Raw genomic sequence first — 49,873 nt, 5'->3', positions numbered from 1 at the left:
GCCGCTTCTTCGAAGCGGCTTTTTTGCGCGCGGGAGTCGCGCGGAAGCGGGCGCGGCGAGGACGGCCTCAAGGGCAGAACTTCGCCAGCAGGCTCATCTGGGCGTTGCGCACGGCCTTGCCCGCGCGACGGCGGCGATAGTGGCCGTCGCTTTGCATGAGCCACGCCGCCTGGTTGTCGCCGATGAAGGTCGAAAGCCCTTCGGCGATCACGCGGCGTTTGAGGCGCCGGTCGTGGATCGGGAACGCAACTTCGACGCGGCGGAACAGATTGCGGTCCATCCAGTCGGCGCTGGAAAGATAGACGTTTTCCTTGCCGCCCGCATAGAAGTAATAGATGCGATGGTGTTCCAGGAAGCGCCCGACGATCGAGCGCACCGTGATGTTCTCCGAAAGCCCCGGTACGCCCGGCTGCAACGAGCACACGCCGCGAATGATGAGGTCGATCTTCACGCCCGCCTGCGAGGCTTCGTAGAGTTCGTCGATGACCGTGGGTTCGAGCAGCGCGTTCATCTTCGCGACGATGCGCGCCTTCTTGCCCTCGCGCGCGGCTTCGGCTTCGGCGCGAATCGACTCGATCAGCTTCGGATGCAGCGTGAACGGCGACTGCCACATTTCGTGCAGTTGCAGTTCGCCGCCGATGCCGGTGAGCTGCTGGAACACGTGATGCACGTCCTCGCACATCTTCGGCTCCGAGGTCATGAGGCCGAAGTCGCTGTAAAGGCGCGCCGTGCGCGGGTGATAGTTGCCGGTGCCGAGATGCACGTAGCGGCGCAGCGCCATGCGGCCGTTCACGGGAACGCGGCGCACGATCAGCATCATCTTCGCGTGGCACTTGTGGCCGACCACGCCGTACACCACGTGCGCGCCCACGGCTTCGAGCTGCGAGGCCCAATTGATGTTGGTTTCCTCGTCGAAGCGCGCGAGCAGTTCCACCACCACCGTGACTTCCTTGCCGTTGCGCGCGGCCTGCATGAGCGCGTCCATGAGCGGCGAGTCGGTGCCGGTGCGGTAGATGGTCTGCTTGATCGCGACGACGTTGGGGTCGTTGGCGGCTTGCAGCAAGAGCTCCAGCACGGGCTGGAAGCTCTCGTACGGATGATGCAGCAGCACGTCGCCGTGATCGATCACGTCGAACATGTTCGCGGTCGTGGTGATGCGCTGCGGAATCGAGGGCACGTGCGGCACGAATTTGAGATCGGGCCGGTCGACCATTTCGGGCAACTGCATGAGGCGCACGAGATTCACGGGGCCGTCGACGAAATAGCAGTCCTTTTCGTTGAGGCCGCTTTCGTCGAGCAGCCGCTTGACGAGATGCGGCGGCGTTTCCGCCGACACTTCGAGCCGCACCGCGTTGCCGAGATGGCGCGCGGGCAGTTCGCCTTGCAGCGCCACGCGCAGGTTCGTGATTTCGTCTTCGTCGACGAAGAGTTCGCTGTTGCGCGTGATGCGGAACTGGTTGCAACTGCGCACGACGAGGCTCGGAAACAGTTCGCCGATGAAGCGTTGCAGCAGCGAGCCGAGCAGCACGAAGCCGTGCTGGAACCCCGACAGTTCCTGCGGCATGCGCACGAGGCGCGGCAGCGCGCGCGGCGCCTGCACGATGCCCATCACGGCCTGGCGCCCGAATGCGTCCCTGCCTTCGAGTTCGACGACGAAGTTCAGGCTCTTGTTGAGCACGCGCGGGAACGGATGCGCGGGATCGAGCCCGATCGGCGTGAGCACGGGCAGCAGCTCGTCGAGGAAATACTTGCGCGCCCAGGCGGTTTGCGCCTCGTTCCAGGCGTCGGTGCCGTGAAAGTAGATGCCTTCCTGTTCGAGCGCGGGCAGCACGGTGTCGTGCAGCATGCGGTACTGGCGATGCACGAGGCGCTGCGCGCGCTCGACCACGAGGTCGTAGACGTGTTGCAGCGACATGCCGTCGGGCGAGAGCACGCCGGGATTGTCGCGCATCTGCTCCTGAAGGCCGGCCATGCGCACTTCGAAGAATTCGTCAAGATTGCTGCTGGTGATGCAGATGAAGCGCAGGCGCTCCAGCAGGGGAACAGCGGGATCGGACGCCTGTGCGAGCACGCGCTCGTTGAATCCCAGAATGCCCAGCTCGCGATTCAGTAAGGGGTAGCGGATGGACATCGGTAATGAAAAGGGAATTTCGGGGGATGATTCGAACGGACGCTCGGAAATTCTCACAGTAATATGACTTTATTGTGACATTCGGCGTGTCATCAATTCGACGCCGCACTTTCACGAAATCTTAAACGCCTCGCGCCATCATGCACAGTGGACGAAAGTAACTATGTGTATGACGAATTACGGTTAATCCGCGGGGTCAACGCGCCCGCAAACGGCGCACGCGAGCGAGAGGTGCCATCGTGAAGTCGGGTACGCTTAAAATGATGCTTTTGGACAGCGCGGCCGCGGCGCAGCAAGCCCGCATGGCCGCGCGTTCGTCGGTATTCGCACGCATGGAGCCCGCCCCCTCGATGGTCACCAATCCCCAATTGCTTGCCGCCGTCGATCTCGGCTCGAACAGCTTCCGGCTGATCGTGGGCCGCGTCGAGGAAACCGACGCCGGCAGCCAGATCTACCCGGTGGACGCCTTGCGCGAGCCCGTGCGGCTTGCCGCCGGCCTCTCGAAAGACAAGCTGCTCGACCGCGCCTCGCAGGTGCGCGGCTGGGACGCGCTCAAACGCTTCGGCGAACGGCTGCGCGACTTCCACCCAGATCAGGTGCGCGCCGTGGCCACCAACACGCTGCGCGTCGCCAAGAACGCGGGCGAATTCCTCGCCGAAGCCGAAGCGGCGCTCGGCTTTCCGATCGAAGTGATCGCCGGGCGCGAGGAAGCGCGCCTCATCTACGCGGGCGCGGCGCATTCGGTGCCGGCGAGCGCGGGCAAGCGTTTTGTCGTCGACATCGGCGGCGGCTCGACGGAATTCATCATCGGCTCGCATTACACGCCGATCCGCATGGAAAGCCTCTATATCGGCTGCGTGAGCCATAGCCGCCAGTTCTTTCCCTCGGGCAACGTCGACGACTACACGATGCGCCAGGCCGAACTCGCGGCGTCGCGCGAGATCCAGATCATTTCCGCCGACTATCGCAAGACCGGCTGGGATCAGGCGATCGGCTCCTCGGGCACGGCGCGCGCGCTCGCGGAACTCGTGGAGGCCAACGGCTTCAACGATCCCGGCATCTCGCACGGCATTTCGCGCGGCGGGCTGGAGCGCCTGAAGCGCGCGCTCATCAAGGCCGAGAACGTGAACCGGCTCAAGCTCGTGGCGCTCAAGCCCGACCGCGTGCCGGTGCTGGCGGGCGGCCTCTCGATCATGATCGCGGTGTTCGACGAGCTGGGCATTGATTACGTCGACACCACCGACGGCGCATTGCGTCTGGGCGTGCTGTACGACCTGCTGGGCCGCTCGCAGCACGAGGACATGCGCACGGTCACGGTGGAAGGCTTCATGCGCCGCTATGGCGTGGATCGCGCGCAGGCGGGCCGTATCGCCGAACTGGCCGTGAAGTTCTACGAGCAGTTCGACGAACCCGACGAAGAACGCCGCGCAGAGAACCGCATGTTCCTCACGTGGGCCGCTTCGCTGCACGAGATCGGCTTGTCGATTTCGCACAGCGCGTATCACAAGCATTCCGCCTATATCGCCAGCAATGCCGACATGCCGGGCTTCTCGCGCACCGACCAGGCGCGTCTTGCCGCGCTCGTGCTCGGCCATGTGGGCAAGCTCGGCAAGCTTTCGCAAACGCGCGACGTGGAATGGCCGCTGCTGTTCTGCCTGCGCCTTGCGGCGCTGCTGTGCCGCCGCCGCGCGGACGTGGGGCTGCCGCACATCCAGGTCGAGCAGGAGGGCAGCGGCTACGAAGTGCTGCTGCCGAACGCGTGGGTGTCGAACAATCCGCTTACCGATTACAACCTCGTTCAGGAAGCGGCGGAGTGGGGCAAGGTCGGCATTCCGTATCGCGTGGTTTATACCGAGGAATGAGCGGCGAATCGGCACGCGTTGCAAGTAAAAAACCGGCTCGGTGGCGAGCCGGTTTTTTTTGCGCGGTCGATTCGATGCGAATGCGGTGTGGACGCGAGGAGGACGCGATGCTGAGCGTTAGCGCGCCATGGCGTCGCCGAGGAAATGCCGCGCATAACGCTCGTTGATTTCCGAGAGACGGAACAGCGTGAGGAAATCGGCGGTATTGAAATCGGGGTCCCACGCGGGGGCGCCGCAAATTTTCGCGCCAAGGCGCAGATAGCCCTTGATGAGCGGCGGCGGCACGGCGGCGGCGCCGGTGCGCAATTCCTCGACGGGCAGTGGCGTGTGCGGGAACGCGCGATATTCGGGGTCGGTCAGCGCGTTCGCGCCGAGCGAGGCGTACAGATTGGCCGCGTAGTGGCCGCCGTCGGCCATCGCGACGCTCGCGCAGCCGAGCATCGTCTCGTAGCCGTTTTGCTTCATGTACGCGCCCAGACCACCCCAGAGCGACATGATGACCGAGCCGCTGCGATAGTCGGGGTGTACGCACGAGCGGCCCACTTCGACCATTTTCGGGCGCAGATGCGCGAGGCGCGAAACGTCGAATTCGCTTTCGGCGTAGAGGCGGCCGATGCGCATGGCCTCGTGCGGCGGCAGCACGCGGTAGGTGCCGACGACCTTGAGCGTGTCGAGGTCGCGCACGATCAGATGATCGCAATACGTGTCGAAGGCGTCGACGTCGAGGCCGGCGGGGCCCGTGAGGCGCGCGCCCATCTCTTCGGCGAACACACGGTAGCGCAGGCGCTGCGCTTCGCGCAGTTCCTCGTCGCTGCGAGCCCACGTCACCTGCAGGCGATGCTGCGCGGTGACCGTTTCTTCGGCGCGCGGCAGTCGCCGGTGCGACTCGAACATCGTCGAGGCGAACGGCAGGGGAGGCATCGGCAGATCTCGCATGGGGCGTCCTGGTCGAAAGGTAACGGAACTTTTGCGGCCAATGTAGTAAGACGCGGTTACGGTTGCATGGCAACGCAATGACGATTCGATGACGTCATGTAAGCCGATGGCAAGCACCGGGCCTGTGGCGGCCCGGCCCGGCGAGCAAAGGCGTTGCGAGGAAGGCGGGGATCAGACGAGGTCGGGGGTGATGGCGGCGTGCAGCACGGCTTGTTCGTCGCCCAGGCGTTCGCGGCTCGCGATCCAGAGCACGCCCGCTTTCTTGACGGCCCAGCCGCGCGGGTGGGCGCCTTCGGCGGCGGCGTCGAGCAGATGCGCGGCCACTTCGCCGAGCGTGGGCTGGTGGCCGACCACCACCACGGCCGGCGCGATGCCGCCGGGCCAGCCGGCAGCGGCGAGCACGGCATCGACGCTCGCATCCGGCGCCAGTTCGCGCACGACGCGATACTGGTCCGTGAGTGCCTCGGCGGTCTGGATGGTGCGCGCGGCGGGACTCGCGAGAATTAGCGCGTCGTCGGGCAGGCGTGCGCGCAGCCAGCGGGCGACGCTTTGCGCCTGTTTGCGTCCGCGCGTGGTGAGCTGGCGGGCGAGGTCGCTGGAGGCGATGTCTTCGGCTTCGGCGTGCCGCCAGAGGATGAGGTGCATGGCGTCTCCTGGTTGTGTAGGGGCGTAGGCTTGAACCGGGGTTGAGCGAGCGGCGTGCCGCGCTGGTTTATGGTTTTCGCGACGCGCGTTCGGGTGGGCTCTGGGGTTCTTTCGTGGCTCCTGATGGTTCTTCCTTATGGTGCATGCGTTGGGGTGGAGATCCATTCGAGAGCCACTGCGGACGGGTACGCCACTACTGCCCACCGCGTACTAGCCCTAATTTCAAACGTGTTTGGCTTTGGAGCACAACCCAGCCACCGGCGTGGGAAAGAGTGCTGAACACTCCCGGGATCGCTTCCTTCAGGGCACCGAGCTGCCGCACTTCTTCATGGCACTAAATGCGGAACCCCACGAATGTACCTGCACGCCGCAGTCGACTATCGAAGGACAAAATAAGAAATTGCACTTGCGACGAGAGCTACAGCAGAACCATAGAGCCAGGCTTTCGTTCTCAGGAAATCGAGCTTGGAGACGGGGGGCTCATTTGAGCCATCAAGGTCCCAGTAATCCACACCTGGCTCCCCCATGACATTAATTAGAATAATCACCGCAGAAATGGCGAAGACAATGAATATGACTAGAAAAATAAGCATGGACATGGTTAGTTGCTCATCCAGTCTATGAACACAGGAAGCTCTTCCTGATACATGTCGTTAGCAGCCTCAGCGGCCATGCCACCGACATTGCTTCCAATGAGAACCACGGCGGCAGCGCACAAGGGCTCAGCAGGACCACAGATAAAGGACGCACCCAGCCCAGCGACGACGCCCCCAATCAGGCCGCCTGCAATGATGCTTCCCTGCCTTGCAACCTCTTTGACCTTGTCCTTGGCATTTATGACTTCACCCGTCGCCAGAATCGCAGTGACGAGCACCGCAACCCGAGCACCAATCTGAAGTCTGCGAACCTTTGTCGTGACCTTGACACTACCCTGACCCGCTTTGCTCAAGACCTTGTAGTAGACCGCATTCCGTTCCTCTACAGTCAGATTGACAAAATCTTTCTGATAAAGCTCGTGAGAGTATTTATTCAGGTAGTAGTCGAATCCTCTTGCATGAAGCTTGAGTTTTTCCGCCTGGGCGAGACCCAGAGCAGAAGTGTATTTTCGATACTCCACAAATATCTTGTCACGCAGACCACTGCAATATTCAGCCCCTTCTTTGACCGTCATATTGCCGTTGGTAACTTCCTCCCTTACCTGGTCAGAGAGCATGCGGATATGTTTCACATACTGCTGACGCACGGCATTGTCGAAAATGGCATTGGTTGCAAAGAGGTTTGCAACTGACTCGAAGTCTTTTATGGCTGCTTCGAGAATCGCACTTTCGATAGCGTGAGTCGTCTGAGTGTTGTAGGAACCCTCAGCGACAGCGTGATTAGCTGGTTTGACTTCGCTCATGCCTGTCCCACCATCGCGGAAAGAAGACTGCCCATGACTGACGTGCCGTCAGTCTGAGGCTCAGAATGGACAACCTCTAATTTCTGGCAGGCTGAAGCATTGGGGCGCTCGAAATGCACCTTGTTACCGGAGTCAAACACTCCTTCCTGCATCGAGCCGTCTGAGAAATGGGCACGGCAACGCAAGCCTTCGCAACTGCCCGCATCGTTCAGGGCAAAGCGTATCCAATGATCCCCAGTCGGCGTGTCGGCCAGCAGATTGCCAGTTGGACTATAGCCCATGCTGGCAAGCTCATGACCTTGAATGGTCTCATACATGGACGATTGGGAAGCAATCATGACAGGAGGTGGGCTGCACCTGCACTGACAGATATCGTCCTGCAGAGCCCGCATTTTGCCCATCATGACAACAGGCAGACGCGGACCTTTGGCGACAATCTGGCCCGTGGACTTGCAAGCCGGGCAGCTAACATGAGCACCTACAAAAGTCAGTGCTTGCCCTTCATGGGAAACGAAGTGAATCCCCTCGATAACAGTTCCTCCCGCTGAGGACTTGTCACCGACCCTCAAATAATTTCGTTGCACGCCGAATCTCTCAGTTTCTTGATATTAAGTCTGAGAAAACTAGCACAGGCAATACGGCACAGTCAAAATTTAATTTTTAAGCTCTTTCAGTCATTCACTGGGCATTGTTTTGTCTCGCTTACGGCTTCGGAATTTCGGAGGATGGCGAAACGTCAAGCCAGTCTGAAAGCGTTTTAATCTTATCGGCAATCAATTCGCATATTCCGTTGCTGTTCCTGTTGAGGTATGCGGAAGCACTCTATTGCTTGTGGTGAATTTTATATCCTTCCTTTGATCAATATAAAATAGATTTAGGCGATAAATTGCCAAAAAATTGATCTATTTTTATAAAGGAAGAATTCGATGTTTTATCTCACAGAAAACCACGTTCGTATCGCTGTCGATCGGGTTGGCGGTCCTACCAAGACGGCAAACCTGGCTTCCGTCAGCAACGCGACGATCCACAACTGGCTGAAAGCCGGACGTATCTGAGGGATCCAGAGGTTCGACGGGAAATCAACGGGCTGCGTACCCCGGCCGGAAATAAAAAGGGGTTAGCCGAAGCTAACCCCTTGATATTACTGGTCGGAGCGATAGGATTCGAACCTACGACCCTCTGATCCCAAATCAGATGCGCTACCAGGCTGCGCTACGCTCCGACGAATCAGCGATTGTATCGGCTAAGCTCGCGCACCGTCAAATCCTTCGCACGAAGGCTTTCTTTCCCCGCTCTCCACGCATCCTGAAAAATACTGTATAAATATACAGGAATGGACGTGCCGTCCCGTTCTTGCCATGCCCCAATTTCGTTGCCGGGCAGGGCGAGGTATTCCCCGAACTTCCTGAAACATGGCCGCAGCCCTTCAGCTCACACCGCCGTCCACGGCGCAGCTTGCCGCGCATTTGCCGCCCGGCTTGCAAAGCCGCGTCTGGCAAGGCGATCAGCTCGCATATGCGAGCGAGCGCTCGGTGCCGAGCGGCCACGCCGCGCTCGACGCCCAGTTGCCGGGCGCCGGCTGGCCCACGGGCAGCCTCACGGAGCTGCTCGTGGAGCACGGCGGCATCGGCGAAATGCGGCTCGTCGCGCCCGCGCTGCGCGCGCTCACGGCGCAGTCCGGGCGGCACGCGATCCTCGTTGCGCCGCCGTGGCAGCCGTACGCCTGCGCGCTCAAGGCATGGGGCGTCGCGCTGGAACGCGTGATCTGGGTGCGCGCGAGCGAGGACGAGGCGGGCTGGGTTGCCGAGCAGGCGCTCAAGCAGGAGGGCATCGGCGCGGTGCTGCTCTGGCAGGCAAAGGCGCGGCCCGACACGGTGCGGCGGTTGCAGGTCGCCGCGCAGGATTCGCAGGCGCTCGCGTTTCTCATGCGGCCGCCCGCCGCGCGCAACCAGTCGTCGCCGGCACCGTTGCGCATGACTTGCACGCCGGTGGCGCCGCCCGCCGACGGCACGCTGAACCGGCGCGAATGGATGCAGCACGCCGCGCTTTCGGTCGACATTTTCAAGCGCCGCGGGCCGCCGCCCGCGCAACCCCTCGTCATCACTTTGCCGTTGCAGGACGCGGTGCTGCCCCAGCCGGACGCAGCATCGGGCGTCATGCCGTGGCCCAAGGTCAATCATGCTGTGGATCGCCGTCACCTTGCCGCTGCTGCCGCTGGAGGCCGTGAGGCCGCCGCTGCCGTCCCCGTCGTTCCCGCCGCCGCTGTTGCGCCCTTCGGATGATGGCGGCAGTGCCGATGCCGCCGCCGCGCCGCGCTGTTATGCGCTCGCCGACCACGCGCGCATCCTGATCGCCGATCTCGATGCGCTGCGCCTGGGCGTGGTGGCCGGCGGCACCCGCGCGCACGCGCTGGCGCTCGCGCCGGGGCTCGTGCTGCTCGAAGCCGATCCGGCGCGCGAGACCCGCGCCTTCGAGGCGCTGGCGCTCGCCTTGCTCGCGTACACGCCGAAGGTGTCGCTCGCGCCCGCGCCGCTGCCGCATACGGTGCTGCTCGAAGTGGGCTCGGGGCTGCGTCTTTTCGGCGGCGTGCGCGCGCTGCTCGCGAAGGTCGCGGCCACGGTCGCGGATTGCGGGCACGTCGCGCGCATCGCCTGCGCGCCCACCGCGTGGGGCGCATGGACGCTCGCGCAAGCGCGCGCCACGCAAACCTCGCGCCGCTGGCGCGTGCTCAAGGATGCGACGCTCGCGCGCACGCTCGACGCCTTGCCGGTCGGGCTCGCGCCGTTCGCCGCGCAGCACGACCACGCGCTTACGCAGATCGGTTGCGCGACGCTCGGCGATTTGCGGCGCCTGCCGCGCGACGGCATCGTGCGTCGTTTTGGCGACGGCGTGCTCGCGTGGCTCGCGCAGGCGCGCGGCGAGGCGCCCGATCCGCGCGGCTGGTTCGAGGCGCCGCCGTCGTTCCAGGCGTCGCTCGAATTGCAGGCGCGGGTGGAAAGCGCCGAGGCGCTGCTGTTCGCCGCGCGCCGCCTCGTGATGCAACTGGCCGGCTGGCTCGCCGCGCAGCACGCGGCGCTGGCGGGTTTCGAATTGCGTCTCGAACACGAACTGGCTTCGCGTCATGCGCCGCGCACGTCGAGTCTCGCCATCGCGTGGGCCGCGCCTTCGCGCGACGCCGACCATTTGCTGTGGCTGCTGCGCGAGCGGCTCAATCAGACCCAACTCGCCGCGCCCGTCATCGGCCTCGCGCTCGTGGCTGCGGACGTGAGCGATTACGCCGCGCCCACCGACACGCTGTTTCCGATGGCGGAAGCCGCCGAAGCCTCGCTCGGCCAACTGTTCGAGCGCATCGGCGCGCGGCTCGGCGAGCAGAACGTGTTGCAGCTTTTCGTCGAGGACGATCACCGGCCCGAGCAGGCGATGTCGGCACGGCCGTGGCGCGCGGAGAAAGCGAAGGGCGGCGGCAAGCCGCGTCGGCCGAAACAGGCGGCGCAAGCGCGCGAGGACGCGAACGCGCCTGTGCAAAGCGCGTTCGATCTGCCCGAGGTGCCGTTGCCCGCGCAGCCGCGCCCGGCGTGGCTGCTCGAAAAGCCGCTCAAGCTCGCGACGCGCGGCGACCGGCCCATTTATCGCCGCCCGCTCAAGCGCCTCACGCGCACGGAGCGCATCGAGTCGGGCTGGTGGGACGGCGAGAGCGTCGAGCGCGACTACTATGTCGCCGCCGACGATCAGGGCCGCATGTTCTGGCTGTATCGCGAACGCACCGGCGGCCAGTGGTATTTGCAGGGGCTGTTCGGTTAGCGCCCCGCGTTTTTGTTTTCACCGTCACCATGTCGAATCGCGCGACGCCCGGCTCGCCGCCTGCGCAATCATCGGCGCAGTTTCCCGATTACGCGGAGCTGCATTGCCTGACTCATTTCTCGTTCCTGCGCGGCGCGTCGCGTCCGCGCGAACTGGTCGAGCAGGCGATCCTGCACGGCTATCGCTCGCTCGCCATCACCGACGAATGCTCGCTCGCCGGCGTCGTGCGCGCATGGAGCGCGCTCAACGAGTACGACGCGGCGCGCAGGCAGGCGCACACCGAGGCGACGCGCGCGGCCCGTTTGCTCGGCGGCGACGTGCCCGCGCCGTTCAAACCGTCGCTGCATCTCATCATCGGCAGCGAACTCCATCTCGTCGACGAGCACGGCGCGCCGTTTTGCACGCTCGTCGCGCTCGCGATGAACCGCGAGGGCTATGGCAATCTTTGCGAGCTGATTACGCTTGCGCGTTCGCGGGCGCCGAAGGGCAGCTATCGCCTGCATCCCGCCGATTTCACCGAGCCTCAAGGCGATCTCGCGCATCTGAAGTATCTGCGCGATTGCGTGCTGCTGCTCGTGCCGCAAGGTGCGGCCACGCCCGCGCAAACCTTGCGCGCCGCGCACTGGCTCGCCGGTTTCGCGGCCGAGCGTGCGTGGCTCGCGCTCGAGCTTTGGTACACCGGCAATGACGACGCGCAGCTCGACGTGCTGCGGCACATTTCGCAGGAAAGCGGCTTGCCGCTCGTCGCCGCGGGCGGCGTGGTGATGCATGCGCGTTCGCGCAAGCCCTTGCAGGACACGCTGAGCGCGATTCGCATCGGCAAGCCGCTCGCCGCGTGCGGGCGCGCGCTCGAGCAGAATGCCGAACGCCATCTGCGCTCGCGCTTGCGGCTTGGCAATCTGTATCCGCGCGACACGCTCGACGCGACGCTCGCGGTCGCGCGCCGCTGCCTGTTCGCGCTCGACGAACTCGCCTACGAATATCCCGAGGAAATCGTGCCGACGGGCGAAACGCCCGCCACGTGGCTACGCAAGCTCGTGGAGCAGGGCGCGCTCGAGCGCTGGTCCGACGGCCTCAACGAGAAGCGCCGCGCGCAGATCGAGGAGGAACTCGCGCTCATCGCCGAACTGAAATACGAAAAGTATTTTCTGACCGTGCACGACATCGTGCGATTCGCGCGCTCGGAGAACATTCTTTGCCAGGGGCGCGGCTCGGCGGCGAACTCGGTGGTGTGCTATTGCCTGAAGATCACCGAGATCGACCCCGTGCGCATGAACATGCTGGTCGCGCGCTTCCTGTCGCGCGCGCGCAATGAACCCCCCGATATCGACGTCGATTTCGAACACCAGCGCCGCGAAGAAGTCATTCAGTACATCTACCGAAAATACGGCAACCGCCGCGCGGCGCTCACGGCCACGCTCATTTCGTATCGCGCGCGCAGCGCGTTGCGCGACGTGGGCAAGGCGCTCGGGCTCGATCACGCGCTGGTCGAGAAGCTATCGGGCGCGCACCAGTGGTGGGACGGCCCCGATTCCATCGCGCATCATCTCGCCGAAGCGGGCTTCTCCGCCGAATCGCACGTCACGCAGCAGCTCATACGCCTGACGCGCGAACTGCGCGGCTTTCCACGCCATCTTTCGCAGCACGTGGGCGGTTTCGTGATCGCGCGCGACAAGCTTTCGCGGCTCGTGCCCATCGAGAACGCGGCGATGAAGGACCGCTACGTGATCGAATGGGACAAGGACGACATCGACGCGCTGCGCCTGCTCAAGGTCGACGTGCTGGCGCTCGGCATGCTTTCGGCGATCCGGCGCGCGCTCGAATTCGTCGCGCTGCGGCGCGGGCTGCCCGAGTTCCGCGTGCAGGACGTTCCGGCCGAAGATCCGGCTGTCTACGAAATGTGCTGTCACGCGGACACCGTGGGCGTGTTCCAGATCGAATCGCGCGCGCAGCAAAGCATGTTGCCGCGCCTGAAGCCGCGCGAGTATTACGACCTCGTGGTTCAGGTGGCGATCGTGCGGCCGGGGCCGATCCAGGGCGACATGGTGCATCCGTATCTGAAGCGCCGCGAGCAGGCGGAGCCGGTCAAGTACGAGAAGGACGAACTGCGGCCCGTGCTCGAACGCACGCTCGGCGTGCCGATCTTCCAGGAGCAGGTCATGCATCTCGCCATGGTCGCGGCCGGTTATTCGGGCGAGGAAGCGGACCAGTTGCGCCGCGCGATGGCCGCGTGGCGCCGCGACGGCGATCTGCGGCCGTATCAGGCCGATCTCAAGCGGCGCATGATGGAGAACGGCTACGAGGCGGAATTCGCCGATCGCATCTGCAAACAGATCGAGGGTTTCGGCGATTACGGCTTTCCCGAAAGCCATGCGGCAAGCTTTGCGATGCTCGTCTACACGAGTTCGTGGATCAAGCGTTACGAGCCTGCCGCATTTCTCGCAGGACTGCTGAACAGTCAACCGCTCGGCTTTTATTCGCCGTCGCAACTCGTGCAGGATGCGAAGCGCCACGGCGTACCGGTGCGCGCGCCCGATATCGCAACGAGCGACTGGGAGTCGGTGCTGGAAAGGCGCGGGCGGCCGGGCGTGCGTCTAAACGCCGACACCGCGCGCACGCGCCGGATTCGGACCGCGCATTATCGGGCGCTGCTGGGCGCCGCCGTGGCGCGTACAGACGCGCCGCGCTTGTGCCGTTTCATGCGTTACCACTGGCGTCTAAGACGCATACGCGTCACGCTGGCCCCGGCGCGTTATGGATTCAGCGGGCCGGCGGTGCGGCTCGGCTTCAGTCTCATCAAGGGCTTTTCGGAGAGCGCCGCGCTGCGCGTGATGGCGGCGCGCGCCCAGGCGCCGTTCACCGACGTCGACGATCTCGCGCGCCGCGCCGCGCTGACACGCCGCGAACTGGAAGCGCTGGCGGCAAGCAATGCGCTCGAAAGTCTTGCCGGACATCGGCGCGAGGCTTGGTGGGCCGTGACCGCGCAGCATGCGGTGCCCGAACTTTTGCGCGACGCGCCGGTTGATGAAGCCCGGATCGACTTGCCGCGCGCCTCGGAAGGCGCGGAGATCGTCGCCGATTATGCCAGCCTGCGCCTCACGCTCAATCGCCATCCACTCGAACTGCTGCGGCCGGGACTCGCGAAGCAGCGCTTTCGCAGCGCGGCGCAACTCGGGCATTGCGGTCACGGCAGGCGCGTGCGCGTGTGCGGCATCGTCACGGTGCGGCAACGGCCCGGCACCGCGAACGGCACGATTTTCGTTTCGCTGGAGGATGAAACCGGCGCGATCAACGTGATCGTGCATCCGAAGCTTGTGGAGGCGCAGCGCCGCGAGCTGCTCGGCTCGCAATTGCTGGCGGTGGAAGGCGTGGTGCAGCGGCAGGGGCCGGTCGTGCATCTGGTCGCGCACCGGCTCGAAGATCACAGCCGGCTGCTGGGGCGGCTCGCGACCACGAGCCGGGATTTCCATTGAGCGAGCCACGAAGCGCGCGGCGCTCGCTGCCGCGCGCCGAGTGGCCGCAACGCCGATGACTTAAGGTTGGCCGCCTGCGTGCTCGAAGGCGTCGATCACCGCGCGAATCGCCGCGTCGAACGGCGTGCGCCGCCCGATTCCCAACGCTTCGAGCCGGCTCGAATCGAGATGGCAATCGCGCGGACGCGGCGTCGCATCGGCGTGCGCGGGCTGCGCATCGAGCCGCGCCTGCACGCCGAGCGCCTGCGCGAGTCGTTCGGCGATATCGAACTTCGTCATGGGCTCGTCGCCGGACCAGTGCGCGATGCCGTTCACCGGCCGGCCGTCCGCGCAACGCAGCAGCAACTCGCGGATCGCGAACGCCACGTCGGGCGTGAAGGTCGGATAGCGCGTGGCCCACGCGTCCATCGGCGCGGCTTGCGCGCCCGGCCGCGACGAAGCGACGACGGCCGGCACGAGGCTCGTCACCGCCGACTCGTGCCAACCCGAAGTCGCCGCGCAAACCGGGCCGAACAGCAGCGGCAAGCGCAGTACGAGCGCGTTGCCGCCGCCTTCGAGCAGCGCGCGTTCGCCTTCGAGCTTGCTGTGGCCGTAGGCGTTGAGCGGATTGGGCGTGTCGTCGACGCGGTAGGGCGGCTTCGTGCCGTCGAACACGTAGTCGGTGGAAATCGACAGCACCCACGCGCCACGCGCGCGGGCCGCCGCGCCGACGTGGCGCACCGCGTCGACGTTGAGCGCGCGGGCTGCGGCCGGATCGCGCTCGCAGACATCCGGGCGGCGCTCGGCGGCGGCCAGCACGATCGCGTCGGGCGCTTCGCGCTCGACGAACGCCCGCACCGCCTCCGCGTCGCGCACGTCGAGCACGCGTGTGGCATCGCGCGCGTGGCGAAACGCGGTGGGCACGACTTGCCAGGCCGTTTCGGCGCCCAGCTCGCGAACCACGGCGCGCCCGAGCAAGCCCGACGCGCCGATCACGGCAACCTTGAACATGGCGCGTTCCGTCAGACGTCGGCGCTGCCGGTCACGGTATAGCCGGCTTCGTCGATCGCGTTCTTGAGCGCATCGGCGCTTTGCGTCGACTCGACTTTCACGCGGCCGCCCGCAAGATCGACCTCGACCTTCGCCTGCGCGTCCTGCTCGTGAATCGCGCGGGTGACAGCGCCCACACAGTGCTGGCAGCTCATGCCTTCGACGTTGAACTCGATCATCGTGTCTTCCTTTTCAGTGAGTGAAGCGGACTGTGAAGCGTGCCGTGAAGCGGACTGTGAAGCCCGCTGAAGCCGTCGCCGGATTATGCCAGCCGCCTCGAATCGCCATATTGGACCTTCCTATGATGGGAAGGTGTACGATCGAGGAATCGGCCATACCCCTGCGGAGAACGGCGTGAACATCGGCGAAGCGGCCCGGGAATCGGGCGTTACGGCAAAAATGATTCGTTACTACGAGAGCGTCGGTTTGCTCGCGCCGAAAGGGCGCACGGAATCGGGCTATCGCGTGTACGGCATGGAGGAAGTGCATTCGCTGCGCTTCATCCGTCAGGCGCGGCGGCTGGGATTTTTCGTCGAGAATATCCGTCGCCTGCTGGCGCTGTGGCACGACCGCTCGCGCGCAAGCGCGGAGGTCAAGTCGATCGCGCTCGAACACGTGGCCGAACTGGATGAGCGTATCGCCGAACTCACGCAGATGCGCGACACGCTTGCACACCTCGCTGCCCACTGCCACGGCGACGACCGGCCGGATTGCCCGATCATCGAACGCCTCGCGAGCGAAGCGCCGCTTGGCTGCGAGGCCTGCGATTCCCCGCACTGAGCCGGTGTGACGAACGGCCGCGAACAGGTGTAACTCCCTCCGTGCCGAAGGTGCAACCCGATTTGGACAAATCGACGCAGCCGCTTCTGGATTTCGCACAAATATGGTGCGTATTTTTTTGGAAAATACGCGCGGCGCATGAAATTCGAAGGAAATGAGTCGATAAAACATGATGTTGCCCATCTTTCTATGGCTTGCATTCCAGAATGGAATGCACTGCATTCGTGCAATTCACTGGCAAATTTGGGTGCAACCGCTATAATGCGGGTTATCCCTTACGAGGGTAATCCCTGATGCTAATCACCGGGGACTGCCGAATCCTTGGAGCACACCATCATGTTTGCCTACCTTCTTGAAAAGCTGAGCACCTGGTTTGAAACTGCGGAACGTCGCCGCCGCGAGTCGTATCTCGCTTCGTCGGCCGACATCGTGCAACTCGAACAGCGCATTCGTTCGATCGAATCCAGCGGCTACTCGCTGTAAGCCGTTCCCGATCTCGATCACGATGAAAAGCCCCGCATTGGCGGGGCTTTGTCATTTCTGGCCGCCCGCTGTCGTGCCGCTTGCGCACGTTCCCTTGAGTTGATCCGCGCTTTCGACAAGAAGAGTCTGAGCCTTACCACTGCGGTAAGGTAAAGTCTTTTTTGCGATAAGCCGTCATAGCAGGGAAGTTGCTTACTTCGGGGGCCATTCATGGTGACAGACCGTATTTTTCAGGGCGTTCGCGCGTCCGCTCGCCGTGCAAGGCGAGGCGCGCACGGCGCGTGTGCGGCGGTATGCGCAGCCGTTTTCGCCGGTATGTGCGCGAACGCGCTGGCGGCAGGACAACCTCTGATTCTCGATTCGCAACGCGGCATCAACGACGGACAGCCCGGCGTGGTGCTGCAAAACGCGACGCTCGGCAGCCGGCAAATGGTGCCGATGCAGCAATTGGGCGGCGTGGAGCCGCCGCAGCAGCCGTATATCGTCGCGCCGTACGTCGATGCTTCGGGCGGTAACGGCGGTGGTGGTGGTGGCCGCCCGCATCCGCCGCATCGTCATTCATCGACGGCGCATTCGACGGCGCCGGGCGGGCCGCAATGATCGCCGCAGTGGCCTCCCAAGCCGTGGCCTCCCATTAAGGACACGGCGAGCGAATCGTGCGATGGCGCCGCGCAAGCGGCCTCGATCATCGCAACCGACCGGCATTGCGCGGGCCGCGTTAGCCTTCAATCTCCGCGCGCTTCGATCTTGAACTGCGCGCCAGCGTCCTTGCCCAGCGTTTTCACGAGCCACGGCAACGCTTCTTTCAACGCAGCCTGAAGCGTGTACGGCGGATTCAGGATGAACATGCCGCTGCCGTACAGGCCAAAACCGTCCGAGGGCGGATGGCTCACCGAAAGCGTGACGTGCAGCCAGTTCTTTTCCTGCAAACGCTTGAGCTGGTCGGGAAACCGTTGCGATTCGGGGCGTGTGACCTGCGGATACCACACGGCGTACGTACCGGTGGCGAAGCGCGCAAGGCTTTCCTCGACACACGTGAGCGTGCGCGCGTAATCGCGCTTGTCCTCGAACGACGGATCGATCAGCACGAGCGCGCGGCGCGGCGGCGGAGGCAGCAGCGCCTTGATGCCGTCGAAACCGTCGCCTTCGTAAATCATCACGCGGCGGCCCGCGTCGTGGAAGCGATGCCGCAGTACGTCGATTTCGGTGCTGTGCAGTTCGAAAAGGCGCATGCGGTCCTGTTCGCGCATGAGCCTCCACGCGAGATACGGGGAGCCGGGATAGAAGCGCAATTCGCCGTCGGCGTTGAGCGCCGCCACTTCGTCCACGTAGTCGGCCAGCATCGCGGGCAGGTCGTTGCGCCCCCAGAGCTTGCCGATGCCCGTGTCGAATTCCGCGTTCTTCGTGGCGTAACCTTCGCGCAGTGCATAGGCGCCGGCGCCCGCGTGCGTGTCGAGATACCAGTAAGCCTTGTCCTTCTTGCCGAGATACTGCAACAACTGCACGACGACGGCGTGCTTGAGGACATCGGCGTGATTGCCGGCGTGGAAGGCGTGACGGTAGCTCAGCATGATGGGCGGGACGCGGGGTCCGTAGAAAATCGGAGGAAGCGGGCAGCGCGTGCTTCACGCCGCTGGCCGCGCCGGGCGCACGGTCGGGCAGGGTGCGCGCGGTGAGGTCGCGTATTGTACGTCACGCGATGCGCCGCGCGAGCGCCACGGCTCGACGCGCGTCCCGGCGGCATGGCGCGGACAATGTGCGCTCGTGCCTCCCGCTTGCGATTTGCAATTTGCGATTTGCGATTCGCTTCGGCTCAGTTGTAAGCGTCGCCGACGATCGCCTCGATCTTCTCCTTCACCTCGGGCGTGATTTTTTCGGCCACTTCGATCGCCTTCATGTTTTCGCCGATCTGCTCGATGCGCGAAGCGCCCGTGATGACCGTGCTCACGTTCGGATTCTTGAGAATCCACGCGAGCGCGAGCTGGCCGACCGTGCAACCCAGCGCTTGCGCGAAATCGCCCAGCTTGCCGACGATCTCGTTCTTCGCCGAATCGGTCACGCTCTTGCGCAGCCAGTCATAACCTTGCAGCTCCGCGCGGCTGCCCGACGGCACGCCGCCGCGATACTTGCCGGTGAGCAGGCCGGACGCAAGCGGGCTCCAGGTCGTGAGGCCGAGGCCGATGTCTTCGTAAAGGCGGCGGTATTCGTCTTCCACGCGCTTGCGATGAAACAGGTTGTACTGCGGCTGCTCCATGACCGGCTTGTGCAGATGATGACGTTCCGCAATTTCCCAGGCGGCGCGAATCTCGTCCGCGCTCCATTCCGACGTGCCCCAGTAGAGCGCCTTGCCGCGCGAGATCATGTCGCTCATCGCCCAGACGGTTTCCTCGACCGGCGTGTTCGGGTCGGGACGATGACAGAACACGAGATCGACATAATCGAGCTGGAGCCGCTTGAGCGAGCCGTCGATGGCGTTCATCAGGTATTTGCGGTTGAGCGTGTGGAACTGGTTGGGCGCTTCGTTCAATCCCCAGAAAAACTTGGTGGAGACCACGTAGCTCACACGCGGCCATGCGAGTTCCTTGAGCGCCTGACCCATGAGTTCTTCCGACTTGCCGCCCGCGTAGACTTCGGCGTTGTCGAAGAAGTTGACGCCCGCGTCGCGCGCCGCCGCGAGCGATTCGCGCGCGAGTTTCGCGTCGACCTGCGTGCCGTAGGTGACCCAGGAGCCGATGGACAGTTCGCTAACCTGCAGGCCGGAGCGGCCCAAACGCCGATAGTTCATGAACGCCTCAATCAGGATGGTTGCGGTGAGAGTTCGCCAAGCTAGCACGTTCGCGCGGCAGACGCCGGGTGTGCGCCGCTCGTGCAGCGCGGCAAAACACCCGCGAAGCGCCTTCAAGGCACGTTAACGCGCGACAAAGGTTTGTCCGTTTCAACGCTTCGCCAAAGCCGCTTCATGCACAATAGCGCCGTTGGCCGCGGCGCACCATTCGGCCGGACGGCATAAGCCATTCGTCAGGTTTGACGCTGCACGCGCCTCGCATTCATGCTGTTCCCCTGAACTTCGTTGCAGTCCACTCATCTGGAGGTGCCCGATGTCGTCTCTCTCCCTCAATACGAAACTCGATGGCAAGGTCGCGGTCGTGACCGGCGCCGCAAGCGGCATCGGCAAGCAGATCGCCCTCACGCTCGCGCAGGCGGGCGCCGCCGTCGCCATCGCCGACCTGAATCAGAGCGGCGCCGACGCCGTGGCCGAAGAGATCAAGGGCGCGGGCGGCAAGGCCATCGGCGTTGCCATGGACGTCACGAGCGAAGAGGCCGTGAATGAGGGTATCGACCGCGTGGCGGCCGAGTTCGGCTCGATCGACATTCTCGTTTCGAATGCCGGCATCCAGATCGTGAACCCCATTGAAAACTACGCGTTTTCCGACTGGAAGAAGATGCAGGCCATTCACGTCGACGGCGCGTTCCTCACCACCAAGGCCTCGCTCAAGCACATGTACAAGGACGATCGCGGCGGCGTGGTGATCTACATGGGTTCGGTGCATTCGCACGAGGCGTCGCCGCTTAAGTCGGCGTATGTCGCGGCCAAGCATGCGCTGCTCGGTCTTGCCCGCGTGCTTGCAAAGGAAGGCGGCAAGCACAACGTGCGCTCGCACGTGGTTTGCCCCGGTTTCGTGCGCACGCCGCTGGTCGAAAAGCAGATTCCCGAGCAGGCGAAGGAACTCGGCATTTCCGAGGAAGAAGTGGTCAAGCGCGTGATGCTGGGCGGCACGGTGGACGGCATCTTCACGACCGTCGAAGACGTCGCGCAAACGGTGCTGTTCCTGTCGGCGTTCCCGTCGGCCGCGTTCACGGGCCAGTCGTTCGTCGTGAGCCACGGCTGGTTCATGCAGTAACGCATCGTCATCCGGGAGGCGCGGCCATGGCGCAACGCAAGAAAGGGCAGATCCAGTCGAGCGCGGTGGGCGAGGAAGCCGCCGTGCACACGAGCGCGGCGTCGCGCCCGCACGTTTCGCGCTGTAGCGCCGAGTCGCGGCAGTGGGAAACCGTCGCGCTCACGCTGCAAGGCGGCGGCGCGCTTGGCGCATATCAGGCGGGCGTCTACGAAGGGTTGTTCGAAGCCGGCGTCGCGCCCAACTGGATCGCGGGCATCTCCATCGGCGCGTTGAATACGGCCATCATCGCGGGCAATGCGCCCGAGCATCGCGTGGCGCGTTTGCGCGAGTTCTGGGAGACGATTTGCCAGCCCGCGTTCACGCCGCCGCTGCCGCCGTTCGTCGAACATGCGCTGTTCAATTCCGGCGAGGCCGTGCGCAAGACCTTCACGGCCATGCAGGCGGCGGGCGCGCTCGTCGAAGGGCAGAAGGGCTTTTTCGTGCCGCGCTTTCCGCCGCCGCTGCCCAACGCGTCGGGGCATCCGGAGAAGGCGAGCTATTACGACACCAGGCCGCTCAAGGCCACGCTCGAACGGCTTTGCGACTTCGACCGCATCAATTCCGGCGAAACGCGCGTCTCGGTGGGCGCGGTCAACGTGGGCAGCGGCAACTTCGTCTATTTCGACAATCGCACTACGGTGCTGCGGCCCGAGCATTTCATCGCCTCGGGCGCGTTGCCGCCGGGGTTCGCGGCGGTGGAGATCGACGGCGAGTGGTACTGGGACGGCGGGCTCATGTCGAACACGCCGCTTTACGAAGTGATCCAGACCACGCCGCGCCGCGACACGCTGGCGTTTCAAGTCGATCTGTGGAGCGCGCGCGGCCCGGTGCCCGACAACATCACCGACGTGCAGGGCCGCATGAAGGACATTCAGTATTCGAGCCGCACGCGTATGGTCACGGACATGCTGCAACGTTCGCAGCGTTTTCGCCATGTGCTGCGCGAAGTGCTGGAACGCGTCGCGCCCGATCATCGCGAAGACCCATGGGTGGCGCTCGCCGACGAACTCTCGTGCTCGAAGCAGTACAACGTGATCCACCTCATTTACCGGCACAAGGAATACGAGGGGCACTTCAAGGACTACCAGTTCGGCATTTCGACCATGCGCGAGCATTGGGAAAGCGGCTTGCAGGACATCCGCGCCTCGCTTTCGCAGCCGGGCTGGCTCGAAAAACCCGACAACGACGCGGGCTTCGTCACGCACGACATTCATCGCGATCGCGTCGTGCGCGATCTTTAGCGCATCGGCTTGCGCCGCTTGTCCGGCGCACCAAAACAAACGGCGCCCGTTCCGAAGAACGGGCGCCGTTTTCACAGGCGCTTCGCGTGGCGCGTGCTTATTTCAGCACTTGCGCGACGGCGCCGGCCACCACGTCGAGATTGCGCGTGTTGAGCGCGGCCACGCAGATGCGGCCCGTGCTCACGGCGTAAATGCCGAACTCTTCGCGCAGGCGGTCGACTTGCGCCGCCGTCAGGCCCGAGTACGAAAACATGCCGCGCTGCACGTTGATGAAGTTGAAGTCGCGGTCGACGCCGGCGGCCGTGAGGCGCTCGACGAGGCCCGTGCGCATCGCGCGGATGCGGTTGCGCATTTCGCCGAGTTCGGCCTCCCACATCGTGCGCAGTTCGGGCGAGCCCAGCACGGCCGCGACCACCGAGCCGCCGTGCGTGGGCGGGTTCGAATAGTTCGTGCGGATCACGCGCTTGAGTTGCGAGAGCACGCGCGCCGATTCTTCCTTGCTCGACGTGATGATCGAAAGCGCGCCCACGCGCTCGCCGTACAGCGAGAACGACTTCGAGAACGACGACGACACGAACACGTTGAGTTCCGATGCCGCGAAGAGGCGCACGACTTCGCCGTCTTCCGCGATGCCGTCGCCGAAGCCCTGATAAGCGATGTCGAGGAACGGCACGAGGTTGCGCGCCTTCACGACTTCGATCACCTGCTTCCACTGGTCGACCGTGAGATCGACGCCCGTGGGGTTGTGGCAGCACGCGTGCAGCACGATGACCGTGCCCGCGGCGTAGCCGTTGAGCGCCGAAAGCATGCCCTCGAAGTTCACGCCGTTGGTTTGCGCGTCGTAGTACGGGTACGCGACGACTTCGAAGCCCGCGCTTTCGAACAGGGCGCGGTGGTTTTCCCAGCTCGGGTCGCTGATCGCGACCTTGGCGGACGGATTCACGCGCTTGAGGAAGTCGGCGCCGATCTTGAGCGCGCCCGTGCCGCCCAGCGCCTGCGCCGTGACGACGCGGCCGGCGGCGATCAGCGGCGAGTCGTCGCCGAGCAGCAGCTTCTGCACGGCCGCGTCATACGCGCCCAGACCTTCGATCGGCAGATAGCCGCGCGGCAGACCGGCTTCGACGCGGGCCTTTTCCGCCTCGCGCACCGCGCGCAGCAGCGGGATCTTGCCTTCCTCGTTGGTGTACACGCCCACGCCGAGGTTCACCTTGGTCGCGCGTGCGTCGGCGTTATAGGCTTCGTTCAGACCCAGGATCGGGTCGCGAGGGGCGAGTTCGACTGCGGAAAAGAGGGACATGATGGTTCGGCAAAAGTGAAGGAGGAAGCTCGGTGGTCCGCACGCGCTACGGGTGTCTCGTTACTTCGGTGGCGCCGGTCGGTGGTCTCGACGCGGCGCCGGGCGGCCGGCCACGCAACTCGCTATTGTAACGAATCCTCAAGCGGGTTTTTCGGCGAATTCGGTTTGACCGTGACGCAAACGCGGCCGTTTTTGCGGTTTTTCGTCCGTTTTCGCGGCGGATTGCCGGATTCCCGCGTCCCGCGCATTCGTTCGATTCGCCCTTGCAGTCGCGGCGGCCGCACCCATCTAGGCGACTGTCACGCCGCGCCGCTTCCGGCCCCAAAGCCCCATTGCACCGCGCGCGGCAGCCTTCGCCCGCTCCGTCACTGGCCGATGCCGCCCCAGGCCCGGCCATCGGCGAGACGCTAGAATAGTTGTTTGCTTCGCGCACAGGATGCCACCCATGTCCGACCACACCGTCGCCGACGCGCCCGCGCTCGACGAGTCGAAGTTCGTCAGTTTCGAAGGCTCGCCGTTCCAGCTTTATCAGCCGTATCCGCCGGCCGGCGACCAGCCAAGCGCGATCGAAACGCTCGTGGAAGGCGTGGAAGACGGGCTTTCGTTCCAGACGCTGCTGGGCGTGACGGGCTCGGGCAAGACCTACACGATGGCCAACACCATCGCGCGCCTCGGCCGCCCGGCCATCGTGTTCGCGCCGAACAAGACGCTCGCCGCGCAGCTTTACGCCGAATTCCGCGAGTTCTTTCCGCGCAACGCCGTCGAGTATTTCGTCTCGTACTACGACTATTACCAGCCGGAAGCCTACGTGCCGCAGCGCGATCTCTTCATCGAGAAGGATTCGTCGATCAACGAGCATATCGAGCAGATGCGGCTTTCGGCCACCAAGAGCCTGATGGAGCGGCGCGACGTGGTGATCGTCGCCACCGTTTCGGCGATCTACGGTATCGGCAATCCGTCCGAGTATCACCAGATGATCCTTACGCTGCGTCAAGGCGACAAGCTCGGCCAGCGCGACGTCATCGCCCGCCTGATCGCCATGCAGTACAACCGCAACGAGCAGGATTTCCAGCGCGGCACGTTCCGCGTGCGCGGCGACACCATCGACATTTTCCCGGCGGAGCACGCCGAAATGGCCGTGCGCGTGGAGTTGTTCGACGACGAAGTGGAAACGCTGCAACTGTTCGATCCGCTCACGGGCCGCGTGCGCCAGAAGATTCCGCGCTTCACCGTGTATCCGTCGTCGCACTACGTGACGCCGCGCGAAACCGTGCTGCGCGCCGTGGAGACGATCAAGGCCGAATTGCGCGAGCGGCTGGAGTTCTTCCACGGCGACGGCAAGCTCGTCGAGGCGCAGCGGCTCGAGCAGCGCACGCGCTTCGACCTGGAAATGCTCCAGGAACTGGGCTTCTGCAAGGGCATCGAGAACTACTCGCGCCACTTTTCGGGCGCGCTGCCCGGCGAGCCGCCGCCCACGCTCGTCGATTACCTGCCCGGCGACGCCTTGATGTTTCTCGACGAATCGCACGTGCTGATCGGCCAGTTGAACGGCATGTACAACGGCGACCGCGCGCGCAAGGAAAATCTCGTCGATTACGGTTTTCGCCTGCCTTCGGCGCTCGACAACCGGCCGCTCAAGTTCAACGAGTTCGAGCGCAAGATGCGCCAGGTCGTGTTCGTTTCGGCCACGCCCGCCGACTACGAGAAGAAGGTGACGGGCCAGATCGCCGAGCAGGTGGTGCGGCCGACCGGTCTCGTCGATCCGGAGATCGAGGTGCGGCCCGCGTCCACCCAGGTCGACGACGTGCTTTCGGAAATCAACGCGCGCGTGGAAGTGGGCGAGCGCGTGCTCGTCACCACGCTCACCAAGCGCATGGCCGAGCAGCTCACCGAATTTCTCGCCGATCACGGCGTGAAGGTGCGCTATCTGCATAGCGACATCGACACCGTGGAGCGCGTGGAAATCATTCGCGATTTGCGGCTGGGCACCTTCGACGTGCTCGTGGGCATCAACCTGCTGCGCGAGGGCCTGGACATTCCCGAGGTCTCGCTCGTGGCGATTCTCGACGCCGACAAGGAAGGCTTCCTGCGCGCCGAGCGCTCGCTGATCCAGACGATCGGGCGCGCGGCGCGCAACGTGAACGGCAAGGCGATTCTCTACGGCGACCGCATCACCGACTCGATGCGCCGCGCCATCGACGAAACCGAGCGCCGCCGCGCCAAGCAGGTGGCGTTCAACGAAGAAAACGGCATCGTGCCGCGCGGCGTGGTCAAGCGCATCAAGGACATCATCGACGGCGTGTACAACGTCGACGAGGCGCGCGCCGAACTGCGCGAGGAGCAGGAGCGCGCCAAATTCGAGGACATGTCCGAGAAGCAGATCGCCAGGGAAATCAAGAAGCTCGAAAAGCAGATGATGGACTACGCGAAAAATCTCGAATTCGAAAAGGCCGCGCAGGCGCGCGATCAGTTGTCGGTTCTGCGCCAACGCGTGTTCGGGGCGAACGTGGGCGATCATCCGGCTTGATGCGGTGCGGCGCGCCGGAACGCGCGCGCCGCTTCGCCCCCACGTTTGCGCGGCGTTTTTTTCCGCCGGCTTGAATCGGGCCGCCGAATCCTTCGATCCGCTTTCGCGTTCGCATCGGCGTGAAAACGGAATTGGGGCGTGTCGTAAGGCCGCGGTAACGAAACCCGCCGAAATCGCCTAAAACCTTGTCCCATTGGGGTTTTCCGCCGCCCAGATTTTGTCCGGCATCGGCATCGGTGTTAAACTTCCCTATTATTGAGAATTGTTCGCATTAGCGTTATTGCGCGCATTGCGAACGACGCGGTTGGTCATCACCTTCATATATAAAAACCAGGAGTTTCGATGCGGATCCACTCTCTCTTGCGCGGCACGGCCGTGATCGCGGCCGCCACGGCGGCATTGGCAGCCAACGCGGCGGAATACCCGATCGGCAAGCAGCAAATCCAGGGCGGCATGGAAATCGGCGCGGTCTATCTCCAGCCGATCACCATGGAACCCGAAGGCATGATGCGCAAGGCGTCGGACTCCGACATCCATCTGGAATCGGATATCCACGCGGTCAAGAACAATCCGACCGGTTTCGCGGAAGGCGACTGGATGCCGTATCTCCAGGTGCATTACGAGCTGAGCAAGGCGGGCACGAACTGGTCGCACAAGGGCGACCTGATGGCGATGGTCGCGAACGACGGCCCGCATTACGGCGACAACGTGAAGCTCGACGGTCCCGGCAAGTACCACCTGAAGCTGATCGTCGAACCGCCGATGCAGACGGGCCACATGGCGTTCGGCCGTCACGTCGACAAGGAAACGGGCGTGGGTCCGTGGTTCAAGCCGTTCACGCTGGAATACGACTTCCCGTTCGCGGGCATCGGCAAGAAGGGCGGCTACTAAGCCGCGTGCAAGGCTCGACGGCGGCGTGCGCGCGGGACGCCCAGGCGCCACGCGCCGCCGCTCTCGCGAGCGCAGATGAACGCAGGACTCAAGCAGGTAAGACTGATGACTGGAAACCGGATGTTCGCGCGCAAATTCGCGGCGCTTGCCGTGAGCGTGTCGTTTGCGGCGCCGCTCGCCGCCGTTCCGATGGCGGCGCACGCCGAGGATCTGCCGACCTTCAAGCTGGACATGGCCGACGGCAAGCTCAATCCCGCGCGCATCGAAGTGCCGGCGGGCAAGCGTATCAAGATCGAGGTGCGCAACTCGGGCAAGGGCGCGGTGGAGTTCGAAAGCGTCCAGCTTCGCAAGGAAAAGGTGCTGGCGCCGGGCGCGGAGTCGTTCGTGGTGATCGCGCCGCTCGATCCGGGCGAGTACAAGTTCTTCGACGATTTTCATCAGCAGGCGCAAGGCACGATCGTCGCCAAATGATCGTTGCCGTGCGACGTTGCGGTGGGTGCAGGCAGTCGGCGCGAAACGCCGGCAGCGGGAGGTGTTGAATGGGTCAGGTGATGTTCATCGTATGGCGGGAAAGCGTCGAGGCGCTGCTCGTCGTCGGGATTCTCTATGCGTGGCTGAAGAACGGCGACGCCGACGCGCGGCGCGGCCTGCCGTACCTGTGGGGCGGCGTGGCGCTCGGCATTCTGTCGGCGGTGGCGCTGGGCGCGGCGCTCGTCGGCTTCACCGAGGTGCTGTCGGGCGACGCGCAGGATTACTTCCAGACCGGCATGGTGCTGGTCGCGTGCGTGCTGATCGTGCAGATGGTGCTGTGGATGAAGCGCCACGGCCGCACGCTCAAGCGCGAGATGGAGGAGTCGCTCGAAGCGAGCACGCGCGACTCGAACTGGTGGGGCGTGCTCGTGCTGGTCGCGCTCGCCATTGCGCGCGAAGGCAGCGAAACGGTGATCTTCCTCTACGGTCTCGGTTTCGGGCAGTCGGGGCACATCGGCGCGAGCCAGTATCTGGCCGTGCTGATCGGGCTTGCGCTCGCGTTCTTCACGTTCTATCTGCTGCAACTGGGCGGCAAGGTGTTCTCGTGGCGGCACTTCTTCCGCGTCACCGAGATCATGCTGCTGTTCCTCGGCGCGGGCCTCTTTCAAACCGGCGTCGACAAGCTGATCGACAAGGAAATCCTGCCGACCATCGTCGACCAGGTGTGGAATTCGTCGATGATCCTCGACGACTCCAGCACGTTCGGCTCGCTCGTCGCGACGCTCACGGGGTATCGTGCGCATCCGGCGCTCATGAATCTCATCGCTTATGCCGTCTACTGGCTGGTGGTGGGGTTCCTCGTGCGCCGCGCTACCGGCCAGGCGGCCGGCGTCGCCAGGCGAAAGACTGCATGAGGAAATCGGTATGAGTTGTGCATCGGCCCAACCGTTGCAGCGGCGGGGCAGGCTGGCCCAGGCGGGCCAATGGATGCAGCGGCACGGCGCGGTGATCCGCGCCGTGCAGTGGGTCGTCGTCGCCGTCTATGCGTTCCTGATTCTCGTGCCGGCCGTGATGCCGCTGCCCGGCGACACGGCGCATCTCTGGAACAACCTTACGCTTGCGGCGCAGTTCGTGTTCTGGGGCATCTGGTGGCCGTTCGTGCTGCTTTCGATGGTAATGCTCGGGCGCGTGTGGTGCGGCGTGCTGTGTCCCGAAGGTGCGCTCACCGAGTTCGCAAGCAAGTTCGGGCGCGGCCGGGCGATTCCGCGCTGGATGCGCTGGGGCGGCTGGCCTTTCGTCGCGTTCGGCCTCACCACCATCTACGGCCAGATGGTAAGCGTGTACCAGTATCCGAAGGCCGTGCTGCTGGTGCTCGGCGGATCGACGCTCGGCGCCATGGTGATCGGCTTCCTGTACGGGCGCGAAAAGCGCGTCTGGTGCAAATATCTCTGCCCCGTGAACGGGGTGTTCGCGCTTCTGGCGCGCCTCGCGCCGTTTCGCTACAAGGTCGACGAGGACGCCTGGCGCAATTCGTACACGCACGGCGAGCACGGCGGGCATCGCGTGATTCCCGTGAACTGCGCGCCGCTCGTGCCCTTGCGCAACATGAAGGGCGCCGCGCAATGCCATATGTGCGGGCGTTGCAGCGGCCACCGCGATGCCATTGCGCTGTCGTGGCGCTCGCCCTCGGAAGAAGTGGTGGAGCTGGGCGACCATCACGCGAGCGCGTGGGACACCGCGCTCATTCTTTACGGTCTGCTCGGCATCGCCATCGGCGCGTTCCACTGGACCGGCTCGCCGTGGTTCATCGGCGTCAAGCAATGGCTCGCGGGCTGGCTCATCGACCGCGACATCACCTGGCCGCTCGACACCAACGCGCCGTGGTTCCTGCTCACGCATTACCCCGCGCAAAACGACGTGTTCTCGTGGCTCGACGGCGGCATGATCGTCGGCTATATCGTCGCGACGGGGCTCGTCTACGGCACCGTGCTGCTCGCGATACTCGCGGCTTGCGCCGCCGTGTTCGGCCGTTTCGAGATGCGCCGCGTCCATCACTTCGCGCAGTCGCTGATTCCGCTCGCGGGCGCGGGCGTGTTCCTCGGTCTTTCGGCCACGACGCTTTCGCTGCTGCGCGCCGAGCACGTGCCGCTCGATTGGGCCGCCGAAGTGCGCATCGCGATTCTGGTCGTCACGAACGCGTGGAGCGCGTGGCTCGCGTGGCGCGTGACGGGCCGCTACAGCGCGCGCTTCTGGCAGCGCGGCCTCGCGCTGGCCGGTTTCATGCTGGCGCTCGCCGTGGTGGACAGCGCCTGGTGGCTCATGTTCTGGGGCTGGGTGCGCTGAGCGCCCGCACGGCCCGACTTTCGACAGGAAAATGCTCATGCGAACCCGCGCCGTTCTGACCGACGAAGACATCGAGAAAATGGCCGAAGCGGCCGTCGCGCATGCGCGCGCGAACCAGTGGAACGTGACGATCGCCGTGGTGGACGAGGGCGGCCATGCGCTTTTTCTGCGGCGGCTCGACGGCGCCGGCGCGGCCTCGGCCGAGATGGCGCTCGGCAAGGCGCGCACCGCGGCCATGGGCCGGCGCGAAAGCAAGGTCTACGAGGAAGTCATCAAGCAGGGCCGCACGGCGTTCTTGAGCGCGCCGCTCACTGCAATGCTCGAAGGCGGCGTGCCGATCGTGGTGAACGGCGACGTGATCGGCGCGGTGGGCGTTTCGGGCGTGAAGTCGGATCAGGACGCGGCCGTGGCGCGCGCGGGAATTGCCGCGTTGGGAATCGACCAGGGTTGAATAAGGCGGAATAAGGCGGCGGTGCGCAAGGGCGCTCGCGCAGATCGTACGTCACCGTAAAAGCAAAAAGCCGCGGAACGTGCCGCGGCTTTTTGCTGTTCGGGCGGCACGCTTCGCGCGTCGCCCCGATCATGGTGCGAGAACAAAAAAATGGCGTGGCTTGCTTCGACGGCTGGCTTGAAGGATGTCTGCACGAAGGGGTCTAGATCTCGCGTGCAAGCTGTCGTTGCTGGCTAATGCCCAACGCCTCTCGGTGGAGGCGGTCCCCACAATACCCGGTTGAAAATTACTTTGTCAGGATCAGCTTGCCGAGCCGGGTGGCCCGCAACTGATACGTTTCGCCGTTATGCATGATGCTGACATGGCTCTGGCCTTGCAGCAGCGCCGCGCTGTCCAGCACCCGACCGCTTGTCGCGTTTGCTGCACTCGTTGCACCCGCTCCGCTCGCTGGCGTCGCGCGGGTGCCCGCCGGTTCGCTGGCCTTGCGCGGCTGCGTCTGCACAGCGGGTTTCGGTCGCGCACCCGTGAGGGCGGCGCCGCTGCGGCGCAAGCTGAGAGTCGATGTGCGGTTAAGGTCGGTCATGAACGTGACGTCGTTGACTCGATTCGATGAAGTTATTCTAAATGATAATCGTTCCTATTTTCAACTACGATAAATTGATCGGATTCTGTCGGCGATAGTCTGGGGGACTGTAAGGCGGGAGCGGGTGTATTTGCGACAAAGCGCAGGCACCGCGCTCGAACGAAGGGGTGGCCCGAGCGCGGCAGGCGTCGCGTCAGTGCAGCGCGTTCGTCTGGCCGCCCTGCACGAACTGGCGGATCAGACGCACGGTGTCGATATCCGATTCGCGATACGCCGATTTCACGATCTCCGAGGTCTGCCGGACGTCCTCGGTGCCGGCGCTCGGCAGCGTCGTGCTGTATTCGAAGCGCAGGAATAGCTGGAGCGCGTCGGGCTGCTCGATCGTCATGGTGAGCGAGCCGCCCACGTAGTCGGCGGTGGCCATGATGTCGTAGCGCACGCTCTGGCCGGGCGTGAGCGTCACGCGGTCGCGCACCGTGGCGTGGCCGTAGTGGAGTTCGCGCTCGAGCGTGGTTTCCGTGCGATCGAGGATCGTGCAGCTATCGAGGCCGATCACAAAAAGCTGCGGCTGCTCAGCGCGCAGTACGAGGCCTTCCCAAAGCTGCTCGCGCGTCATGGATTCGACCATCGGGTTCAGCGGGTCGTTGATCTGGATGAGGTGTTCAAAATTCAAGGCGGCGCCTTTCTGTGTCGATGTCCGTCCGCCGGCGCTCAGGCGACGACGAGGCCCGAGCGGATCGTGATCGTGTTCGTGAGAACCTTGTGCACGGGGCAAACGTTGGCGATTTGCAGGAGGCGTTCGCGCTGCTCGTCCGTGAGCGCGCCTTCGAGCGCGATCTGGCGGTCGATCGTCGTGCCTTCGCTGCCGGTTTCGATCGTGAGCTTCACATGCACGCCTTCGAGCGGCCACTCCTTGCGCTGCGCGTACATCTTGAGCGTGATGGAGGTGCAGCCGCCGAGGCTCGAGAGCAGCAGCGAGAAGGGCGACGGGCCGCGGTCGCCGCCGCCGAGCGAGGCGGGTTCGTCGGCGATCCAGGTGTGCGTGCCGTCGTCGAACTGGACCTGATAGTTCGTCGAGCCAATGCGGGCGGTGACTGCGGGTTCGGCCATGCGATCCTCGCGGGCGGTACGGGTGAAAAAAGGACGGCGCGCAAACGCGCGCCCCGGAGTGCTTATTGTGACCGAAAGCGATCGAATCTGTCGGAGGGAACCGCGCGGAGCGCGCCGGGTAGGCGCGCGAGCCGCATGCACTCAGTGCGCGATCTGGCCCATCCGGCCGCTTTGGTAGTCGAGCACGGCCTGGCGAATCTCCTGCTCGGTGTTCATCACGAACGGGCCGTAGCGCACGACCGGCTCGTTGAGCGGCACGCCGCCGATCAGCAGGACCTCGAGCGGCGCTTCGGCGTGGGCGGGCGCCGCGAACGTCACGGTGTCGCCGTCGCTCGCGAAGGTCACCATCTGCTGCGCGCCGACTGGCGTGGCATCCGCGCCGTAAAGCCCGGCGCCCGCGAGCCCGTAGGCGAACACGCGATAGTTCGCCGGCACCGGCAGCTCCACGCGCGCGCCGGGCGCGAGCGTGAAATGCTGATACAGGATGGGCGTGCGCGTTTCGATCGCCGCCTTCACGCCGAGCGCCTCGCCCGCGATCACCTTCACGCTGACCTTGCCGTCCGCCGAGCGCCCGACGGGAATGCGCTCCGTCGGCAGTTCCTGATAGCGCGGCGCCATCATCTTGTCGCGGGCGGGGAGGTTCACCCAAAGCTGCAAACCGTGGATGCGCCCGCCTGTGCGCACGAAATCGGGGTCGGGCATTTCGCTGTGGATCACGCCCGCGCCCGCCGTCATCCATTGCACGTCGCCGGAGCGCAGCGTGCCCGAATGTCCCGCCGAATCCTTGTGGCCGAAGCGACCGTCGAGCATGTAGGTGACGGTTTCGAAGCCGCGATGCGGATGGTCGGGCGCGCCGACCGCCTCGCCGGGCGCGTAGTCGATCGGGCCCATTTCGTCGAGCAGCAGGAACGGATCGAAGTCCATCAGCTGGCGGGTCGGAAACGGCCGATGAACGATGAATCCGCCGCCTTCGGTCGTGCGAACCGCGGGGTACACGCGTTCGATCGTGCGAGTCGTCATGGATATCACCTCGAATTGTGGGAATTGCGTTATCTGCGAAACAAACCGCTATTATAGGGAGCCAAATCCGCCTGTTTTACGGCCCCATCGCAATGGATTGTCCCATCGCTGGAACGACGACATGAAGATCGATTCGCACAACCTCAACGATCTGATGTACTTCTCGCAGGTCATCGAGCACGGCGGCTTCTCGGCCGCGGAACGCGTGCTCGGTATCTCGAAGTCGCGTCTGTCGCGCCGGGTGAGCGAACTCGAGGCGTCGCTCGGCGTGCGGCTGTTGCAGCGCTCCACGCGCAAGCTCGCGCTCACCGAAGCGGGCGAACTGTTCTATCGGCATTGCCGCGCGATGCTCGCGGAGGCGCAGGCGGCCGTCAACGTCGTGCAGTCGCTGCGTTCGTCGCCGCGCGGCACGGTGCGCGTGAGCGTGCCCGTCACGCTCTCGCAAACCATTTTTTCGCAGATCATCCCCGAATTCATGCATCGCTACCCCGAAGTGCGGGTGGTGATGCGCGTGACCAACCGCGTGATCGACCTGTTCGAGGATTCCGTCGATATCGCGCTGCGGGTGCGCTCGGAGCCGCCGCAGAACGCCAACATCGTCGTGCGTCCGCTGTGGCGCACCGAGCAGATGCTGGTGGGCGCGCCCAGCCTGCTCGCACAGAACGCGCCGCCGCTCACGCCCGACGATCTCGCGCGCTTCGAAACGCTCGACACGCCGACGGGCGACGGCCGCCACGTTTTCCAGCTCATCGCGCCCGACGGCACGCGCCACGCGCACGAGCACGAGCCGCGCCTCATCACCGCCGACCTCACGACGATCCGCGAGGCGGCGCTGCAAGGGCTCGGGATCGCCGCGATGCCGGAAATGATGTACGGCGCCGCGCTGCGCTCGGGCAAGCTCTCGCCGGTGATGCCGGGCTGGACGCTGCCGGTGCCGCAGCTTTATGCGGTGTTTCTCTCGCGCCAGGGCATGGTGCCGGCCGTGCGCGCGTTCGTCGACTATCTCGTCGAAGTGCTCGACGCCGACAAAGATTTGCACCAGGAGTGTCCGCTCAGCAGCGACGTGGCCGCGCTCATGGCGCGCAACGCGGCGCAAGCCAGGGGCGCGCCCGGCGGCATGGCGGGCGACACGGCGGGCAACACGGCAGGCGAAAGCGTCGAGCCCGCGCCGCCGCGCGCGAAACCGGCAAGCCGGATCGAAACGGCGTGAGGTTGTGGCGGCGCATGCCCGGCGCGTGCGGGCGCGCGCGGCCGTCCGTGCACGACGTTTGCAGACGCCGCGCCGCATTTACGCTTTAGGCATTTAAGCGTCGCCGGCAATCGTTACTTTCAATGGGCGCGAGCTTGTGCGCGCGTAGGCAGAAGCCTATATTAAAATTCCTCCCGCCAAGCACCGGTTCTTGAGCGGGATTCGATGGCCGCTATCCTAGCGAGCCTTCAGGGCCGCAAGCGCAGTCCGTGTCCACCACGGCAGCCGCATGTGGGGGCGTGGACCGAACGACAGTCGGAAGCGCGCCGCCACCGCCCGAATGCGCCGCGTGCGCAGAAAAAAAGGCCTTCATCCGACGATGAAGGCCTTTTACATTTGCAGCGCGCGAATCCGCCTGGAGCCGCGCGTCGGCGCATCCGATCAATGATGCGCGGGGTCCGTCACGAAACCGATTTTCGTGAGTCCGCCGCTCTGCGCTTCGGACATCACCTGCGCGACCTTTTCGTATTGCACCTTGCGGTCGGCGTTCAGATGCAGTTCCGGTTGCGGCGTCGCTTGCGCGGCGGCCGCGATCTTCTGTTGCAGCGCGGTGTCGTCCACCTTCGTGCCGTCCCACAGCACCGTGCCGTCCGCCTCGATCGACAGATTGATCTGCGCCGGCTTGGTGTCTTCCTTCTGGCTGCTCGCGTGCGGCAGGTCGATCTTCACGGCATGGCGGATCACGGGGATCGTCACCATGAACACGATCAGCAGAACCAGCATGACGTCGACGAGCGGCGTCATGTTGATTTCGTTCATCAGGCCATCGTCGTCGTCGCTGGCAAAGGGGCTCATCGCCATGTTGCTTGCCTCCGCTCGTTAGTTCGTGCGCGCGGCGACACGAAGGCCCGCGCCGTTGTCCTTCGCGTGATGGCCGCGTGCCGTCGACGACAGGCGCGCACCCGTCACGAAGAACGCGTGCAGGCCGTGCGCGAAGCGGTTGAGCTTCGTGACGATCGCCTTGTTCGCGCGCGTGAGGGCGTTGTAGCCGAGCACCGCCGGAATGGCGACGAAGAGGCCGAACGCCGTCATGATGAGCGCCTCGCCCACGGGGCCCGCCACGGCGTCGATCGACGTCTGGCCCGTCGCGCCGATCGTGAGCAGCGCGTGATAAATGCCCCACACCGTGCCGAACAGGCCGACGAACGGCGCCGTGCTGCCGATCGAGGCGAGCACCGCGAGACCGCTTTGCATGCGCGCGACCGAATCGTCCATGGTGTCCTTCAGGCAGCGCGTGACCCAGTCCGACACGTCCATGCGGTCGTGCAGATGCGGCTGCGTCTGATGATGGTGGTCGGCGGCTTCCTGGCCCGAAAGCGCGAGCGCGAGGAACGGGTTGTCTTCGCGCGTGCCGCTGCCGAGCTTCTTCACGCCGTCGGCGAGGTCGTCCGAATGCCAGAACTGCTGCTCCGCGTTCTTCGTGAGACGTTTCAGGCGCGCGACGTTCCACGCCTTCACGACGATCACGCACCACGACAGCACTGACATGATCAGCAGCGCGAGCGCGATGCCGCGTGTCACGAAATCCCCTTGCGCCCAGACGTGGGCGATACCGTAGTTCTGCATGGTCGATCCTTTAAATTCGATTCGTCAAAAGCGGTGCGGCTTCAGCCCGTCAGTCGGTCAGGCTGAAGTCGAAAGGTTGGTTGGCGGCGGCGCGCGTGGGCTGGCCGTCTTCCAGATAGGGCTTGCAGGTGCTTTCCCGGGCGGCGCTGAGCGCGGCGTCGTCGAGGCGGCTGTAGCCGCTGCTCCTCGCCAGCGTGACGCTTTCGACCTTGCCCGAAAGCCCGACGACGAAGTGTACGAGCGCCGTGCCGGTCTCGCCGCGGCGTTTCGAGAGCGTCGGGTAATCGGGCTGCACGATGTTGCAGTCGATATGCGAAACGTTCTTCGGCGCGGCGATCGCCATCGTCGGCTTGCCCTGCGCCGGTGCGGCAGCCGGTGCCGGCGCGGGCGGCGTCGGGGCCGGCGGCGTGGGCGCGGCGGGCGCGGGCGTCTCGATCACATGCTGCGAGGGCGCTTCGGCCACGGGCAACGGGGTCGGCGTGGGCTTCGGCTTTGGCTGGACCTTGGGCTTTTCGCGCGTCACGTGCGGGACGGGCTTGGGCGGAGGCGGCGTGGGCGTGGATTGAACCGCGACCGGCGCGGCGACGGGATCGGGCTTGAGCAGCTCGGCCGTGATCGTTTGCGACTGAACGGCGACGGTGCGCGGCTCGCGGTTCATGAGCACGACGGCGATGAGCGCCGCATGCAGCGCGACGACGATCGCGCTCACGGCGACGATACGCCGGTTCATCCGGACGGCGGGAAGCGGCAGCGGGACAGCGGTGGTTTGAGAGGCCTGCATATTAGCGAGGCTGCCGTGCGGACGACGGTGCGCTGGCGGGCCGGCGCGTCGGGTCGGGCAGCTTTATGGGCGAAAGATCAACAGCGAAATGCACAACGTGGTGACAAAACCAATCAGCAATTCCATCTCGATCCCCTTGAAGAATCACGAGCGGTCGTAGCTGGCTAGTCGTCGCGGACCACGCGAAACGGGCTTGCTGTTGGCGGTGGATCGGGCCCCGGAACGCCCGCTCAGGCGGACGGGCAGGACGGGCGCGCATCGCCGGTTGCGGGATGCGCGTCACGGCTTCAGGCAGCCTTGCGCTCGTAAAACGTGAGCGGGACGGCTTGCGGCGACACCACGGTCGCGGTGCGCGCGACGGCGTGTACGCCGCAGCGGCTTTCGCACGCGCCGCTTTGCGCCATCACGTCGCGCACGGACTCTTCGCACTTGCCGCAGCAGGTCGCGACGCCGAGTTCGAATTGCAGCTCGTCGAAGGAGTCCATGCCTTCCGCGATGGAGGCACGAATCGTCCGGTCGGAGACCGACTTGCAAACGCAGACAATCATGGTGGACCGCAATAGAGACAGTTAATGCGAATTATTATCATTATGTTTGACGCATTTGGCAAGCGCGGCGATGCGATTTTTGTAACAAAACCGGACGCTTAGCAGGGATTTTGCGGTAGATCAGCGAACGCGAGCCTTGGCGCAATGGGGCCGCAAGCGTCCGGGCGCGGCGGCGGGCGCCTTCGCCAGGAATCGCTAAAAGGGTGGAATGGAGCCGGGCGCGCGGTTCAGGCCGCGTTCGCGTCGAGTTCGAGCGTGCGGCGTGACGGAATCGCCACGCGTTCGATGGCGGTGTCGATGTCGAGGAGCGCCGCGGCGAGCTGGCGCAGATGCGTGCCGTCGCTCGTCGAGCAAAAACGCGGGCATTCGGCGATGCCGCCCTCGGGCGCGCGCAGGCCGTGCTGGTCGAGCACGCGCTCGAGCTGGCGGGCGATGGCGACGCTCGTGTCGATCAGCGTCATGCGCTTGCCGACGATCGAGCGGATCGCGGCATCGAGAAACGGGTAGTGCGTGCAGCCGAGCACCAGCGTGTCGGCGCCTGCGTCGAGCATCGGCTGCACGTAGGCGCGCAGCAGCGCCACGAGTTCGGGCGAGGACACGTCGCAGCGCTCCACGGCTTCCACGAGCCCGTGGCCCGGCTGGCAGAGCACGCGCAAGTCGCCCGCATGGCGCTCCACGAGCGCGCGAAACCGCTCGCTGCGCAGCGTGACTTGCGTGGCGAGCACGCCGGCGACGCGCGACTTCGAGGCGAGCGCGGCCGGTTTGATGCCCGGTTCGACGCCCACGAGCGGCAGCGCCAGCTTTTCGCGCACGAGCGCGATGGATTGCGCCGTGGCCGTATTGCACGCCACGACCAGCGCCTTCGCGCCTTGCGCCGCGAGCCATTCGCAGATCGCGAGCGTGCGGTCGGCGATGAAGTCGTCGTCGCGCTGGCCGTAGGGCGCATAACGCGAATCGGCCACATAGACGAGGCGTTCGGCCGGCAGTTGCGCGCGCACCGCGCGCAGCACCGAAAGGCCGCCAAGGCCCGAGTCGAAAATGCCGACAGGCGCGGCGCCGTTCACGCTGGACATGGCCGATGGGTTCAAGAAAGTGGGCGGGAAAGGGTTGGGCGGGGTTGGGCGGCGTACACGCCGCCTGGCGGATGCGCACCCGCCAGGCGGGCGGCTGCTTATTCTGCCGAGCCCATCATGGTTTGCTGGTAGTTCTGGATGCCGACCTTGCCGACGAGGTCGATCTGCGTTTCGAGCCAGTCGATGTGTTCCTCGGTGTCGTCGAGAATCTTCACGAAAATCTCGCGCGAGACGAAGTCGCGCACCGATTCGCAATAGACGATGGCTTCCTTGCAGGTTGCTTGCGAGATGTACTCGAGCTTGAGGTCGCATTCGAGCACTTCCTGGGTTTCCTCGCCGATCAGCAGCTTGTGCAGGTCTTGCAGGTTCGGCAGGCCGTCGAGCATGAAAATGCGTTCGATCAGCCAGTCGGCGTGCTTCATTTCGCCGATGGATTCGTCGTATTCATGCTTGCCGAGTTTCTCGAGTCCCCAATGCTTGTACATGCGCGCATGCAAAAAATACTGGTTGATCGCAGTCAGCTCGTTCTTGAGCTGCGCATTCAAAAACTCGATAACTTTCTTGTCGCCTTGCATGATCGTTTCCTTCCTGTGGGGCGTGGTTTTCAACTCTGGTTTCGAACAATAAACGCTCAATACGCAAATGCCAAGGCCGAATCCCGGCTGAAATCAAACACTTGCGTGTGGTGAGAATTAATCTCGTTACGTTTTGCGCCTGCCAAAACAAAAACCGGGGCAAGGGCCCCGGTTTTCAGTTTTCGGCGTGAAACCGAATGATACACATCATGCCGTCGCGACGGGGATTTTCCCGATCTTCGCTTGCCACTCGGCGGGGCCGGTCTTGTGAACCGAGGTGCCGGACGAATCGACCGCGACCGTCACCGGCATGTCCTGCACGTCGAACTCGTAGATGGCTTCCATGCCGAGGTCTTCGAATGCGAGGACCTTCGAGCCGCGAATGGCTTTCGATACGAGATACGCCGCGCCGCCCACGGCCATCAGGTAAGCGGCCTTGTGCTTCTTGATCGCCTCGATGGCGACGGGGCCGCGCTCGGCCTTGCCGACCATCGAGATCAGGCCCGTTTGCGAGAGCATCAGCTCCGTGAACTTGTCCATGCGCGTGGCCGTGGTGGGGCCGGCCGGGCCGACCACTTCGTCGCGCACCGGATCGACCGGGCCGACGTAATAGATCACGCGGTTCTTGAAGTCCACCGGCAGTTTTTCGCCCTTCGCGAGCATGTCGGCGATGCGCTTGTGCGCGGCGTCGCGGCCCGTGAGCATCTTGCCCGAGAGCAGCAGCGTCTGGCCCGGCTTCCACGAAGCGACTTCCTCCGGCGTGAGCGTGTTCAGATCGACGCGCTTGCTGGTTTCGGTGTTCGGCTCCCAGTTGACCTTCGGCCAGGCGTCGAGCGAGGGCGCTTCGAGCTTCGCCGGGCCCGAGCCGTCGAGCACGAAGTGCGCGTGGCGCGTGGCGGCGCAGTTCGGGATCATCGCCACGGGCTTGGACGCCGCGTGCGTGGGCGCGGCCATGATCTTCACGTCGAGCACGGTGGCGAGTCCGCCCAGTCCCTGCGCGCCGATGCCGAGCGCGTTGACCTTCTCGTGCAGTTCCACGCGCAGCTCCTCGATCCAGTCCTTCGGGCCGCGCTTGATGATGTCCTGAATGTCGATGGACTCCATCAACGATTCCTTCGCCATCAGCATGGCCTTTTCAGCGGTGCCGCCGATGCCGATGCCGAGCATGCCCGGCGGGCACCAGCCCGCGCCCATCGTCGGCACGGTCTTGAGCACCCAGTCGACGATCGAGTCGGACGGGTTGAGCATCACGAACTTCGACTTGTTTTCCGAGCCGCCGCCCTTGGCCGCGACTTGCACGTCCACCTTGTCGCCCGGCACGATCTCGTAGTGGATCACGGCCGGCGTGTTGTCCTTCGTGTTCTTGCGCCCGCCTTCGGGCGGCGAAACGATCGACGCGCGCAGCACGTTGTCCGGGTTCAGATAACCGCGGCGCACGCCTTCGTTGATCATGTCGGTCACGCCCATCGTGGCGCCGTCCCAACGCACGTCCATGCCCACCTTCACGAAGATCGTGACGATGCCGGTGTCCTGGCAAATCGGGCGGCGGCCTTCGGCGCACATGCGGCTGTTCGTGAGGATCTGCGCGATGGCGTCCTTCGCGGCCGGGCTTTCTTCCAGCTCGTAGGCGCGGCCGAGCGCCTCGATATAGTCCTGCGGATGGTAGTAGCTGATGTACTGGAGCGAATCCGCGATGCTCTGGATCAGGTCTTCCTGCTTGATGACAGTCATGATGGGCTTTTCGTGGGGACGGTGTTTCGAATCGGTTTTGTGCCGCGGCAATAGCGTATTCAGCTTGCCTGGTCGTTCGCGACGGCGCGCTGCACGGGGTGGCGCGCGGCGAGTTCCTGGTAGTGCTCGGGGTGCGTGTGCGTGGCGAGACGGTCGATCCACGCCATCACCAGCGCGGAAACGAGGAACGCCACGTGGATGATCACCTGCCACATCACCGTATGCGTGGAAGCCGCGTCGGGATTGATGAAGGTCTTGAGCAGATGGATCGACGAGATGCTGATGAGCGCCATTGCGAGCTTCACCTTGAGCACGCCGGCGTTCACGTGATCGAGCCATTCGGGCTCGTCGGGATGGCCTTCCAGGTTCATGCGCGAGACGAAGGTCTCGTAGCCGCCCACGATCACCATGATGAGCAGGTTCGAGATCATCACCACGTCGATCAGGCCGAGCACGGCCAGCATGATGCTGGTTTCGTCGAGCGTGGTGGCGTGGCTCACGAGGTGCCACACTTCCTTCAGGAACAGCACGCAATAGACGACTTGCGCGACGATCAGGCCCAGATAAAGCGGCACCTGAAGCCAGCGGCTCATGAAAATAAGGCTGGGCAGGGGACGCATGCGGCGCGGGGCGTTACCGGGTGCGCCGCCGGAAGGCGGCTGGGAGCGTGCAGCGGACATGGGCGATCACGAGGGCGAATTCATGCGGAGCCGCCGGGCGCGCACGGGGCGCATCGAAAGCGCCGCCGCGGCGCGAGGGGCCGGGCGGGCGATATTGTACAGCGTCGGCGGACCGGCTCGCCGGCAGGCCGGCAGGGCGCGGCCGGTCCCGCACGCCGGTTTGTGCCGGTTTGCGCCTCTCTGTGCCGCTTTCTGCCGCTTTGTTCCGCTCGATCCCGCTTCGTCCCGATTGGTCCCGCTTGATCCCATCCCGCTTGATCCCGCTTCGTTCCGCATCCTTTCCGCCTCGTGCCGCCTCGTGCCGCCTCGTGCCGCCTCGTGCCGCCTCGCGCCGGTTCGCGCCGCCTTCCTCTCGCGCCGCGCCGGTCCGCGCGCGCACGCCGCGCCGTACGCAAAAGCCGCGCGCAAGACCATCGCCGGAACGACACGGCGCGCTGCGCCGCGCGCCTTAAGAGGCCACCGGCGGCACGCGCCGGGTCTTGAGGCTCGCCAGCGCGATGCCGGCCACGACGCACGCGAGCGCCACGCCGTGCGCGGGCGTGGGCCGTTCGCCGAGAAATACGATGCCGTAAATGGCCGCCGCCACCGGCAGCACCGCCGTGAACACGCCCGCGATGCTGCCCGGCACGTGGCGAATGCCCATCATCCAGAGGCAGAACGAGAACACACTGGCCGAAAGCCCGTACCAGAGCGCGAGCCACCAGATGCCCGCGGGCACGCTCGCGAGCGCCGGCGAATGCGCGAACGCGAGCGCGCTGGGCAGGCCCACGGGCAGCATCAGCAAGAAGCCGAACAGATGCGTGTAGGCGCAGATATCGAGCGGCGACAGCGTTTGCGTGAGGCGGCGCGACAGAATCACATAGAGCGACTCGCAACACACGGCGCCCAGCACCATCAGATTGCCGGCGAGCGAGTTGCCGGCCGCGCCGCCGCCTTCGCCCGCATGCGAAACGTTGATGACGGCGATGCCCGCGATGGCGAGCGCGATGGAGGCGAGCGTGCGCGCGTCGGGGCGCTCGCGCAGAAAAAGCCACGCGAAAATCGCGATCACGGCCGGGATGGTGCTCGTGATGACGCCCGCGGCGACGGCGCTCGTGCGATGCACGCCGCCCAGCATCAGCAGCGTAAACCCGAATGTACCGAACAGCGCCTGGAGGAACAGATTGAGCCATTCGCCGCGCTTCACGCGCCGCATTTTCGCGGCGCGCAACAGCGGCCCGAGCACGGCGAGCGCGATCACGAAGCGCAGGAGCGCAAAGAGCGGAACGGGTACGAAGGCGACGATCGACTTGCCGATGCCGACGTTGCTGCCGACGAGCAGCATCGACGCGACGAGAAATAATGAATAGCGATTCAAGCTGGAATCCGGGCGCACAGTTCAGTTAGCATTCTAAATGTCTGCTTACCGCCGCGCCACGGCGCGCCCTCGTGCCGCCGCGCGGGAGCCATGCCGCGCGTGCCCGCGAGCGCACGTAAGTGGCCGGTAAGTTGCTACGCTTAATCTTGCCGGCATGGGCGAAACGCGCCGCGCGAGCAATGCGCATGGCCCATGCATGCTGCGGCGCCGCAACGCCTTGCGCGCGGCGCAAGCCAAACAGCGCGCGTTCGCCTCGCGAGGACGGACGGCGCACGGAGACGGCGCGCGCGGGCATCGAAGATGGTGCCGCGCGCGTTCATGAGTTCGATGTTTCATCTTCACCAAGGGGTTGTCGATGTCTGCGATTGAATCGGTTCTTCAGGAACGCCGTGTTTTTGCGCCGTCCGCGCAAACGGCGGCGGGCGCCACGGTGTCCGGCATGGACGCGTACAAGGCGCTGTGCGCCGAAGCCGAGCGCGATTACGAAGGCTTCTGGGCGGGCCTCGCCCGCGAAACGCTGACGTGGCACAAGCCCTTCACCGACGTGCTCGACGAATCGAAGGCGCCGTTCTACACGTGGTTCGCGGACGGCGAACTGAACGCCTCGTACAACAGCCTCGACCGTCACGTCGAAGCGGGCAACGGCGAGCGCGTCGCCCTCATCTTCGAAGCCGACGACGGCAGCGTGACCAACGTCACCTACAAGGACTTGCTCGCGCGCGTCTCGCGTTTCGCCAACGCGCTCAAGAAGCGCGGCGTGAAGAAGGGCGACCGCGTGGTCATCTACATGCCGATGTCGGTCGAAGGCGTGGTGGCCATGCAGGCTTGCGCGCGCATCGGCGCAACGCATTCGGTCGTGTTCGGCGGCTTTTCGTCGAAGTCGCTCAACGAGCGCGTGGTGGACGTGGGCGCGGTCGCGCTCATTACGGCGGACGAGCAGATGCGCGGCGGCAAGGCGCTGCCGCTCAAGAACATCGCCGACGAAGCGCTCGCCATGGGCGGCTGCGACGCGGTGCATAGCGTGATCGTCTACCGGCGCACGGGCGGCAAGGTCGCGTGGACCGAAGGCCGCGACCACTGGATGCACGAACTCTCGCAAGCCGAGAGCGACACCTGCGCGCCGGAGCCGGTGGGCGCGGAACATCCTCTCTTCATTCTTTATACGTCGGGCTCGACCGGCAAGCCGAAGGGCGTGCAGCACAGCACAGGCGGTTATCTGCTGTGGGCGGCGCAAACCATGAAGTGGACCTTCGACTGGAAGCCCACGGACGTATTCTGGTGTACGGCCGACATCGGCTGGATCACCGGCCACAGCTATATCGCCTACGGGCCGCTCACGATCGGCGCCACGCAAGTCGTGTTCGAAGGCGTGCCCACGTTCCCGAACGCGGGTCGCTTCTGGCAGATGATCGAGAAGCACAAGGTCACGCTGTTCTACACGGCGCCCACGGCCATCCGCTCGCTCATCAAGGCGAGCGAAGCCGATGCGAAGGTCCACCCGAAAAGTTACGACCTGTCCTCGCTGCGCATTCTCGGCACCGTCGGCGAGCCGATCAATCCCGAAGCGTGGATCTGGTATTACGAAAACGTGGGCGGCAAGCGCTGCCCGATCGTCGACACCTGGTGGCAGACCGAAACCGGCGGCCACATGATCACGCCGCTGCCGGGCGCGACGCCGCTCGTGCCGGGCTCGTGTACGTTGCCGCTGCCGGGCATCATGGCCGCCATCGTCGACGAAACCGGCCAGGATGTGCCGAACGGGCAGGGCGGCATTCTTGTCGTGAAGCGCCCGTGGCCCGCCATGATCCGCAATGTCTGGGGCCAGCCGGAGCGCTACAAGTCGGGCTATTTTCCCGACGAACTCGGCGGCAGGCTCTACCTCGCCGGCGACGGCAGCGTGCGCGACAAGGACAGCGGCTACTTCACGATCATGGGCCGTATCGACGACGTGCTGAACGTCTCGGGCCACCGCCTCGGCACGATGGAGATCGAGTCGGCGCTGGTGGCCAATCCGCTCGTGGCCGAAGCCGCCGTGGTGGGCCGCCCCGACGACACGACCGGCGAAGCCGTGGTGGCGTTCGTGGTGCTCAAGGCCACGCGTCCGCAGGGCGACGAAGCCGTGAAGCTCGCCAACGATCTGCGCGCGTGGGTCGGCAAGGAGATCGGGCCGATCGCGAAGCCGAGGGACATCCGCTTCGGCGAGAACCTGCCGAAAACGCGCTCGGGCAAGATCATGCGCCGCCTGCTGCGCTCGCTCGCGAAGGGCGAGGCGATCACGCAGGACGTGTCCACGCTCGAAAATCCGGCGATTCTCGATCAGCTCGGCGAGTCGCTGTAAAAGCGGCTTTCCGGGTTGTGCAGCGCGCGGCGGCCGGGATTTGCGCCGCGCGTTTGCCTCGTTCTTGCGGCGGCCCGCGGCGGTTTCCCGTTCGCACCGCATTCTTCCCGATTGCCGGCCCGATGCGTTTTTGCTACACAGGCGCATGGCCGCGCCACACACTCCGCCGCAACACAATCTCAACCCCTTGCCCGAGCCGCCGCCGGTGAGCGAGGCGATGGCGCTCGCGCATCGGCGTTACTGGCGCTTCAACATCGCGTTGATCGCCGTGCTGATGACGCTCGGCTTTCTCGTTTCGTTCGTTGCGCCGCTGTTCGCGCACGCGCTTGCCGGCGTGCGCTTCGCGGGCTTCAGCCTGCCGTTCTATCTCGGCGCGCAAGGCGCGATACTGATCTATGTGCTGCTGGTTGGCGTGTATATCGTGCTGATGCAGCGCGCGGACCGCGAGTTGCAGGCCGCGCTCGAAGCCGACATCGCCATTCGCGGGGCGAGCCGGGCCCAGCAGCGATGAAGCTCGCGCATCGGCTCATTCGCTCGTACGCGTTCTATACGCTCGGCTTTCTCGCCTTCGTCTACGTGATGTGGCGCATCGAGCTTTCGACCGGGCCCGGCATGTGGATCGGCTACGTGTTCCTGTTCGTGCCGATTGCCGTGTACGCCGTGATCGGGCTGCTCTCGCGCACTTCCGATCTGGTCGAATACTACGTGGCGGGGCGTCGCGTGCCCTCGGTGTTCAACGGCATGGCGACGGCCGCCGACTGGCTCTCGGCCGCTTCGTTCATCGGCCTCGCGGGATCGCTCTACGCAAGCGGCTACGACGGCCTCGCCTACCTGATGGGCTGGACCGGCGGCTATTGCCTCGTGGCGTTCCTGCTCGCGCCGTATGTGCGCAAGCTCGCGCGCTACACCATTCCGGACTTTCTCGGCACGCGTTTCTCGAGCAATCTCGTGCGCGGGCTGGCCGTGCTCGCGACCATCCTGTGTTCGTTCGTCTATCTCGTCGCGCAGATCCAGGGCGTGGGCTTGATCGCAACGCGCTTTATCGGCGTGGACTTCGCCATCGGCATCTTCTGCGGGCTCGCGGGCATTCTCGTGTGCTCGTTTCTGGGCGGCATGCGCGCGGTGACGTGGACGCAGGTCGCGCAATACATCATCCTCATTGCGGCGATCCTGATTCCCGTTTCGATGATCGCGCATCGCGACGGGCTCGGCTGGCTGCCGCACGCGCAATACGGCACGGTGATGCAGCGCGTGGAAACGCTCGAGCGCGAAGTGCGCGCCTCGCCCGACGAAGCCAAGGTGCGCGACGAATACGGCCGGCGCGCGGCGCTGTGGCAATCGCGCCTCGACGCGCTGCCGCAGTCGTATGTCGAGGAAAAAACGCGTCTCGTGCAGGCGCTGGCGGACTTGCGCCGCCACAACGGGCCGCTGCGCGACGTCGACGCGCTCGAACGCGAGCTGAGTGCGTTTCCGCGCGACGTGGACGCGGCGCGCATGGTCTGGACGCGCCAGCGCGACGATCTGCTCGAGCGCGCCGCGCCGCCCGTGCCGATGAACGCGCCGTTCCCCGACGAAAGCGAAGCGGCGCGGCGCGTGCATCAACGCAACTTTCTTTCGCTGCTGCTGTGTCTTTCGCTCGGCACCGCGAGTCTCCCGCACATACTCACGCGCTACAACACGACGACTTCGGTGGCTTCGGCGCGCCGCTCGGTGGGCTGGACGCTTTTTTTCGTCGCGCTGTTCTACTTGACGGTGCCCGCGCTCGCAGTGCTCATCAAGTTCGAGATTCTCACGCACCTCGTGGGCCGGCGTTTCGACGACCTGCCGCATTGGGTGATGCAGTGGCGGCGCATCGAGCCGTATCTCATCAGCATTGCGGACGTGAACGGCGACGGCATCGTGCGCTGGAGCGACATTCAGATGCAGCCCGACATGGTGGTGCTCGCCGCGCCGGAAATTGCCGGATTGCCGTATGTGATGTCGGGATTGATCGCGTCGGGCGCGCTCGCGGCGGCGCTTTCGACGGCGGACGGCCTGCTGCTCACGATCTCGAACGTGCTCTCGCACGACGTGTACTACCACATGGTCGACCCCGAGGCGTCGAGCCAGCGGCGCGTGACGATGTCGAAGATCCTGCTGCTTGGCGTGGCGCTGTTCGCGTCGTGGGTGGCCTCGCTGAACGCGGGCAACATTCTGTTCCTCGTGGGCGCGGCGTTTTCGCTGGCGGCGTCGAGTCTTTTTCCCGTGCTCGTGCTGGGCGTGTTCTGGAAGCGCACGACGCGCATCGGCGCCGTGGCCGGCATGATCGCGGGACTTGCCGTGTGCGTGTACTACATCGTGTCGACGTATCCGTTCTTCACGCAGTTGACGGGCTTCGCGGGCGGACGCTGGTTCGGCATCGACCCGATCAGCTCGGGCGTGTTCGGCGTGCCGGCGGGCTTTCTCGCGGCGATCGCGGCAAGCCTGCTCGACCGCAAACCCGATGCGTACACCGTCGCGTTGGTCGATTACATCCGGCATCCGTGACGCAGGCGGTCGCTGTGCGGGCGACGACTCAAGCTTCGCGCGAATCGGCCGATAAACGCGTGCAGGATGGCGGCGGCCGCGCCAAGGTACAATTTCGCGCGCCGCGCGTGCGCGCCGTGGGTGCGCACCCATCCCGCCTTATGCCACTCATTCGGGGTTCGATTGAAACGCCTTGCCCACAGCCTCTGCTTCGTTCTGACCGCCTGCGCGGCAAGCAGCGCATTCGCCGACTGCTGGGGTAGCGCGGCCTTCCAGAGCTGCCGCGACGCATCGGGCAACACCTACGTGGTGCAACGTTACGGCGACGCGTCGCAGGTGCCCGTGTACACGCAGGACGCCGAAAGCCCGTCGAAGCAGCTCTATAACACGCGGGGCAGCACCACGTTCATTGACGGCGCCGCCGCCGATGGTTCGACGTGGAACGAAACGGTGAAGAACTACGGCAACGGCAGCCGGACGATTACCGGCATGGACGGCGATGGCCTGGTTTACAACATGTATTGCGATTCGTTCGGGTGTCGTTGAGGGGCTTTCGTTCGTCTCTTGCGCCTGGCGCCGGAGTGCGCTCGCTCCCGAAAACGCTGGCAGCGCATTCCGTGCAGTGCCGATTCAGGATGACTACCCGAAACTCGATGGCACTTTGCTTTGGGTCGCGTCGGGTGCGGTTCGTATGGAATGGTTACCGTTGATGCTAACGGGGTTGATGCTCACCCCAGGCAAAACGGGGCAGCAAGTGGACACTGCGCTTTACCAGTCCGACAACGGGCAAGCGCCGCGATGCGGGCCTCGGCGTCTATCCCGAAGTCTCGATTGCCGACGCCCGCGACAAGGCGCTCGCCATGCGTCGCCAGATCGACGCGGGCAAAGACCCGATTGAGGAGCGCGGCCGCGAACAGCAGGCCGCCAGCATCGCGGCGGCGGCACTGACTTTTGAAAAGGCCGCGCGCGAGGTTCACGAAGAACTCAAACCCGGCTGGAAAAACCAGAAGCACGCCGCACAGTGGATCAGCACGCTTGAAACCTATGTGTTCCCGAAGCTCGGCAGCAGGCCGCTTGATGCAGTCACGCCTGCCGATTGCGCCGAAGTCTTGCGGCCTATCTGGCTTGAGAAAGCGGAGACTGCGAGCCGCACCCGTCAGCGCATGCACACCGTCATGCAATGGGCGTGGGCGCACGGCCACATTGCGGCGAACCCGGTTAGCGTGGTCGATTACCTTTTACCGAAGCAGAACGCGAAGAAGGAACACCAGCCCGCGATGCCGTGGCGTGCCATACCGGCATTCGTGGAAGCGCAGCTTAACGATAGTGAACCCGGCGACAACACGCGCGCCGCGATGCTATTCGCGATTCTGACGGGCGCGCGTAGCGGCGAAGTGCGCGGCGCGACGTGGGGCGAGTTTGACCTCGACGCCGCTATGTGGACCATCCCCGGCACAAGAATGAAGGCGAAAGAGCCGCACCGCGTCCCGCTCTCGTCGGCGGCGCTCGCGCTCGTCAAGCGGCTCAAAGAGTCAAAGCACGAATCCCTGGTGTTTCCGTCGCCGCGCGGCAAGGTGTTACCCGATATGACCTTGACGGCGCTCCTGCGCCGCGTGAAGGCAAAGAGCGATACGCCGGGGCGCGTCGCGACGCTGCACGGGTTCCGCTCCAGCTTCCGCGATTGGGCCAGCGAACACGGCTACGCCCGCGACCTTGCCGAGCGGGCGCTTGCTCATAAGGTCGCGAACAAGGTTGAAAGTGCATATCACCGCACCTTCTTGAGCAGCGCCGTCCGATGATGGAAGCGTGGGCGGCGCATGTGTGTGGACTGTCTAATTGTTTAACAGTAACACAGAAAATAAAACTCAAGGACATCCAAGCGCGCTACTTCTATCGCACTTTAAATCCTTGAGAATTTTTTTCATGTTATCTGCCACCCGCGAGTGACATTCAATCTGGGTTTCATTATCTCCATTCTTGGAAACGGCGACGCCATATTTTATGGCTGGCTCCTCGGTCGCATCGTAATTTTTGAACACAGAATATTGATATTCGGCAACGGCAAAAGAAATTCTTGTATAGTCAACACTTGGTCGAAAATAGTGATTAGCATAAAAGCCATTTTCACCCCCAACTCTTGCTGAATACGACATCTCCACTCGCCTTAATTTACCGTACCGATAGGATATTAGCTTGTCGCGCTCGTCCACACACAAGGAAATAATTTTCGATGCTGTGGTAGCGCAGGAAAAAATCACGGTCTCTGTTGGCGCACACAATGAAGGTGCAGCCACAGCTATTCCGCAAACTATGTTGCTCAAAAAAATTACAATACAAAATACAGTTATCTTTGATTTCATTCTCCGCTGGCCTCCCTATAATTGTTAGCGATAATTGTGTCGTAGCCCTGTTGAGCCGATCTGTTGTATCGAATAGCAAATGCGTGCCAATCCTTATTGCAAATAGCCCTCTTTAATACTGAATCTGCTTTAATGAATGAAACGAATGCCCGCAGTTGGTTGGCCTCCGATTCGCTCACTGATGCAACATAGTCTTGCACACTTTGGAAGCCAGTCGCCCTGAAATTTTTCCCTAATATCTGGAATCTCCCCCAGGAAGCGGAAGCCAGTGCTGCATTTGGATCAAGTGCATAAGCTTCCAGTAATTTTTCATATTGAATCGCCTTGGTCCCATATCCCCCCTGCGTGGAATTCGAAATACGTGGGTGACTTTGGTCGTATATTCCTTGAGTAGCACGATGAAATAGGTGCCGCTCGAAAAGGATGGCTGGCACCGGATCATCCCCAGACGCTAAATCTTGGCCGGGCCTAAAGTAAGGACCTGACGAGCCGGTTTCCGTTTTCGCAACTGCCTTGATAGCTCTGGCCTCACAACCTAGTTCGGCAGCAGCGTCCGTGTAGTCCTGTTCATTAAGCGAGCGGCCATTGGACTTCTGCAAGAACTGAAGCTCAATTCGTTGCCCTTGAATAGTAACGAATGGGTGTGCGGCGCTGCCGGCAAAATTTCCCACCAATCCGATTGGGTGAATATGCCAG

Annotated in this window: 47 protein-coding genes, 1 tRNA gene and 2 pseudogenes; 23 read left to right on the top strand and 27 right to left on the bottom strand. The window is 64.3% G+C overall.

The window, feature by feature from the left end; all coding sequences use genetic code 11:
• Positions 1 to 67 precede the first annotated feature (67 nt).
• Complete coding sequence (gene ppk1, locus U5805_RS27555) at positions 68 to 2,131, bottom strand: polyphosphate kinase 1 (RefSeq protein ID WP_322106674.1); 2,064 nt, start codon at positions 2,129 to 2,131, stop codon at positions 68 to 70.
• A 260-nt stretch (positions 2,132 to 2,391) separates the two neighbouring features.
• On the opposite strand from ppk1, the gene ppx reads away from it, so the two are divergent.
• Entirely contained in the window at positions 2,392 to 3,993 is a 1,602-nt protein-coding gene (gene ppx / locus U5805_RS27550) for an exopolyphosphatase (protein ID WP_322106673.1), read from the top strand.
• Positions 3,994 to 4,110: 117 nt separating this feature from the next.
• Here ppx and U5805_RS27545 read toward each other — a convergent pair whose 3' ends face one another.
• The 5 genes and pseudogenes from U5805_RS27545 to U5805_RS27525 all read right to left on the bottom strand — a co-directional run.
• The gene (locus U5805_RS27545) at positions 4,111 to 4,929 is read right to left on the bottom strand and encodes a GNAT family N-acetyltransferase (RefSeq protein ID WP_322106672.1); all 819 of its coding nucleotides are present in this window, start codon (positions 4,927 to 4,929) and stop codon (positions 4,111 to 4,113) included.
• A gap of 171 nt (positions 4,930 to 5,100) precedes the next feature.
• Complete coding sequence (locus tag U5805_RS27540; RefSeq protein ID WP_322106671.1) at positions 5,101 to 5,574, bottom strand: SixA phosphatase family protein; 474 nt, start codon at positions 5,572 to 5,574, stop codon at positions 5,101 to 5,103.
• A gap of 601 nt (positions 5,575 to 6,175) precedes the next feature.
• Positions 6,176 to 6,973 carry a hypothetical protein gene (locus U5805_RS27535; RefSeq protein ID WP_322106670.1) on the bottom strand — a complete coding sequence of 266 codons (798 nt, stop codon included), beginning with the start codon at positions 6,971 to 6,973 and terminating at the stop codon, positions 6,176 to 6,178.
• Positions 6,970 to 7,290, bottom strand: coding sequence for a hypothetical protein (locus U5805_RS27530; protein ID WP_322106677.1), 321 nt, complete (start codon positions 7,288 to 7,290; stop codon positions 6,970 to 6,972). The genes U5805_RS27535 and U5805_RS27530 overlap by 4 nt, the downstream gene beginning before the upstream one ends.
• Before the next feature lie 48 nt (positions 7,291 to 7,338).
• A pseudogene (locus tag U5805_RS27525) lies at positions 7,339 to 7,557 on the bottom strand (PAAR domain-containing protein); the annotation flags it as partial.
• A gap of 342 nt (positions 7,558 to 7,899) precedes the next feature.
• On the opposite strand from U5805_RS27525, the gene U5805_RS27520 reads away from it, so the two are divergent.
• Positions 7,900 to 8,028, top strand: coding sequence for a hypothetical protein (locus tag U5805_RS27520; RefSeq protein ID WP_322106669.1), 129 nt, complete (start codon positions 7,900 to 7,902; stop codon positions 8,026 to 8,028).
• Positions 8,029 to 8,118: 90 nt separating this feature from the next.
• Here the strand turns inward: U5805_RS27520 and U5805_RS27515 are convergent.
• A tRNA-Pro gene (locus U5805_RS27515) sits at positions 8,119 to 8,195 on the bottom strand.
• Between the two features lie 190 nt (positions 8,196 to 8,385).
• Here U5805_RS27515 and imuA point away from each other — a divergent pair.
• From imuA to U5805_RS27500, 3 genes are read left to right on the top strand one after another with little or no spacing between them, the layout of a single operon-like run.
• Positions 8,386 to 9,255 carry a translesion DNA synthesis-associated protein ImuA gene (gene imuA / locus U5805_RS27510; protein ID WP_322106668.1) on the top strand — a complete coding sequence of 290 codons (870 nt, stop codon included), beginning with the start codon at positions 8,386 to 8,388 and terminating at the stop codon, positions 9,253 to 9,255.
• Positions 9,152 to 10,774, top strand: a complete 1,623-nt coding sequence (locus U5805_RS27505) for a DNA polymerase Y family protein (RefSeq protein ID WP_322106667.1) — start codon at positions 9,152 to 9,154, stop codon at positions 10,772 to 10,774. The genes imuA and U5805_RS27505 overlap by 104 nt, the downstream gene beginning before the upstream one ends.
• A gap of 29 nt (positions 10,775 to 10,803) precedes the next feature.
• On the top strand, positions 10,804 to 14,247 hold the full coding sequence (locus tag U5805_RS27500; protein ID WP_322106666.1) for an error-prone DNA polymerase: 3,444 nt from the start codon (positions 10,804 to 10,806) through the stop codon (positions 14,245 to 14,247).
• 60 nt (positions 14,248 to 14,307) lie between these two features.
• Here the strand turns inward: U5805_RS27500 and U5805_RS27495 are convergent, their stop codons facing one another.
• A complete protein-coding gene (locus U5805_RS27495) occupies positions 14,308 to 15,237 on the bottom strand; it encodes an SDR family oxidoreductase (RefSeq protein ID WP_322106665.1) in 930 nt (309 codons plus the stop codon).
• A gap of 11 nt (positions 15,238 to 15,248) precedes the next feature.
• Positions 15,249 to 15,455 (bottom strand): heavy-metal-associated domain-containing protein, encoded by a 207-nt coding sequence (locus tag U5805_RS27490; protein ID WP_322106664.1) that lies wholly within the window; start codon positions 15,453 to 15,455, stop codon positions 15,249 to 15,251.
• 175 nt (positions 15,456 to 15,630) lie between these two features.
• On the opposite strand from U5805_RS27490, the gene cueR reads away from it, so the two are divergent.
• The 3 genes from cueR to U5805_RS27475 all read left to right on the top strand — a co-directional run bounded on the left by cueR (position 15,631) and on the right by U5805_RS27475 (position 17,139).
• Positions 15,631 to 16,056, top strand: a complete 426-nt coding sequence (cueR, locus tag U5805_RS27485; protein ID WP_322106676.1) for a Cu(I)-responsive transcriptional regulator — start codon at positions 15,631 to 15,633, stop codon at positions 16,054 to 16,056.
• Positions 16,057 to 16,392: 336 nt separating this feature from the next.
• A complete protein-coding gene (locus U5805_RS27480) occupies positions 16,393 to 16,539 on the top strand; it encodes a DUF3563 family protein (RefSeq protein ID WP_322106663.1) in 147 nt (48 codons plus the stop codon).
• 315 nt (positions 16,540 to 16,854) lie between these two features.
• The gene (locus U5805_RS27475; protein ID WP_322106662.1) at positions 16,855 to 17,139 is read left to right on the top strand and encodes a hypothetical protein; all 285 of its coding nucleotides are present in this window, start codon (positions 16,855 to 16,857) and stop codon (positions 17,137 to 17,139) included.
• Between the two features lie 125 nt (positions 17,140 to 17,264).
• Here U5805_RS27475 and U5805_RS27470 read toward each other — a convergent pair whose 3' ends face one another.
• Positions 17,265 to 18,110, bottom strand: coding sequence for a 23S rRNA (adenine(2030)-N(6))-methyltransferase RlmJ (locus U5805_RS27470; protein WP_322106661.1), 846 nt, complete (start codon positions 18,108 to 18,110; stop codon positions 17,265 to 17,267).
• Positions 18,111 to 18,352: 242 nt separating this feature from the next.
• Positions 18,353 to 19,324 carry an aldo/keto reductase gene (locus U5805_RS27465; RefSeq protein ID WP_322106660.1) on the bottom strand — a complete coding sequence of 324 codons (972 nt, stop codon included), beginning with the start codon at positions 19,322 to 19,324 and terminating at the stop codon, positions 18,353 to 18,355.
• Between the two features lie 313 nt (positions 19,325 to 19,637).
• Between U5805_RS27465 and U5805_RS27460 the strand changes: the two genes are divergently transcribed.
• Both U5805_RS27460 and U5805_RS27455 read left to right on the top strand, forming a co-directional pair.
• The gene (locus U5805_RS27460) at positions 19,638 to 20,441 is read left to right on the top strand and encodes a 3-hydroxybutyrate dehydrogenase (protein WP_322106659.1); all 804 of its coding nucleotides are present in this window, start codon (positions 19,638 to 19,640) and stop codon (positions 20,439 to 20,441) included.
• Between the two features lie 26 nt (positions 20,442 to 20,467).
• The gene (locus tag U5805_RS27455) at positions 20,468 to 21,721 is read left to right on the top strand and encodes a patatin-like phospholipase family protein (protein ID WP_322106658.1); all 1,254 of its coding nucleotides are present in this window, start codon (positions 20,468 to 20,470) and stop codon (positions 21,719 to 21,721) included.
• Positions 21,722 to 21,818: 97 nt separating this feature from the next.
• Here the strand turns inward: U5805_RS27455 and U5805_RS27450 are convergent, their stop codons facing one another.
• The gene (locus U5805_RS27450) at positions 21,819 to 23,018 is read right to left on the bottom strand and encodes an amino acid aminotransferase (RefSeq protein WP_322106657.1); all 1,200 of its coding nucleotides are present in this window, start codon (positions 23,016 to 23,018) and stop codon (positions 21,819 to 21,821) included.
• A 445-nt stretch (positions 23,019 to 23,463) separates the two neighbouring features.
• Here U5805_RS27450 and uvrB point away from each other — a divergent pair, with 445 nt between their 5' ends.
• From uvrB to U5805_RS27420, 6 genes are all read left to right on the top strand, one after another.
• Entirely contained in the window at positions 23,464 to 25,545 is a 2,082-nt protein-coding gene (gene uvrB, locus U5805_RS27445) for an excinuclease ABC subunit UvrB (RefSeq protein WP_322106656.1), read from the top strand.
• Positions 25,546 to 25,887: 342 nt separating this feature from the next.
• Entirely contained in the window at positions 25,888 to 26,436 is a 549-nt protein-coding gene (locus U5805_RS27440) for an iron transporter (protein WP_322106655.1), read from the top strand.
• A gap of 120 nt (positions 26,437 to 26,556) precedes the next feature.
• Complete coding sequence (locus tag U5805_RS27435; RefSeq protein ID WP_322106675.1) at positions 26,557 to 26,907, top strand: cupredoxin domain-containing protein; 351 nt, start codon at positions 26,557 to 26,559, stop codon at positions 26,905 to 26,907.
• Between the two features lie 68 nt (positions 26,908 to 26,975).
• The gene (locus U5805_RS27430; protein ID WP_322106654.1) at positions 26,976 to 27,821 is read left to right on the top strand and encodes an FTR1 family iron permease; all 846 of its coding nucleotides are present in this window, start codon (positions 26,976 to 26,978) and stop codon (positions 27,819 to 27,821) included.
• Positions 27,822 to 27,831: 10 nt separating this feature from the next.
• Entirely contained in the window at positions 27,832 to 29,250 is a 1,419-nt protein-coding gene (locus U5805_RS27425; protein ID WP_322106653.1) for a 4Fe-4S binding protein, read from the top strand.
• 37 nt (positions 29,251 to 29,287) lie between these two features.
• Complete coding sequence (locus tag U5805_RS27420; protein ID WP_322106652.1) at positions 29,288 to 29,701, top strand: heme-binding protein; 414 nt, start codon at positions 29,288 to 29,290, stop codon at positions 29,699 to 29,701.
• Positions 29,702 to 29,987: 286 nt separating this feature from the next.
• On the opposite strand, the gene hemP is transcribed toward U5805_RS27420, so the two are convergent.
• The 4 genes from hemP to U5805_RS27400 all read right to left on the bottom strand — a co-directional run bounded on the left by hemP (position 29,988) and on the right by U5805_RS27400 (position 32,414).
• On the bottom strand, positions 29,988 to 30,284 hold the full coding sequence (gene hemP / locus U5805_RS27415; RefSeq protein ID WP_322106651.1) for a hemin uptake protein HemP: 297 nt from the start codon (positions 30,282 to 30,284) through the stop codon (positions 29,988 to 29,990).
• Between the two features lie 193 nt (positions 30,285 to 30,477).
• Positions 30,478 to 30,957, bottom strand: a complete 480-nt coding sequence (locus tag U5805_RS27410; RefSeq protein ID WP_322106650.1) for an SRPBCC family protein — start codon at positions 30,955 to 30,957, stop codon at positions 30,478 to 30,480.
• 38 nt (positions 30,958 to 30,995) lie between these two features.
• Positions 30,996 to 31,394 (bottom strand): OsmC family protein, encoded by a 399-nt coding sequence (locus U5805_RS27405; protein WP_322106649.1) that lies wholly within the window; start codon positions 31,392 to 31,394, stop codon positions 30,996 to 30,998.
• Between the two features lie 141 nt (positions 31,395 to 31,535).
• Positions 31,536 to 32,414, bottom strand: coding sequence for a pirin family protein (locus U5805_RS27400; RefSeq protein WP_322106648.1), 879 nt, complete (start codon positions 32,412 to 32,414; stop codon positions 31,536 to 31,538).
• A gap of 121 nt (positions 32,415 to 32,535) precedes the next feature.
• Between U5805_RS27400 and U5805_RS27395 the strand changes: the two genes are divergently transcribed.
• Entirely contained in the window at positions 32,536 to 33,624 is a 1,089-nt protein-coding gene (locus U5805_RS27395; RefSeq protein ID WP_322106647.1) for a LysR family transcriptional regulator, read from the top strand.
• Between the two features lie 420 nt (positions 33,625 to 34,044).
• Here U5805_RS27395 and U5805_RS27390 read toward each other — a convergent pair whose 3' ends face one another.
• The 9 genes from U5805_RS27390 to U5805_RS27350 all read right to left on the bottom strand — a co-directional run bounded on the left by U5805_RS27390 (position 34,045) and on the right by U5805_RS27350 (position 41,974).
• Positions 34,045 to 34,464, bottom strand: coding sequence for a biopolymer transporter ExbD (locus U5805_RS27390; RefSeq protein ID WP_322106646.1), 420 nt, complete (start codon positions 34,462 to 34,464; stop codon positions 34,045 to 34,047).
• An 18-nt stretch (positions 34,465 to 34,482) separates the two neighbouring features.
• Positions 34,483 to 35,229: a MotA/TolQ/ExbB proton channel family protein gene (locus U5805_RS27385; RefSeq protein WP_322106645.1), complete on the bottom strand. Its 747-nt coding sequence runs from the start codon at positions 35,227 to 35,229 to the stop codon at positions 34,483 to 34,485.
• 49 nt (positions 35,230 to 35,278) lie between these two features.
• A complete protein-coding gene (locus tag U5805_RS27380; protein ID WP_415914677.1) occupies positions 35,279 to 36,010 on the bottom strand; it encodes an energy transducer TonB in 732 nt (243 codons plus the stop codon).
• A 287-nt stretch (positions 36,011 to 36,297) separates the two neighbouring features.
• Positions 36,298 to 36,558, bottom strand: a complete 261-nt coding sequence (locus tag U5805_RS27375) for a bacterioferritin-associated ferredoxin (RefSeq protein ID WP_322106643.1) — start codon at positions 36,556 to 36,558, stop codon at positions 36,298 to 36,300.
• 227 nt (positions 36,559 to 36,785) lie between these two features.
• A complete protein-coding gene (gene murI, locus U5805_RS27370; protein WP_322106642.1) occupies positions 36,786 to 37,631 on the bottom strand; it encodes a glutamate racemase in 846 nt (281 codons plus the stop codon).
• A gap of 98 nt (positions 37,632 to 37,729) precedes the next feature.
• Positions 37,730 to 38,206: a bacterioferritin gene (gene bfr, locus U5805_RS27365; RefSeq protein ID WP_322106641.1), complete on the bottom strand. Its 477-nt coding sequence runs from the start codon at positions 38,204 to 38,206 to the stop codon at positions 37,730 to 37,732.
• A gap of 207 nt (positions 38,207 to 38,413) precedes the next feature.
• The gene (locus U5805_RS27360) at positions 38,414 to 39,937 is read right to left on the bottom strand and encodes a fumarate hydratase (protein WP_322106640.1); all 1,524 of its coding nucleotides are present in this window, start codon (positions 39,935 to 39,937) and stop codon (positions 38,414 to 38,416) included.
• Positions 39,938 to 39,996: 59 nt separating this feature from the next.
• On the bottom strand, positions 39,997 to 40,617 hold the full coding sequence (locus tag U5805_RS27355; protein ID WP_322106639.1) for a TIGR00645 family protein: 621 nt from the start codon (positions 40,615 to 40,617) through the stop codon (positions 39,997 to 39,999).
• Between the two features lie 448 nt (positions 40,618 to 41,065).
• Positions 41,066 to 41,974 carry a DMT family transporter gene (locus U5805_RS27350; protein ID WP_322106638.1) on the bottom strand — a complete coding sequence of 303 codons (909 nt, stop codon included), beginning with the start codon at positions 41,972 to 41,974 and terminating at the stop codon, positions 41,066 to 41,068.
• A 355-nt stretch (positions 41,975 to 42,329) separates the two neighbouring features.
• On the opposite strand from U5805_RS27350, the gene acs reads away from it, so the two are divergent.
• The 6 genes and pseudogenes from acs (at position 42,330) to U5805_RS27320 (ending at position 48,616) form a co-directional block, all read left to right on the top strand.
• On the top strand, positions 42,330 to 44,312 hold the full coding sequence (acs, locus tag U5805_RS27345; protein ID WP_322106637.1) for an acetate--CoA ligase: 1,983 nt from the start codon (positions 42,330 to 42,332) through the stop codon (positions 44,310 to 44,312).
• Between the two features lie 145 nt (positions 44,313 to 44,457).
• The gene (locus U5805_RS27340; protein ID WP_322106636.1) at positions 44,458 to 44,823 is read left to right on the top strand and encodes a DUF4212 domain-containing protein; all 366 of its coding nucleotides are present in this window, start codon (positions 44,458 to 44,460) and stop codon (positions 44,821 to 44,823) included.
• The gene (locus tag U5805_RS27335; RefSeq protein ID WP_322106635.1) at positions 44,820 to 46,838 is read left to right on the top strand and encodes a sodium:solute symporter family protein; all 2,019 of its coding nucleotides are present in this window, start codon (positions 44,820 to 44,822) and stop codon (positions 46,836 to 46,838) included. Before U5805_RS27340 ends, U5805_RS27335 begins: the two co-directional genes overlap by 4 nt.
• A 66-nt stretch (positions 46,839 to 46,904) precedes the next feature.
• Positions 46,905 to 47,363, top strand: a complete 459-nt coding sequence (locus tag U5805_RS27330; RefSeq protein ID WP_322106634.1) for a hypothetical protein — start codon at positions 46,905 to 46,907, stop codon at positions 47,361 to 47,363.
• Between the two features lie 215 nt (positions 47,364 to 47,578).
• Positions 47,579 to 47,668: pseudogene (locus tag U5805_RS27325) on the top strand (hypothetical protein); the annotation flags it as partial.
• A 9-nt stretch (positions 47,669 to 47,677) separates the two neighbouring features.
• Positions 47,678 to 48,616, top strand: coding sequence for a site-specific integrase (locus U5805_RS27320; RefSeq protein WP_322106633.1), 939 nt, complete (start codon positions 47,678 to 47,680; stop codon positions 48,614 to 48,616).
• A 66-nt stretch (positions 48,617 to 48,682) separates the two neighbouring features.
• Here the strand turns inward: U5805_RS27320 and U5805_RS27315 are convergent, their stop codons facing one another.
• Positions 48,683 to 49,177 (bottom strand): hypothetical protein, encoded by a 495-nt coding sequence (locus U5805_RS27315; RefSeq protein ID WP_322106632.1) that lies wholly within the window; start codon positions 49,175 to 49,177, stop codon positions 48,683 to 48,685.
• On the bottom strand, positions 49,174 to 49,873 hold a 700-nt coding region (locus U5805_RS27310), incomplete at its 5' end, for an N-acetylmuramidase family protein (protein WP_322106631.1). The genes U5805_RS27315 and U5805_RS27310, both read right to left, overlap by 4 nt.

Source organism: Paraburkholderia sp. J41, assembly GCF_905220235.1.
Taxonomy (GTDB): domain Bacteria; phylum Pseudomonadota; class Gammaproteobacteria; order Burkholderiales; family Burkholderiaceae; genus Paraburkholderia.
Note: the sequence above shows the minus strand (reverse complement) of the source record. Positions and strands in the feature narration are given on the sequence as shown.

What these genes read in the sequence shown, in the direction of transcription:
- U5805_RS27320 (WP_322106633.1), top strand. Translation starts at nt 47,678, where the DNA reads ATGCGTCGCCAGATCGACGCGGGCAAAGACCCGATTGAGGAGCGCGGC.
- ppx (WP_322106673.1), top strand. Translation starts at nt 2,392, where the DNA reads ATGATGCTTTTGGACAGCGCGGCCGCGGCGCAGCAAGCCCGCATGGCC.
- U5805_RS27390 (WP_322106646.1), bottom strand. Translation starts at nt 34,464, where the DNA reads ATGGCGATGAGCCCCTTTGCCAGCGACGACGACGATGGCCTGATGAAC.
- hemP (WP_322106651.1), bottom strand. Translation starts at nt 30,284, where the DNA reads ATGACCGACCTTAACCGCACATCGACTCTCAGCTTGCGCCGCAGCGGC.
- U5805_RS27530 (WP_322106677.1), bottom strand. Translation starts at nt 7,290, where the DNA reads ATGTATGAGACCATTCAAGGTCATGAGCTTGCCAGCATGGGCTATAGT.
- U5805_RS27405 (WP_322106649.1), bottom strand. Translation starts at nt 31,394, where the DNA reads ATGGCCGAACCCGCAGTCACCGCCCGCATTGGCTCGACGAACTATCAG.
- U5805_RS27540 (WP_322106671.1), bottom strand. Translation starts at nt 5,574, where the DNA reads ATGCACCTCATCCTCTGGCGGCACGCCGAAGCCGAAGACATCGCCTCC.
- U5805_RS27465 (WP_322106660.1), bottom strand. Translation starts at nt 19,324, where the DNA reads ATGAACTATCGGCGTTTGGGCCGCTCCGGCCTGCAGGTTAGCGAACTG.
- U5805_RS27455 (WP_322106658.1), top strand. Translation starts at nt 20,468, where the DNA reads ATGGCGCAACGCAAGAAAGGGCAGATCCAGTCGAGCGCGGTGGGCGAG.
- U5805_RS27380 (WP_415914677.1), bottom strand. Translation starts at nt 36,010, where the DNA reads ATGCAGGCCTCTCAAACCACCGCTGTCCCGCTGCCGCTTCCCGCCGTC.
- U5805_RS27335 (WP_322106635.1), top strand. Translation starts at nt 44,820, where the DNA reads ATGAAGCTCGCGCATCGGCTCATTCGCTCGTACGCGTTCTATACGCTC.
- murI (WP_322106642.1), bottom strand. Translation starts at nt 37,631, where the DNA reads ATGTCCAGCGTGAACGGCGCCGCGCCTGTCGGCATTTTCGACTCGGGC.
- U5805_RS27505 (WP_322106667.1), top strand. Translation starts at nt 9,152, where the DNA reads ATGCTGTGGATCGCCGTCACCTTGCCGCTGCTGCCGCTGGAGGCCGTG.
- imuA (WP_322106668.1), top strand. Translation starts at nt 8,386, where the DNA reads ATGGCCGCAGCCCTTCAGCTCACACCGCCGTCCACGGCGCAGCTTGCC.
- U5805_RS27330 (WP_322106634.1), top strand. Translation starts at nt 46,905, where the DNA reads ATGGCGGCGGCCGCGCCAAGGTACAATTTCGCGCGCCGCGCGTGCGCG.
- U5805_RS27400 (WP_322106648.1), bottom strand. Translation starts at nt 32,414, where the DNA reads ATGACGACTCGCACGATCGAACGCGTGTACCCCGCGGTTCGCACGACC.
- U5805_RS27450 (WP_322106657.1), bottom strand. Translation starts at nt 23,018, where the DNA reads ATGTCCCTCTTTTCCGCAGTCGAACTCGCCCCTCGCGACCCGATCCTG.
- U5805_RS27420 (WP_322106652.1), top strand. Translation starts at nt 29,288, where the DNA reads ATGCGAACCCGCGCCGTTCTGACCGACGAAGACATCGAGAAAATGGCC.
- U5805_RS27440 (WP_322106655.1), top strand. Translation starts at nt 25,888, where the DNA reads ATGCGGATCCACTCTCTCTTGCGCGGCACGGCCGTGATCGCGGCCGCC.
- U5805_RS27315 (WP_322106632.1), bottom strand. Translation starts at nt 49,177, where the DNA reads ATGAAATCAAAGATAACTGTATTTTGTATTGTAATTTTTTTGAGCAAC.
- bfr (WP_322106641.1), bottom strand. Translation starts at nt 38,206, where the DNA reads ATGCAAGGCGACAAGAAAGTTATCGAGTTTTTGAATGCGCAGCTCAAG.
- U5805_RS27490 (WP_322106664.1), bottom strand. Translation starts at nt 15,455, where the DNA reads ATGATCGAGTTCAACGTCGAAGGCATGAGCTGCCAGCACTGTGTGGGC.
- U5805_RS27535 (WP_322106670.1), bottom strand. Translation starts at nt 6,973, where the DNA reads ATGAGCGAAGTCAAACCAGCTAATCACGCTGTCGCTGAGGGTTCCTAC.
- U5805_RS27475 (WP_322106662.1), top strand. Translation starts at nt 16,855, where the DNA reads ATGTGCGCGAACGCGCTGGCGGCAGGACAACCTCTGATTCTCGATTCG.
- U5805_RS27375 (WP_322106643.1), bottom strand. Translation starts at nt 36,558, where the DNA reads ATGATTGTCTGCGTTTGCAAGTCGGTCTCCGACCGGACGATTCGTGCC.
- U5805_RS27430 (WP_322106654.1), top strand. Translation starts at nt 26,976, where the DNA reads ATGGGTCAGGTGATGTTCATCGTATGGCGGGAAAGCGTCGAGGCGCTG.
- U5805_RS27520 (WP_322106669.1), top strand. Translation starts at nt 7,900, where the DNA reads ATGTTTTATCTCACAGAAAACCACGTTCGTATCGCTGTCGATCGGGTT.
- U5805_RS27495 (WP_322106665.1), bottom strand. Translation starts at nt 15,237, where the DNA reads ATGTTCAAGGTTGCCGTGATCGGCGCGTCGGGCTTGCTCGGGCGCGCC.
- U5805_RS27480 (WP_322106663.1), top strand. Translation starts at nt 16,393, where the DNA reads ATGTTTGCCTACCTTCTTGAAAAGCTGAGCACCTGGTTTGAAACTGCG.
- uvrB (WP_322106656.1), top strand. Translation starts at nt 23,464, where the DNA reads ATGTCCGACCACACCGTCGCCGACGCGCCCGCGCTCGACGAGTCGAAG.
- U5805_RS27435 (WP_322106675.1), top strand. Translation starts at nt 26,557, where the DNA reads ATGTTCGCGCGCAAATTCGCGGCGCTTGCCGTGAGCGTGTCGTTTGCG.
- U5805_RS27385 (WP_322106645.1), bottom strand. Translation starts at nt 35,229, where the DNA reads ATGCAGAACTACGGTATCGCCCACGTCTGGGCGCAAGGGGATTTCGTG.
- U5805_RS27355 (WP_322106639.1), bottom strand. Translation starts at nt 40,617, where the DNA reads ATGTCCGCTGCACGCTCCCAGCCGCCTTCCGGCGGCGCACCCGGTAAC.
- U5805_RS27340 (WP_322106636.1), top strand. Translation starts at nt 44,458, where the DNA reads ATGGCCGCGCCACACACTCCGCCGCAACACAATCTCAACCCCTTGCCC.
- U5805_RS27470 (WP_322106661.1), bottom strand. Translation starts at nt 18,110, where the DNA reads ATGCTGAGCTACCGTCACGCCTTCCACGCCGGCAATCACGCCGATGTC.
- U5805_RS27395 (WP_322106647.1), top strand. Translation starts at nt 32,536, where the DNA reads ATGAAGATCGATTCGCACAACCTCAACGATCTGATGTACTTCTCGCAG.
- ppk1 (WP_322106674.1), bottom strand. Translation starts at nt 2,131, where the DNA reads ATGTCCATCCGCTACCCCTTACTGAATCGCGAGCTGGGCATTCTGGGA.
- U5805_RS27460 (WP_322106659.1), top strand. Translation starts at nt 19,638, where the DNA reads ATGTCGTCTCTCTCCCTCAATACGAAACTCGATGGCAAGGTCGCGGTC.
- acs (WP_322106637.1), top strand. Translation starts at nt 42,330, where the DNA reads ATGTCTGCGATTGAATCGGTTCTTCAGGAACGCCGTGTTTTTGCGCCG.
- U5805_RS27425 (WP_322106653.1), top strand. Translation starts at nt 27,832, where the DNA reads ATGAGTTGTGCATCGGCCCAACCGTTGCAGCGGCGGGGCAGGCTGGCC.
- U5805_RS27360 (WP_322106640.1), bottom strand. Translation starts at nt 39,937, where the DNA reads ATGACTGTCATCAAGCAGGAAGACCTGATCCAGAGCATCGCGGATTCG.
- U5805_RS27500 (WP_322106666.1), top strand. Translation starts at nt 10,804, where the DNA reads ATGTCGAATCGCGCGACGCCCGGCTCGCCGCCTGCGCAATCATCGGCG.
- U5805_RS27545 (WP_322106672.1), bottom strand. Translation starts at nt 4,929, where the DNA reads ATGCGAGATCTGCCGATGCCTCCCCTGCCGTTCGCCTCGACGATGTTC.